This is a genomic window from Myroides oncorhynchi (genome assembly GCF_020905415.1).
GTDB classification, from domain to species: Bacteria; Bacteroidota; Bacteroidia; order Flavobacteriales; family Flavobacteriaceae; genus Flavobacterium; species Flavobacterium oncorhynchi_A.
Genome location: NZ_JAJJMP010000001.1, coordinates 2,857,646 through 2,915,316, shown reverse-complemented (window position 1 = coordinate 2,915,316; position 57,671 = coordinate 2,857,646). Strand labels below are relative to the sequence as shown.

48 protein-coding genes and 1 CRISPR repeat array (2 of these 49 running past the window's edge) are annotated in these 57,671 nt (G+C 33.8%); of the genes, 7 read left to right on the top strand and 41 right to left on the bottom strand.

All coding sequences use genetic code 11. The features are described 5' to 3' along the window. A protein-coding gene (locus LNQ81_RS12735) for a response regulator transcription factor (RefSeq protein ID WP_229947285.1) crosses the window boundary here: on the top strand, positions 1 to 599 show its 3' portion. Its footprint begins 52 nt before the window's first position; only the last 599 of its 651 coding nucleotides appear in the window; its start codon lies beyond the left edge, outside the window; its stop codon occupies positions 597 to 599. A 507-nt stretch (positions 600 to 1,106) separates the two neighbouring features. On the opposite strand, the gene LNQ81_RS12730 is transcribed toward LNQ81_RS12735, so the two are convergent. The 13 genes from LNQ81_RS12730 to LNQ81_RS12670 form a co-directional block, all read right to left on the bottom strand. Then, the gene (locus tag LNQ81_RS12730; protein WP_229947282.1) at positions 1,107 to 1,445 is read right to left on the bottom strand and encodes a hypothetical protein; all 339 of its coding nucleotides are present in this window, start codon (positions 1,443 to 1,445) and stop codon (positions 1,107 to 1,109) included. A 159-nt stretch (positions 1,446 to 1,604) separates the two neighbouring features. After that, entirely contained in the window at positions 1,605 to 1,913 is a 309-nt protein-coding gene (locus LNQ81_RS12725) for a hypothetical protein (protein ID WP_229947280.1), read from the bottom strand. Between the two features lie 473 nt (positions 1,914 to 2,386). Continuing rightward, on the bottom strand, positions 2,387 to 3,259 hold the full coding sequence (traN, locus tag LNQ81_RS12720; protein ID WP_229947278.1) for a conjugative transposon protein TraN: 873 nt from the start codon (positions 3,257 to 3,259) through the stop codon (positions 2,387 to 2,389). Between the two features lie 30 nt (positions 3,260 to 3,289). Then, positions 3,290 to 4,570 (bottom strand): conjugative transposon protein TraM, encoded by a 1,281-nt coding sequence (gene traM / locus LNQ81_RS12715; RefSeq protein ID WP_229947276.1) that lies wholly within the window; start codon positions 4,568 to 4,570, stop codon positions 3,290 to 3,292. Then, positions 4,567 to 4,833, bottom strand: a complete 267-nt coding sequence (locus LNQ81_RS12710; protein ID WP_229947273.1) for a hypothetical protein — start codon at positions 4,831 to 4,833, stop codon at positions 4,567 to 4,569. Before LNQ81_RS12710 ends, traM begins: the two co-directional genes overlap by 4 nt. A gap of 10 nt (positions 4,834 to 4,843) precedes the next feature. Then, on the bottom strand, positions 4,844 to 5,467 hold the full coding sequence (gene traK / locus LNQ81_RS12705) for a conjugative transposon protein TraK (RefSeq protein WP_229947271.1): 624 nt from the start codon (positions 5,465 to 5,467) through the stop codon (positions 4,844 to 4,846). Between the two features lie 33 nt (positions 5,468 to 5,500). Beyond that, positions 5,501 to 6,496 carry a conjugative transposon protein TraJ gene (traJ, locus tag LNQ81_RS12700; RefSeq protein ID WP_229947268.1) on the bottom strand — a complete coding sequence of 332 codons (996 nt, stop codon included), beginning with the start codon at positions 6,494 to 6,496 and terminating at the stop codon, positions 5,501 to 5,503. A 2-nt stretch (positions 6,497 to 6,498) separates the two neighbouring features. Further along, positions 6,499 to 7,131 carry a DUF4141 domain-containing protein gene (locus tag LNQ81_RS12695; protein WP_229947266.1) on the bottom strand — a complete coding sequence of 211 codons (633 nt, stop codon included), beginning with the start codon at positions 7,129 to 7,131 and terminating at the stop codon, positions 6,499 to 6,501. Between the two features lie 44 nt (positions 7,132 to 7,175). Then, positions 7,176 to 9,686, bottom strand: coding sequence for a TraG family conjugative transposon ATPase (locus LNQ81_RS12690; protein ID WP_229947264.1), 2,511 nt, complete (start codon positions 9,684 to 9,686; stop codon positions 7,176 to 7,178). Further along, positions 9,670 to 10,017 (bottom strand): DUF4133 domain-containing protein, encoded by a 348-nt coding sequence (locus LNQ81_RS12685; protein WP_229947262.1) that lies wholly within the window; start codon positions 10,015 to 10,017, stop codon positions 9,670 to 9,672. Before LNQ81_RS12685 ends, LNQ81_RS12690 begins: the two co-directional genes overlap by 17 nt. Positions 10,018 to 10,027: 10 nt before the next feature. Beyond that, entirely contained in the window at positions 10,028 to 10,336 is a 309-nt protein-coding gene (locus LNQ81_RS12680; protein WP_229947260.1) for a DUF4134 domain-containing protein, read from the bottom strand. A 387-nt stretch (positions 10,337 to 10,723) separates the two neighbouring features. Beyond that, positions 10,724 to 14,158 (bottom strand): methylmalonyl-CoA mutase family protein, encoded by a 3,435-nt coding sequence (locus LNQ81_RS12675; protein WP_229947258.1) that lies wholly within the window; start codon positions 14,156 to 14,158, stop codon positions 10,724 to 10,726. Between the two features lie 141 nt (positions 14,159 to 14,299). Next, positions 14,300 to 15,070, bottom strand: coding sequence for an N-acetyltransferase (locus LNQ81_RS12670; RefSeq protein ID WP_229947257.1), 771 nt, complete (start codon positions 15,068 to 15,070; stop codon positions 14,300 to 14,302). A 578-nt stretch (positions 15,071 to 15,648) separates the two neighbouring features. Between LNQ81_RS12670 and LNQ81_RS12665 the strand changes: the two genes are divergently transcribed. From LNQ81_RS12665 to creD, 3 genes are read left to right on the top strand one after another with little or no spacing between them, the layout of a single operon-like run. Next, entirely contained in the window at positions 15,649 to 16,278 is a 630-nt protein-coding gene (locus LNQ81_RS12665) for a hypothetical protein (protein ID WP_229947255.1), read from the top strand. Positions 16,279 to 16,286: 8 nt separating this feature from the next. Next, a complete protein-coding gene (locus tag LNQ81_RS12660; protein WP_229947254.1) occupies positions 16,287 to 16,586 on the top strand; it encodes a winged helix-turn-helix domain-containing protein in 300 nt (99 codons plus the stop codon). Positions 16,587 to 16,637: 51 nt separating this feature from the next. Continuing rightward, positions 16,638 to 17,933, top strand: a complete 1,296-nt coding sequence (creD, locus tag LNQ81_RS12655) for a cell envelope integrity protein CreD (protein ID WP_229947252.1) — start codon at positions 16,638 to 16,640, stop codon at positions 17,931 to 17,933. Between the two features lie 58 nt (positions 17,934 to 17,991). On the opposite strand, the gene LNQ81_RS12650 is transcribed toward creD, so the two are convergent. The 7 genes from LNQ81_RS12650 to LNQ81_RS12620 all read right to left on the bottom strand — a co-directional run bounded on the left by LNQ81_RS12650 (position 17,992) and on the right by LNQ81_RS12620 (position 28,800). Then, positions 17,992 to 19,974: an ATP-binding protein gene (locus LNQ81_RS12650; RefSeq protein WP_229947250.1), complete on the bottom strand. Its 1,983-nt coding sequence runs from the start codon at positions 19,972 to 19,974 to the stop codon at positions 17,992 to 17,994. A 148-nt stretch (positions 19,975 to 20,122) separates the two neighbouring features. Continuing rightward, on the bottom strand, positions 20,123 to 22,051 hold the full coding sequence (locus tag LNQ81_RS12645; protein ID WP_229947249.1) for a tetratricopeptide repeat-containing sensor histidine kinase: 1,929 nt from the start codon (positions 22,049 to 22,051) through the stop codon (positions 20,123 to 20,125). 367 nt (positions 22,052 to 22,418) lie between these two features. Then, positions 22,419 to 23,915 (bottom strand): malate:quinone oxidoreductase, encoded by a 1,497-nt coding sequence (locus LNQ81_RS12640; RefSeq protein ID WP_229947247.1) that lies wholly within the window; start codon positions 23,913 to 23,915, stop codon positions 22,419 to 22,421. Between the two features lie 90 nt (positions 23,916 to 24,005). Further along, the gene (ruvX, locus tag LNQ81_RS12635) at positions 24,006 to 24,413 is read right to left on the bottom strand and encodes a Holliday junction resolvase RuvX (protein ID WP_229947244.1); all 408 of its coding nucleotides are present in this window, start codon (positions 24,411 to 24,413) and stop codon (positions 24,006 to 24,008) included. Between the two features lie 20 nt (positions 24,414 to 24,433). Then, positions 24,434 to 25,606, bottom strand: a complete 1,173-nt coding sequence (locus LNQ81_RS12630) for an AIR synthase related protein (protein ID WP_229947242.1) — start codon at positions 25,604 to 25,606, stop codon at positions 24,434 to 24,436. 165 nt (positions 25,607 to 25,771) lie between these two features. Further along, entirely contained in the window at positions 25,772 to 26,899 is a 1,128-nt protein-coding gene (locus tag LNQ81_RS12625; protein ID WP_229947241.1) for a cysteine desulfurase family protein, read from the bottom strand. 155 nt (positions 26,900 to 27,054) lie between these two features. Then, a complete protein-coding gene (locus tag LNQ81_RS12620) occupies positions 27,055 to 28,800 on the bottom strand; it encodes an MFS transporter (protein ID WP_229947239.1) in 1,746 nt (581 codons plus the stop codon). 275 nt (positions 28,801 to 29,075) lie between these two features. Between LNQ81_RS12620 and LNQ81_RS12615 the strand changes: the two genes are divergently transcribed. Further along, positions 29,076 to 30,089, top strand: a complete 1,014-nt coding sequence (locus LNQ81_RS12615; protein ID WP_229947237.1) for a hypothetical protein — start codon at positions 29,076 to 29,078, stop codon at positions 30,087 to 30,089. Between the two features lie 687 nt (positions 30,090 to 30,776). Next, positions 30,777 to 31,370, top strand: coding sequence for a hypothetical protein (locus LNQ81_RS12610; protein ID WP_229947236.1), 594 nt, complete (start codon positions 30,777 to 30,779; stop codon positions 31,368 to 31,370). 17 nt (positions 31,371 to 31,387) lie between these two features. Here the strand turns inward: LNQ81_RS12610 and LNQ81_RS12605 are convergent, their stop codons facing one another. The 8 genes from LNQ81_RS12605 to LNQ81_RS12570 all read right to left on the bottom strand — a co-directional run bounded on the left by LNQ81_RS12605 (position 31,388) and on the right by LNQ81_RS12570 (position 38,255). Then, entirely contained in the window at positions 31,388 to 32,092 is a 705-nt protein-coding gene (locus LNQ81_RS12605; protein ID WP_229947234.1) for a hypothetical protein, read from the bottom strand. Between the two features lie 168 nt (positions 32,093 to 32,260). Continuing rightward, on the bottom strand, positions 32,261 to 32,965 hold the full coding sequence (locus tag LNQ81_RS12600; RefSeq protein WP_229947232.1) for a hypothetical protein: 705 nt from the start codon (positions 32,963 to 32,965) through the stop codon (positions 32,261 to 32,263). A gap of 391 nt (positions 32,966 to 33,356) precedes the next feature. Further along, a complete protein-coding gene (locus LNQ81_RS12595) occupies positions 33,357 to 33,863 on the bottom strand; it encodes a hypothetical protein (protein ID WP_229947229.1) in 507 nt (168 codons plus the stop codon). 335 nt (positions 33,864 to 34,198) lie between these two features. Then, positions 34,199 to 34,597, bottom strand: coding sequence for a cytidine deaminase family protein (locus tag LNQ81_RS12590; protein WP_229947227.1), 399 nt, complete (start codon positions 34,595 to 34,597; stop codon positions 34,199 to 34,201). Between the two features lie 55 nt (positions 34,598 to 34,652). Beyond that, the gene (locus LNQ81_RS12585; RefSeq protein WP_229947226.1) at positions 34,653 to 35,213 is read right to left on the bottom strand and encodes a GNAT family N-acetyltransferase; all 561 of its coding nucleotides are present in this window, start codon (positions 35,211 to 35,213) and stop codon (positions 34,653 to 34,655) included. A 196-nt stretch (positions 35,214 to 35,409) separates the two neighbouring features. Beyond that, entirely contained in the window at positions 35,410 to 36,033 is a 624-nt protein-coding gene (locus LNQ81_RS12580) for a carbonic anhydrase (RefSeq protein ID WP_229947224.1), read from the bottom strand. A 2-nt stretch (positions 36,034 to 36,035) separates the two neighbouring features. Beyond that, a complete protein-coding gene (locus tag LNQ81_RS12575) occupies positions 36,036 to 37,577 on the bottom strand; it encodes a SulP family inorganic anion transporter (RefSeq protein WP_229947223.1) in 1,542 nt (513 codons plus the stop codon). Between the two features lie 375 nt (positions 37,578 to 37,952). Beyond that, positions 37,953 to 38,255 carry a hypothetical protein gene (locus LNQ81_RS12570; protein WP_229947220.1) on the bottom strand — a complete coding sequence of 101 codons (303 nt, stop codon included), beginning with the start codon at positions 38,253 to 38,255 and terminating at the stop codon, positions 37,953 to 37,955. A gap of 196 nt (positions 38,256 to 38,451) precedes the next feature. Between LNQ81_RS12570 and LNQ81_RS12565 the strand changes: the two genes are divergently transcribed. Next, positions 38,452 to 39,768, top strand: a complete 1,317-nt coding sequence (locus LNQ81_RS12565) for an IS1380 family transposase (RefSeq protein ID WP_229947218.1) — start codon at positions 38,452 to 38,454, stop codon at positions 39,766 to 39,768. Between the two features lie 196 nt (positions 39,769 to 39,964). On the opposite strand, the gene LNQ81_RS12560 is transcribed toward LNQ81_RS12565, so the two are convergent. From LNQ81_RS12560 to LNQ81_RS12500, 13 genes are all read right to left on the bottom strand, one after another. Next, on the bottom strand, positions 39,965 to 40,342 hold the full coding sequence (locus tag LNQ81_RS12560) for a PaaI family thioesterase (protein ID WP_229947216.1): 378 nt from the start codon (positions 40,340 to 40,342) through the stop codon (positions 39,965 to 39,967). A gap of 213 nt (positions 40,343 to 40,555) precedes the next feature. After that, a CRISPR array of direct repeats spans positions 40,556 to 45,727; the repeat unit is 30 nt; unit sequence CTTTCAATTCCTCAATGGTATGATTAGAAG. A gap of 65 nt (positions 45,728 to 45,792) precedes the next feature. Continuing rightward, positions 45,793 to 46,710 carry an IS1595 family transposase gene (locus LNQ81_RS12555; RefSeq protein WP_229944311.1) on the bottom strand — a complete coding sequence of 306 codons (918 nt, stop codon included), beginning with the start codon at positions 46,708 to 46,710 and terminating at the stop codon, positions 45,793 to 45,795. Between the two features lie 219 nt (positions 46,711 to 46,929). Beyond that, positions 46,930 to 47,193 (bottom strand): CRISPR-associated endonuclease Cas2, encoded by a 264-nt coding sequence (cas2, locus tag LNQ81_RS12550; protein ID WP_229947214.1) that lies wholly within the window; start codon positions 47,191 to 47,193, stop codon positions 46,930 to 46,932. Continuing rightward, entirely contained in the window at positions 47,193 to 48,200 is a 1,008-nt protein-coding gene (gene cas1b, locus LNQ81_RS12545; RefSeq protein WP_229947212.1) for a type I-B CRISPR-associated endonuclease Cas1b, read from the bottom strand. The genes cas2 and cas1b overlap by 1 nt, the downstream gene beginning before the upstream one ends. Next, a complete protein-coding gene (locus LNQ81_RS12540) occupies positions 48,197 to 48,682 on the bottom strand; it encodes a CRISPR-associated protein Cas4 (RefSeq protein WP_229947211.1) in 486 nt (161 codons plus the stop codon). The genes cas1b and LNQ81_RS12540 overlap by 4 nt, the downstream gene beginning before the upstream one ends. 73 nt (positions 48,683 to 48,755) lie before the next feature. Then, entirely contained in the window at positions 48,756 to 49,814 is a 1,059-nt protein-coding gene (locus tag LNQ81_RS12535) for a hypothetical protein (RefSeq protein WP_229947209.1), read from the bottom strand. Between the two features lie 7 nt (positions 49,815 to 49,821). After that, entirely contained in the window at positions 49,822 to 51,165 is a 1,344-nt protein-coding gene (locus LNQ81_RS12530) for a hypothetical protein (RefSeq protein WP_229947207.1), read from the bottom strand. Beyond that, positions 51,162 to 53,297, bottom strand: coding sequence for a CRISPR-associated helicase Cas3' (gene cas3, locus LNQ81_RS12525; protein WP_229947206.1), 2,136 nt, complete (start codon positions 53,295 to 53,297; stop codon positions 51,162 to 51,164). Before cas3 ends, LNQ81_RS12530 begins: the two co-directional genes overlap by 4 nt. After that, entirely contained in the window at positions 53,291 to 53,881 is a 591-nt protein-coding gene (locus LNQ81_RS12520) for a hypothetical protein (RefSeq protein ID WP_229947204.1), read from the bottom strand. Before LNQ81_RS12520 ends, cas3 begins: the two co-directional genes overlap by 7 nt. Before the next feature lie 6 nt (positions 53,882 to 53,887). Then, positions 53,888 to 54,553: a CRISPR-associated endoribonuclease Cas6 gene (cas6, locus tag LNQ81_RS12515; RefSeq protein WP_229947203.1), complete on the bottom strand. Its 666-nt coding sequence runs from the start codon at positions 54,551 to 54,553 to the stop codon at positions 53,888 to 53,890. Positions 54,554 to 55,148: 595 nt separating this feature from the next. Next, positions 55,149 to 56,150, bottom strand: coding sequence for a UDP-3-O-(3-hydroxymyristoyl)glucosamine N-acyltransferase (lpxD, locus tag LNQ81_RS12510; RefSeq protein ID WP_229947202.1), 1,002 nt, complete (start codon positions 56,148 to 56,150; stop codon positions 55,149 to 55,151). Positions 56,151 to 56,432: 282 nt separating this feature from the next. Beyond that, positions 56,433 to 57,401 (bottom strand): glycosyltransferase, encoded by a 969-nt coding sequence (locus tag LNQ81_RS12505; RefSeq protein WP_229947200.1) that lies wholly within the window; start codon positions 57,399 to 57,401, stop codon positions 56,433 to 56,435. Positions 57,402 to 57,403: 2 nt separating this feature from the next. Beyond that, positions 57,404 to 57,671, bottom strand: the end of a protein-coding gene (locus LNQ81_RS12500; RefSeq protein ID WP_229947199.1) for an SDR family NAD(P)-dependent oxidoreductase. 410 nt of this gene lie beyond the right edge of the window; 268 of the gene's 678 nt are visible here — the last part of the coding sequence; its start codon lies beyond the right edge, outside the window — the gene reads right to left on this strand; it ends in the stop codon at positions 57,404 to 57,406.

Genomic DNA, 57,671 nt, shown 5'->3' with positions numbered 1-57,671 from the left:
TGATAGATTGCATAAATAAAAGAATAAACTTTAACCTAAATGATTATTATACAAATGGATTAGAATTAATTAATAGAATTTACCATAAACAAAATAATTTTTTAATAATTGATTCATTTACACCAATTATGACAGGATTTGAGGCGATAAAAATTTTAAGACAAAGAGATAATCAGACTCCAATAATAACATATTCACATGTATATCAGGAAGATATACATTTTGTTTTAGAAGATATTAACAATGTCTATTATTGTCAAAAGAACAGTGATGTAATATTTGAAATTTTAACATCTATAATTGAAAGAAAAACAGATTTCTATGCAGATTATTTAAAGAAATGGACACAAAACAAAGCTGATGTGCATGAATATATTACACGACAACGACAAAATATTTATAATCCCACGTCCATTGAATTACAAATAATAAATCATGCTTGTCAAGGTTTAACAAATAAAGAAATAGGAGATAAAGTCAATTTAAGTTCTAGAACAGTCGAAAAATATATGAAAAAGCTTTCTGAAAAATTTATGGTTAAAAACAAAATCCAATTAATTACATATTGTGTTGAACAAAACCTTCATAACTATGAATAAAAAAGAGAGATAAAGCTACTCTATCTCTCTTTGGTATGTTACACTTGTTATTTTTTTAATCATCTTTAATACAATAGTTTACTTATTAAAGAAATGAGATAGTTATTAAGTTAACTAAAAAGCTCATGAACATAATATGTTGATAAGAAAAAGCTTACGGTAATTAAAATAACACTTATCCAAACAATACTCCCCAATAATATATTTTTACTTCTAGACATTTGATTAAACTCAAGATTATAACTTTTCCATTTATTATCAATTACAAACAGATAAACCTTAGAGCTAATAATCAATATAAGCGGAATCACAAGAAAAACAGAACTTATTCTTACCTCAAGTTTGTAGTTATTATATATTGAATAATAATTAAACATAGAGAACAAAAGCCATACTTCAAGTAATAATAGGGTTATTGCGGCTTTAAAATCACTCCAAAACTTTGGGAAAGAAACTAGTTCCCAAAAATTATACATTTTATAGAACAAATAATAATATAATTTCATTTTACAATCGTGGTTTTATAACTGCACCATTATTGTGTTGTCTATATATATCCTGTGCAGCCGTGTTATCAATCATAGCCCCTTCAACACCTCCTGGGTAAAGAGATTCTATTAATCCATAAGTTAAAGAAGGAGCTAACCCAAATCCTGTAAATCCTAATCCTCCCATAAAAACATTTAAACCATATTTTTTACCAGATAAAGTTCCGTTGTAAAAATTAATTGTATCTAGAGTAAAACTAACCCCAAAAGTAGCTATACCTCCTATTTTTCCAATATTACTCAATCTATATGTTCTAGCATATTGATTTCCCTTCCATCCATTGCCGTAGTACTTCAAGCTAAAACCTTTTTTTGCTGTCTTATACCTAAATGAACCCGTATTTTTTTCAACAATCGCAGCTGATAAAGTAACTATAGCATTGGCTTTTGCTACATTATCTAAAAAGCCTGAAGAACCTTCTTCTTCATTATTATCCTGTATATTAGCTGTATATAATTAAGACACCCCAGCAGATACAGAATCAAAATTACTTGCACCTAAGACATTATTGATATCCAAACGTGAAAACAATAAATCCTGAAATTGCTTTATTTTATATATTTTATAATCAGGAACAAACTCAAAATAATATTCATTTTGTATGTCAAATAGCGTAATTGTCCTTGGAGAAGAAAACCCTATAATTGATTTTCTTTTATAATAACCTTGCCCATAAACCAAATAGTCTAATTGTGATCCGTTTTTTACTTCAAACAGAAAAGTAACATAATCTACTATTCTTATTTCTAAAATAGATTCTTCCATAATTCATTAGCTTAATTTTCTATAAAAATACATTATACTTTTGAATAAACTAAATCAATTTAATATAAAACATACAAAAACAGTAAAAACCAAACACATATAAACCAAAAAGACTTTATTTGTCATTATTATTTAATAAAAAAAATATAGATAATTAATATCATTTTACAACGAGTCAAAACAACAGAAATACAAATATTTCCCTTTAGTTAATCTGTTAAAAGATACACCTTGTTTTGATGTATTTCTTTAAAAAAGACCATCTTGACCAAAAAATAGAAGACCCTGTTTAGGTAAACTTCTTTAAAGGCTATCTATTACTTCAATGTTATTTGTAACATTTTAGAACTACCTTATTACTAAGAATCTCTTCTATTTGAAGTAAGAGCTTTTTTTACATCAAGCACTACTATGACATAAGTCTACTAAGCATGAAAGCCCTTTCTCAAGGGCTTTATATAAAGTTTATCAAATTACAATTTTAAACTATTTACTTTTCTTACTTTTAAAAGTTCCGAACTCTTAACTTTTAAAACCTGATTCCTTATTCCCTTTTTTTCATTGATTTTAATTAATAGTACTTGCTTATCAGACAGAGTAAACTGATCTAACATAAAAACATTGTCTTGTTTACTTAGGCTATTTATCATTTGAGAATTAGTAGTAGTTCTAATCGGTTTTAAACTTACTTCTTGAATAGTAGTTCGTTTTGCCGTTTTTCTATCTTTGATTTTAAAACTTACATAGTCTATTATGTATGGTAGATTACTTTTGTTGTTGATAGACAAATGAAAGTAGAGCTTACCATCTTGAGTATAGATACTCTTTAAGTGGGCTTCTACTTGGTAACTTTTACTTTTGATGTTTAGCTCTTTCTTGTTCTTTTTGATGATGGCCTTCATAAAAAGATCAGCTAGACTCGGAGCTGTCTTACCTAATTCTTTAAATAACACTTCGCTTTGTTGTTTGTTATTTTGATTCTCAAACTTGGTTAAATCATAGTTTAGTGACATTGGTACTGCTTTATAGGTTACATTGAAGTTGTAATATTTACCATCGCTTATAATCACTGTAAAATTTGTAGGTATGATGTCTTCTTTTGTAGTTTTTAAACGAAGGACGTTTGAAGTTGTTTCAACTTTATTGGCTATAATTTCACTACTGCCTAAGTCCACATATTCAATACTACTTGGGAACAGGATGTGAGTGGTCTTGTTTTGGGTGAGCTCAATTTGGTGTGGTAGTATCTCTGCTTTTGTAAGATTAATAGATTGGTTGCTGTTTTGAGCTGTTACTGTGTTTACTGTTATTAGACACAGTAGCATATATTTAATGAATGTTTTCATAATGATTTGTTTTACTTAGTTATTTAATTATTATTCTTTAGATACAAGAAACAGCTGCTGTCCTTGTTTTAGAGTTACTCTCTGAGCTTTTACCTTCTTAGAAAAGTATCCTGATACTCCTTGTATGAATCCTTTGGTTAAATCTCCTGTTATTTGATCTGTTGCAGATTTTGTCATTGAGATACTCGTTCCTGCTGTCTGCCCCATATTAGCGATGATTTCTTTTGAGGCGCTTATCTCTTGAAGGTCTAATACCTCAAGTCCTTTTTGTCCGTAATTATCATAACCAATAAGCTCTGTTGGTATAATACTCTGTTCTATCTTAATAGAGTTTACGCTTATATCTAATCTTCCACTGTTTACCTTTACCTTAGCAATCAGGGTGCTTTCTTTAGGTAAGAGTGCTCCACTAATTGTAATGCTTTCTAAGAGTCTAAGTTTAATGTAGCCTTCGTTTATAATAACTTGATCCTCTTTGATACTCGCTCTTATACTGTTTTTTCGAGTTTGAGAGAGGTTCTCTCCTTCAGCGGTATAAAAGGACTGATCTTGTTGAAATTCTATTGGTAATAACTCTTGTAAGCTAACTGGTTTTACAAGAGATGAAACAATGTTTTTATCTGTGCTTTGAACTACTGCAATAGTTTGCTTTTTACTTGAAATGACTTTTGTAGTTTCTGTTTTACTTGAGAGAGTTGCTTCATTTTGAGTTGGACCACCTGGTAAGTACTTTGCAGCCATCTGAAAAGACTTTTCCATCAGCTCTAACTGATTATCCATTGTAATAGGCATTGGAGTGTCTTTAGCTTCTAATCTTTGCTCTAACTCTTCTATTTGTTTTTTCAGCTTATCTGTTTCCTTATTATCAGAGTTATCATAAAAACTACTTAGCACATCTTGACTTTGCTTGTAGTTCTCATACGATCTTTGATAAGGCATAGAAGCAGGTTCCTTATTATCGTTGTAATAAGTAGGACTGTTATTTGGTTCCGTTTCATTATTCCAGTAATCAGCTAGGGAGTGAACCTCGTTTTCATTTTCTTGCTTTTTCTGTTCCCAAAGCTCTTTTTCATACGCCTTTACCTTATCTGTTGGCATAGCGCTTGTTGTTGCCTCTGGGACAGAATCGTTTTGAATGATAAGCTGTTTATCTTCAGGTTTAAAAAGTAGATACATCGCTCCTATAAACACTAATCCCATTACCCCAAATACAAGATGCTTTTTGTATTTAGTGATTATAGTGTTTAATACCGTGGCTGTCTTAGGTACTTTTTCTATTTCTTGTTTTTTATTTATTTCAGTAGTATTCATAACTGTTGATTTAAATGGTGATACGTAGTTTTATCCTTTTGCTTTTCTAGCAAATAATTCACTGCTCTTATACTCTTTTGTTTTTGTTTTGCATTTATTATAGGGTTAGAGGTTAAACTTGCCTTTACTACAAATAGGCAAATAAGAGTGTAGAGCGTGAAGATTCCGATTAACCAAACTCGCTGTTTGGATACTGTTAGATTACTCCAGTAAGCGTGAAGCTTACCGGAATAACTATCTCTTAGAAGTTTGAATCTTTTCATTTTAAGTTTTTTAGCGTTTGATAACTTCTATATCCTTGTTTTCTAAAACAGTGAATTTTTCGATTGTAAACCCTTGTGGGTTATTATCAGACCGTACAGCCGAGATAAGCTGAGCGCTTGTCACTAGGCTTCGCTTAGTAATATTACTTGCTCGTATGATATACTGAGTCGTGTAAGTAGTCGTTTTATAAGGATAGGCGTTAAAGTCTATCTTGATGCTATCCACCTCTACCCTTTGCTGGATATTACCTGAAATTACCCGGCTGTAATATCCTTTTTCAAGTAGATCTTTATAGTAGTCAAAAGCTGTTTTATCAGAAAGGTTAAACGCTCTTTGCATATTACTCTCAATAGCCGCCTTATCAGGCGAGAGTGTAAAGAATAGCTCGTGAAAACGCCTTATGTGCTCTTTTGCTTCTACGGGTCTATTGATACTTGCATCTTGAGACAGGGCAAGCATTAAAGATTTACCTTTGTCAAGTACATAGATTTTCTCTCTTTGTTCTTTAGCAAAATCATAACTCTTGTAGATTGTAAAAGCTACTACTAGTAGGCAAACACTTGCAAATACAATAGCGTAGAGCCTGATTTGTTTAAAGCTGTTTTCTATATTTCGAAGTGATTTAAATTCCATGGTTTTCTTATTTTTAAAATGATTAATAACTCTTTACTTTTTAACAAGCTGTCCGGCTATATTTCCAGTTGCAGCTCCTGCCCCAGCTGAGGCTATATTTCCTGTTTTGATAGCAGTCTGATTCATATTGCGCATAAAGTTCCCTGCTCCTCCTGCCTGAATTATCCATCCTGTAACTGTTGGAATCGTGAAATACCCTACAATTCCGATGATCATAAAAATCGCATACACCGTATTTGAGGTATCTGGAATAAAGTTTGGATCATTGAGCAATAGCATATCTCTTTCAATAATAAGAGATTGAATCTTAGCAAGCATTGCGCTAAACAAATCAGCTACAGGTAGCCAGAGGTAAACGCTGATATACCGAGTAAACCACTGGGAGAGCGTGGACTCAAAACCACTCCAAATAGATATTGCAAAGGCTAGTGGTCCCAAAATAGAAAGCACAATTAAAAAGAATGTCCGAATGGTATCAATAACAAGAGCCGCTGCTTGAAAGATCATTTCTAATATCTCTCTAAAGGCATCTCTTAAATTCTTTTGAAAATCATGTTGCCACTTTTCTAAATACATTCCTGTCATAGCCGCTAAATCAGAGGGAGACCAACCAAGTTCGGCAAGCTTGTTATCAAACTCTTCATTAGAAACTAAATGAGCTGTCTCAGGATTGCGAAGCATGGTTTCCCGCTCTAAGATGTCTTTCTTTTCTTGTAGTTCTTTTAGATCAACAACCTGATGCTCTAGCATTTGATGTGTACCTTTAACCACAGGACTAAGCACTGTGTTTATCGTTCCAAGTACAAGGCTTGGAAAAAACATAATACAAAGCCCAATTGCAAACGGTCTAAGCATCGGATACACGTCAATAGGTTCTGCCCTTGCCAAGGCTTGCCATACTTGCAAGGCAATATAAAACAGCGCTCCAAGACCTGCTACCGCTTTAGCAATCGATGCCATCTCACTAGAGAGTGGAAGCATATCGTAATAGAGATTCTGCAAAACCTCGTGTAAATTACTATCGTCCATAACTACCAGTATTTTTGATTTGAGCTCCCATACAATTCCATTACCCTTTGGGTATTGTTCTTTTTCTTAGCTCTTAAAATACTCACTGAGATATTCTTTCTAGTGTAGTAGCTAACAAGGCTGTGATAGTCCTTAATCTGATTATAAACTTTGTCTATAATATCCATTCTTTCTTTATCATTTAAAGAGAGACTAGTGGAACTTACAATCTGTTTAAGCTCTTTTAAAAGTGCTGTACTCTCGTTTAAAAGCACTGAGTAACCATTGGCAATAGCCACTAACTCTTGAGGGGAAAAGTTGGGATCGTTGAGCATCTTGCCAAAGTTCTTGACATACAGCTCAGAGACGTCTCCAACTAAAAGCACGGTCTGTTGAACCTTCCTTGCGTCCTTCACTAGGTTGTTAACCGCTTGAAGTTTATCGTAATACTCCTTTCCTTGTTTATAGACTTTTTCGACTTCTTTAAAGTTCTTCACTACGTTGCTAACTGTAGAAGAAGTTTGTATAATCTCATTGGCACTGTTTAAAATACCTGAAGCCAAATTCGTGGGATCAGTGACTACCCACTGGGCGTTAGACTTAATTGGTAAAGCACATAGTCCTGCTAATATTATTACCTGAAATAGTTTTTTCATATTTGTAAAATTTTGATTGGTTAATTGATTGATTCTTTGATGGATTAGAGTTCTTTGTTTTCTCTCTCCTGTTTTTCTTGTACAAGGCGTTTTATAGCCAGTTCTACATTGCCATCAAGCTCTTTAGCCAAGTTCATCACTTGAAGTTTCTCTGTTTCTTCAGTTGTGTAGGCGAGGTATTCTGAATAGCTTACCTCTGTAGCGTAGACTCCTGAGTGTGTTCCTCCAAGACCTATCCATACTTCTTTGTAAAGGCGGTTGGGATTGTTATCAAGATTAATAGATAATATCTGAGCTTTCTCTTTGTCAGTAAGACCAAGCATAGCCTGTATATCATCAAACTTGTTCATATATTTGCGCTGATCAAGCAGGATCTTACAGTCTGAATTATTGATGATACTCTCTTTTACAATTGGAGATTGAATGATATCATCAACCTCTTGCGTTACTACGATTGCTTCTCCAAAAAACTTCCTAACGGTCTTAAAAAGATAGCGTAGATAATCCGCCATCCCCTCCTTAGCTATTGCCTTCCAAGCTTCTTCAATTAAGATTAACTTGCGCTGTCCTTTAAGGCGTCTCATCTTGTTTATAAACACCTCCATAATGATAATAGTCACTATCGGAAACAGAATTTTGTGGTCTTTTATGCTATCAATTTCGAAGACAATAAAGCGTTTGTTCAGTAGATCAAGCTCGCTTTCTGAGTTTAATAGATAGTCATATTCTCCTCCTTTATAGTAAGGTTCAAGCACATTTAAAAAGTTCGCCAGATCAAAGTCTTTTTCTCTAACCTCTTTTTTGATTAGCTCCTTTTTATAATCTGTTTTGATGTACTCATAGAAACTGTTGAAGCTTGGCTTTACACTGCTTTTTTGAAGCTTTATAATATATCCGTTAACGGCGTTTGAAAGCGCTACTTCTTCCGATCTAGAGGGCGGCTGATCATCACGCTTCCAAAGAGTTAAGATGAGCGTTTTAATACTCTCTCTTTTTTCAATATCAAACACTCCATCATCCGTGTAAAAAGGGTTAAAGGCTATCGGATTTTCCTCAGTATAGGTAAAATAAACTCCATCTGCTGCTTTAGTCTTTGCGTGTATTAATTCACATAGTCCTTGATAGGAGTTACCTGTATCAACTAAGAGTACATGCGCGTTTTGCTCATAGTATTGTCTTACCATGTGATTGGTAAAAAAGCTCTTACCACTACCCGAGGGTCCCAAGATAAACTTGTTGCGGTTTGTGATTATTCCTTTTTTCATCGGAAGATCCGAGATATCTAAATAAATAGGCTTTCCTGTTAATCTGTCTGCCATCTTAATTCCAAAAGGCAATAAAGAGTCTTGATAATTAGTCTCTCCCGAAAAAAAACAAAGGGCTGGCTCAATGAACGTATAAAAGCTCTCTTCACTTGGAAAATCTCCACTATTTCCTGGCATACCTGCCCAGTAAAGTGTTGGAGCGTCCACTGTATTGTGTCTTGGCTTACACTCCATAGACGCTAGTGCGCTACCACAGTCGTTTTTAAGCTGTTTAAGCTCGCTAGCGTTATCTGACCAGGCCATTACATTAAAGTGAGCTCTTATCGAGGTTAACCCTTGACTATGAGCGATATTTAAATACTCCTCTATCCACTGCTTATTAATCTGATTGGCCCGGCTGTATCTAGCTAGTGAGTGCATATTTTTGGCTGATTTTTCAAACTGCTTTAAATTGTAATCGCTATCCTCTAAAAACAAATACTGATTATAGATGTGATTGCAGTTTAGTAAAAGACCAAGTGGACTTGCAAAAGAAAGCGTACAACTGCTTTTATCAGTTGATAGCTTATCGTATTTACTCGCCTTGGTAACTTCTGTTGGAAGATCATTCACATCAGAGAGCGTATGCACAGATAGCCTGTTATCCCCTACCCTTACCGTTTCTGCGCTTATGGCGATATCCTGAAGGCTTCCTCTGCTGGTTTTACTAAGGGTTAGATACTGTTCTAATAAACCACTCTCATTTTCCGTTCCAATAATTTCTTCTTCTGAGAGTTTACTTAAATGGATAAGCCCACTGTCATTTACAATCTTTTGCATTTGAGCTGTTGCTTCAATGAAGTTTGCGATGGTGCCCTTATCCCTAATTTGTTTAGGGATAAGCTCACCTCTTGTTAGTGAAGAGAAATTACTTTGACTTTTGATACGCTCCTTGGTTGTCTTTGTCACAAACAAATAACAACTGTGGTTTAAAAAAGGACGCTCGTTAAAATGTCTTTCAAAGCTTCTGCTTAAATAGCTTTGCTCGCCATCTTTAAAATCTGCCTCATAATTTTCCTTTATAAACCAATCTTGTTTGTGCACCACCGTAAACTCAGGTAGTGTCTTTACCGCCTTAAACCAAACCGAGTGCATAATCTCATACTCTTTATCTGAAATAGTAAATATCTCAGGTAAGATGACTTTATAACAAACCGTGATATCTCCTTGTTTGGAAACAATACAGTTGTTCTCCACAGATAAGATGGGAAACATTCTCTCAAGAGTATTTGCTTTAGCTGTATTTCTCATAGTCTCTAAATTTTAAATTAGTCTGATTGAAATACCCCTTGATATCTCTCCTAGAGATGATGTATCTTGGAAAGTACTTTCTGGCTTGAAGTTTCATAAGCCCATACTGACCGTATTTCTTGTTCATTGAAAATACTTTGTAGATCAGATAGCCTGATAATCCAATACCCAAGCTCAAACAAATAAGATTGTTTACCCCTGCCATGTACATAACCATTATAACAATAAGGTTAGCCAAGAGTCCGCCTGCAAAATAAAATAGGTACTGCGCCTTGAGTCCTTTAAACTCAACGCTGGCTCCAATTCCTTTATTGATGCTATATTTTTTCATACTACATTTTTTAAAGGAAAAATGAACGAAGGATTGTAGCTGCTACAATTAAGAAGATACAAGCCCCAAACCAGCTTGCCGCTGTCTTGCTTGTATCGGGATCACCGCTTGAGAATTTGTTGTAAACCTTTACTCCTCCTATAAGTCCCACCACCGCTCCAATAGCGTAGATAAGTTTTGTGGCTGGATCAAAATAAGAAGTAACCATTTGAGTAGCTTCAGTGATACCTGCTACTCCATTGCCTTGGGCTAAAAGTGGTAAACTACTTAATACAACAAGTAGTAAGAATAGCCTTTGTTTGATTGTTTTTGTTTTCATAAAAATGACATTTATAAATTAAGGTAAAAGGCACCCTGCCTTATTCCTGGGATAAATGTCTTTGGAAAACGATCTGCTTAAAACTGGGTGTATTTCAAGGCAATATTTGTCTTAAAAAGGCTTTGTTTTTATTTAATACTTATTTGCTAAATAAGATGTTTTAAAAGTATAAACCCCGCAGCTTTCTGGTTGATAAAACACAAGCGTTTCTAACAAGAACTCGCCTATCAAAATCTAGCTAAAATGCACAAGTTTACTCTTAGTTTATACTTACTTTGTAAAGGTGAGTTTTAAAGCTTCCAAATAGTAATTATTTATTTTTGGGACAAAAAAAAACCTGTGAACACATAGTCCACAGGCTTTATATAAATAAGCGATTATTATATCTTACATATTGCGTCTGTACTGTCCTCCTACTTCAAACAACGCCGAAGTGATCTGACCTAACGAACATATTTTAGAGGCATCCATTAGCGCTTCGAAGATATTGCCGTTTTGGACAGCAATCTCTTGAATACGTGCTAATTCTGCGGTTACTAATGCTTGATTGGCTTGGTTTAAGTTTTCCTTTGTTTTGATTTGGAATAACTTTTCTTCTTCCGTAGCGCGGATTACCTCTGCTGGAACTACTGTAGGCGAACCTTTAGAGCTCAAGAAAGTATTTACCCCAATGATAGGGAACTCACCGTTGTGTTTTAGCGTTTCGTAATACAGTGACTCCTCTTGGATTTTAGAGCGTTGGTACATTGTTTCCATTGCACCTAATACTCCACCTCTTTCCGTGATTCTGTCAAACTCTGCTAATACAGCTGCTTCTACTAAATCCGTTAGTTCCTCTATGATAAACGAACCTTGGATTGGATTTTCATTTTTAGCTAGTCCTAGCTCTTTATTGATGATTAACTGAATTGCCATTGCTCTACGTACAGATTCTTCCGTAGGTGTAGTAATAGCCTCATCATACGCATTGGTATGAAGAGAGTTACAGTTGTCATAGATAGCATAAAGCGCTTGAAGCGTAGTACGGATATCATTAAAGTCAATCTCCTGTGCGTGAAGTGAACGGCCTGATGTCTGAATATGGTATTTCAACATCTGTGCACGCTCATTAGCACCATACTTATTCTTTAATGCTTTGGCCCAAATACGACGAGCAACACGTCCGATTACTGCATACTCAGGGTCAATACCATTGGAGAAGAAGAAAGATAAGTTAGGCCCGAAAGCGTTAATATCCATCCCTCTACTTAGGTAATACTCCACATACGTAAATCCATTAGCCAATGTAAATGCCAACTGTGTAATTGGGTTCGCTCCTGCCTCGGCAATGTGGTATCCTGAGATAGACACAGAGTAGAAGTTACGCACGTTTTTCTCAATAAAGTATTCTTGTACGTCACCCATTAAACGAAGTGCAAACTCGGTAGAGAAGATACACGTATTTTGAGCTTGGTCTTCTTTTAAAATATCTGCTTGTACTGTACCACGCACTTGTGATAAAGTCTCTGTTTTTATCTTTTGGTAAACATCCTCAGGCAACACCTGGTCTGCTGTTACTCCTAAAAGCATAAGTCCTAAGCCATCGTTACCCTCTGGTAAAGCACCATTATAACGAGGTCTTTCTACTCCTTTTACTTTGTAGATTGCTTCAATCTTTGCTTCAACTTCTGTTTCTAAGTCATTCTCTTTGATGTAGATCTCACATTGCTGATCAATAGCTGCATTCATAAAAAAACCAAGTAACATCGGTGCTGGCCCGTTGATTGTCATGGATACAGAGGTCAAGGCGTGCGCAAGGTTAAACCCTGAATACAGCTTCTTGGCATCGTCTAAGCAACAGATAGAAACTCCCGCATTACCAATCTTACCATAGATATCAGGACGATGTCCTGGATCGTTACCATATAACGTCACCGAGTCAAAAGCAGTAGATAAACGCTTGGCTGGCATCCCTAAAGACACATAGTGAAAACGTCTGTTTGTACGCTCCGGCCCCCCTTCTCCGGCAAACATACGCGTAGGATCTTCTCCCTCGCGTTTAAACGGATAAAGCCCAGAAGTGAAAGGAAACTCACCTGGTACATTCTCCTGTAATGACCAGCGCAAGATATCACCCCAAGCTTCATATTTAGGCAAGGCAATCTTGGGTATCTGTAAGTGCGATAAACTCTCTGAGTGGGTAGCAATCTTGATCTCTTTATCTCGAACTTTAAAAGAGTAAACAGGATTCTTGTACTTGTTTACTTTCTGATCCCACATCAAGATAACTTCCCAATTGTATGGATCTAAGTTCATCTTCACCTTGTCAAATTCCTTTAACAATAGGCCTATAAATAATTGTGTATCGGCGTCTTTACAAGCAACACTCTGTTCTACAATTCCTGATTTATCAATCTCAGCTGATTTGCCCGATACACTCTGTGTTGTTTTGAATATCCCGTATAATTTCTGTGCTACCTCTTTTTGAGAAAGTACAGTATCGTCATATTTGCGGTTGTTCTCAGCAATCTCAGATAAGTAACGTGTACGACTAGGTGGAATAACATACACCTTCTCGCTCATTTCTTTTGTAATCTCTATATTAGAGGTTAGGTTAGCCCCTGTTTTTTCAACTACCTTATCCATAATCGCTTTGTATAAAGCATTGGTTCCTGGATCGTTAAACTGAGAAGCGATTGTACCAAATACTGGCATCGTATCAGGGTTAGCATCCCATAAGTTGTGGTTGCGTTGGTATTGTTTCTTTACATCTCTGATTGCATCTAATGCCCCGCGCTTGTCAAACTTATTGATTGCCACAATATCAGCAAAGTCAAGCATATCGATCTTCTCTAACTGTGTCGCCGCACCAAACTCAGGTGTCATAATGTATAATGAAGCATCAGAATGGTCTAAAATCTCTGTATCTGACTGCCCAATTCCCGAAGTTTCAAGAATAATTAGGTCGTAATTAGCTGCCTGAAGTACTTGAAGTGTTTCTTCAACATAACGAGATAACGCTAAGTTAGACTGACGAGTAGCTAACGAGCGCATAAATACACGAGGATTGTTAATCGAATTCATACGGATACGATCTCCTAACAATGCTCCCCCGGTCTTACGCTTAGAAGGATCGACCGAAACTAGAGCTACTGTTTTCTCAGGGAAGTCAATAAGGAAGCGACGCACCAGCTCATCTACCATAGATGATTTACCCGCACCACCTGTACCTGTGATTCCCAATACTGGTGTGCTGCTGTGTTTCTCTGGATCGAATTGGAATACTTTAAGGAAATCCTCTTCTCTGTTCTCCGCTAAAGAGATTAAACGAGCTATCGTGGTGATGTCTTTATCTGCAAGAGATTGATATACATCTTTTCCCTCGGGAAGTTGTAGATCCATCGTGGGGAAGTCCGCACGCTGTACCATATCGTTAATCATCCCTTGTAATCCCATTGCACGTCCGTCATCTGGAGAATATAGACGCGTGATACCGTAGTCCATTAGTTCTTTTATTTCACTGGGAAGGATTACTCCTCCTCCACCTCCTACAATGCGGATATGTCCTGCACCTTTCTCCTGTAGAAGGTCGTACATATATTTAAAATATTCGTTATGTCCTCCTTGGTACGAAGTCATAGCGATAGCATTTGCATCTTCTTGAATAGCTGTATTCACTACTTCTTCTACACTTTTATCATGTCCTAAGTGAATAACCTCACATCCGGTCGCTTGAATAATACGACGCATAATATTAATCGCTGCATCGTGACCGTCAAATAAAGCCGCAGCAGTAACTATACGCACCTTGTTAGTAGGCGTATAGGGTGTATTTTGTTGCATAATGTTTTAGTTTTTTGTAGAATGCCAATATAATAAATATTCGCTAAATTCGCTACTATTGACTAAATAATTGAGATTAACCCAAAATATGCGATAGCCAAATACTACAAAGCAATTCCTATATACATAAATAGGCATACTTTATAAAGTTAAGTCATATTGCATCCATACATTGGGTTCTATATAGATACCACGGTCATTTGCTAAATCAATTGTTATTGGATTAAGAAGCACAGGAAGTAAGTATTCTCCTGAACTCTGAAAGGTCAGTCCTGTCCACGATTCCCATTCTTTTACAGTTCCTTTGACAATCATAGATTCACTACATACTTTCACGATGTTAGCTCCTCCCTTAACGTGGGTTCGTACCCAAGCATCATAAGGTAAGCCCTCTTTATTTGTCCACTTAATATACTGATCCATCGCAATAAGTGGAAAGTTGGTTTTAAGATTTGGGCGTATTGGAAGAATAAAAGCATCTAAACTCATTTTAAGCGCGATACTCTTCATATAACTGATTAGTTGATTGCTTATCCCCTTACCTTGATATTCTTTGTTTAAACCGATCTGTAAAGCGCATAGTGTATTTGGGACAAGCCCCTTGTTATAATCTAATACAGATTTCTCTAATGCCCAATCCCATCCTCTATCAGGAAGGTTAGCCAACTCTGTTTCTGATAGATGCAGTGCAATACAATTCCCATTGCCCACGACTACCTCCCCTTCTAACAAATAAAACTGACAGTCTGCAAACAGCTCATATATAGCAGGCCAATATTTTAGATTCACTTTATCTGCTAATACATAAGCAGGCCAGACATTAAACTGATCTACTTGATTATTATAGTCTATGCTTTGCTCTTGTGTCAAATCTTTAGCTGTGGTGAAAGTATAGGCAGTAATCTGTGTCATAATTCATTATTTAATTAATTGACCCAAAGTAACAAATTTACTATTTACAACTGTTTCATTTAATCCTAAACTGACAAAAAATACTGCTCAATCGAAATCTCGAACACAAGCCTTCCTTGATTTTCTATATCTTATGAGACATTAAAGCAAGTGAAAACTATTTCTTAGAAATTGCTTCATTAGCAGCATCTATGACTATTGAAACTACTTTATAGAATCTGTTCTTTAATATAAGCCTTGCTAATTTATAATTAAACTACTGATACCTTTATAAACGATTAACTTACCTTTGTCTTTATTTAATTAAATAATCATGATTTTAAAAAAAATAATCTATTTTATAATTGTACTTGTCTTGAGTGCAGCCTACCCAACTTATCAATACCTACATAACCAAATAACAGGTATTGATGTCTTTACATATACAGTTATTACTTTTGTTATAATACACATACTTTATAGAATAAACTTTCCGGACTAAGTAGAATTCACCTTATTAAAATATTTCTGCTTTTTTTTAATTATTACATACAAGTGAAGGTTATTTTACTAACTTTGTATTTCAAAGTACTTTTGCTATGACAAATAAAGTTATTGATGATTTAAATCAAATCAAGTCTATAATGGAGCGTTCAACTAAGTTTTTAAGCTTAAGTGGATGGAGTGGTATTTGGGTTGGTCTATGTGGGCTAGCAGCTTCTGCTGTGTTATATAGTTGGCAGTCTGCTTCTACGTACACTTACGAGAACCTTACCACTAATGATCCTTATCAGACTACTTATACCGCTGGGATGCTGTTGACATTAGCCATTATCACATTTATCGTAGCGATAACAGGAGGGTTTTACTTCACAATCAGAAAGACGCGCAAACTTGGTCAATCCTTCTTAAATACAACAACAAAGCGATTATTAGTTCGCTTCTCAGTTCCTCTTATTATAGCAGGGGTACTGTGTGTGATCTTCTACAGCTATTCTCTATTACAGTTAGCACTGCCTACTACATTATTATTCTACGGATTAGCCTTATTTAGCATCCAAGAAGATACGGTAAAAGAGGTAAAAGCAATAGCTATACTAGAGATAACCTTAGGTTTATTAGCATTCTACTTTCTGGATTACAGCTTATTATTCTGGGCGCTGGGCTTTGGTTTAGTACACTTGCTTTACGGAGTTATCCTTTGGAATAAATACGACAAAATTAAATAAATACCTGTATGAAATTCGATTTAGAAAAATTAAACAAGGTCTTTGACAATCGCATCCGCGTAGGAATAATGAGCGGGCTGATGGTCAATGATACCCTTTCGTTTAAGGATCTAAAAGAATATCTAGATCTAACAGATGGAAACTTAGCTTCTCATCTTAAGAACTTAGAGGAAAGTAACTACATTACAGTCAACAAAGGATTTATAGGAAGAAAGACCAATACGACTTATGCTGCTACAGAACAAGGTAAACTAGCTTTTCAAAAGCACCTAGCCTATTTAGAAAATTTGATTAATACGTTGAAATAATTTTTTTTACCCAATCACTTTGAAAAACAAAGTACTTTAAAAACAAAAAACATGATAAAAGAAAGTCAAAAACCAATGTTTAAGGGAATCGCCATCGCTGTATTATCCCTAATGCTACTAATCACACTACCGTTTATTACTAGCCTTATTCGCGAGAGAGAAAACTTCCAGGGAGAAGTAACCTCTGAGGTAACCTCTAAATGGGGTCAAGAACAAACCCTATATGGTCCCTTTATCCTTATCGAATACAAAGAGCGCTCTATAGATGCGGAAGGAAAAGTGCTAACACATCGCACTAATTACTTACAGGTACCCGAAAAACAAGTTATCACTGGTGATATCAAAACGCAAGTAAAAAAAAGAAGTCTATATGAGGTAGCCCTATACAATACAAACTTAGCTGTACAGGCACGCTTCCCTACTATGGATAAAATAATAGAGAAATTAAAGGTAACTGATCCAGCAGACATTATCAGTACTAAACTTATATTCTCTATATCAGATAGCAAGGGGTTTACTGAGGAGATTTTGATTAATAAGGTAGCGGGTCAGGCTTTTGAACTTGATCGCGACTTAGGTGTAAATACCAACTATAACTTCCTTAGTTACGAGTTTGACAAAGAGACATTTAACATCTCAGAGATCAACTTCCCAATCAAACTAAAAGGTTCTACAGAGATCAATTTCTTAGCCTCGGCTAAAGATACTAAAGTAGATATCAAGCCTGATTATAAGGACATTAAATACGTAGGGAACTATCTTCCCGATACCGATGAGAAACAGACACAGGCTGTGTCTGCAAAGTGGACTATCTTTCAACCTATTCCCATTAATACTTCTCTAGACAGTCTAGTGACATTAGATACATACAAATTTGGTATGAAGTTCATCCAAATAAATGACTTCTACAGCAAGGTAAATCGCGCTACTAAATATGCGCTTTTATTCATTGGACTTACCTTTGCGACGTTCTTCTTTATGGAGAATCTGAAGAACCTAAGCATTAATATACTTCACTATACCTTAGTAGGGTTGTCGCTGTGTATTAACTTTGTATTGTTACTCTCATTTGCAGAATACGTAGGCTTCTCATGGGCATATATTATATCGGCATCTGCAACGGTGCTATTGATTACTTCGTTTATCTATGGACTGAGTAAAAACCTTAGAATAGCAGCCTCTATCTTTGGCTTACTAGCTGCCTTGTACGCATTCCTATTCTTCTTGTTACAATTAAAAGAAGCGGCATTAATTGTAGGAAGTATTGGACTATTCGCTGTTATCGCAGTCTTGATGTATTTCTCTAAACGCATTAAATTCGGTGCAGATAAACAAGTGGAAATCTAATACTGAAAAATTAAAAACAACAAAAGGGACTCTCTTGTGAAGACAGTCCCTTTTGTTGTTAATTTTCCTTTATGTCTTTGGTTTGGATTAGAAAGAATACTTTGGTTCCAGTAAGCCCAGAGCTGACAATATGTAGTTTGCTTTTCATAAATAGGATTCTATCCTTGATATTAGCAAAGCCTATTCCCTTTCTGACAATATCAGTGTTAAAACCAATGCCATTATCCTTTATAATAACCTCAAAACTCGTTTTACTTTTAATAACAAACAAGACATTACATTGAGTTGCTTCGGCGTGTTTATGTACATTTTGTAAACACTCCTGAACGATTCTATAGATGTGTACTTTATACTTATTGCTCAACCTAACAAAGCAAATCCCTTTTTCAATATGAAGATTAAACTCAGTAGACTCACATCTGTTTTGAATAGCGATTAGGTCGCCTAACAGCTGATCAAACTCATTAATCTTAAACTCTTCATCATTTGCCAAGGCATGTGAAACACCTCTGATATAGTGTTCTACTTGTTTAACCTCATTAATCAGTGAGCTCTTATGATCCTCCACTGAATCCTTGTTTACCTGCATAAGTAAGAATCGGGTAACAAATAAGCGATTTAACACTCCTTCATGAAGCTCTTTTGCTATTTCTTTTCTTTCTAAATGCCTTGCCTCAGCTAGTTCATTCTGAACGTTCATAATAGAGTTATAATACTTCTCTGTATCTATTTGAAGTAATTTAACTAACGATACTTCTTTCGATTTCTGTCTAAACAAAAGGATAAAAAAGATGATAATAGCTACAAAAAAGACAATGCCTCCTACCTTTGTTAATAATTCTTTCTGATTTTGCAGGTTCTGATTAGCCCGTTGTAGGTTATCTGCTTCAAAACTCAATCTAGCAAAAGTGTTTTTAATAATATTATTATCGTTTAGAATATGTTTGTTGATCTTTTCATATCTTATAAAGTTATTTTGGTAATTTTCTTTTCGAAACTTCAATAATATAGACAGTGCTTCTCGTTCTAGAGTCAAACTACTCTGCTCTTTAGCATAAAGAATTACGTCATCCAATAATCCTATCGCTTCACTATCTCGTTGCGTCAAATAATAAAACTCTCCCAATAAGACTCTATATGTTTGATAATCTTGTAGATTCTTATTCTTCAACTGTATGTTAATTGCCTTAGTCAGGTTTGTTTCTACATCTTTATAGTTATTACTTTTAATATCGACTTTAGCCAAATTATAAAGTAAATGTGCTAACATCATATCATCAATTACAGTTCCTTCATTTACATAATTATCAATTACACCATGAATTAAGTCTTTAGCTTGCTTATATTCACCCTGCTTGATATATACCTCTGCTATATTATAATAAATAGTAATTTTATTCAATCGAATAGCATCAGGCAAAAAGAATTTAGATATCTCTGGATTTGTTAAAAGTGTCAAAGCACGATCTAATTCATCTAAAGCTTCAGGCAATTGATCAAGTCCTACTAAAGAATTTGCCATAATTACAGATTCTGAATATTCAATTCGAGCATCTTTATGATGCTTATTAATACTCATTGCTTTTAAAATCTGCTCTTGTCCTTCTATAAAAATACTATTATTCAAAAGAACTATCGCCTTATGGGTGTATATCTCTTGTAAGTTTACAGAATCTTGAATCGACTTAAATAAAAACTCAGCTTTTGTATAATTATAGTAAGTACTATCTATTTGGAAATTTTGAGCATGCCGTTTACCTACTAAAAAATAAGCATGAGCTTCGTTCTTCTTATCCTCTTTTTTTCTAGATTTTATAAATAATTCATTTATATACTTCTTATCTGCATTAGTTAACAAAATATATCTGCACAACAAATCCCTACTCTCTTGAGTATTCTTAAGTGTCAGGATTATCTTACCTACCGAATCCGCATCAGCCTTATCCTGATGAGTAGAATTAAAACGGTTATAACTTTTGACAAACTCACTAAGGCTTGCTATTTTGTCTTTTCTCTGGTCTACTCTGTTAGTACAATTCAAGAGCAACAATAGACAGATCAGCCCCAAGCTATATTTCAACACTCTAAAAATCATATCAATTATATAAGAATAAACAAGTATAAACTTACTATACAAATCTGGGTTAAATCAATGCAAATATATACAACAATGTCATTATTTAAGGGTACTATACTGGTATCAAGAAGATAAAGCTCGTCCCCTCTCCTAGATTACTGGAGATAAAGAATTTCCCTTTTATAATCTCAATTCGCTCTTTAACACCTAAAAGTCCATATCCCTTAACAATACTACGGATATCAAAACCCTTGCCATCATCTATCACATTTATTTCCAATAAATCTACTGTCTTATATCTAAAACTAACTTTACAATTATTTGCCTGCGAGTGAAGGTGAACATTGAGTAATATTTCTTGTAAAGATCTATAGATGTTTATCTTCTGTCTATGACTAAGTGTTTCTAAAGATAAGTTAGGGGCAAATCTTATACTGATATGTATATCTGATTTTCTATCTTCCACTAATATCAGTTCTTTTAGAAGCTGTTCGAATCCCTGTACCCTGTCTATATTCTCAGTCACAAGAGTATGCGATATCTCTCTAATATACCTCTCTACTTCCACTATTTCATTAACTAGAATCTGCTTTTTATCTTCAATCCATTCGCTTTCTAATTGCATCAGAGAAAAGCGAGCTGCAAATAGCTTGTTAATCACTCCATCATTAAGTTCTCTAGCTATATTTCCGCGTTCTCTATCTTTTGCTAAGTTGAGATAATTTTGAATATTGATAATAGAGTTGTAATACTGCTCTGTATCCTTCTGAAACATCTTTATCAGTCTTATCTTTCTCTTTTTAGAGCGGTAGATATAAATAAGTAATATCCCTCCTAACACCAACACTAAAAGGGGACCTATTATCATCAATTGTTTATTCTTATCCCCTAGTTGTTTATTAATACCAACTAGTAAATCAGCTTCTTCTTTAATACGAATAAAATTATTTCTAACAAGGTTAGCTTCTCCTTTAAATAACTTACTTATTTCTACATATTGTTCAAAATACTTAGAAGAGTTTTTGCCTTCATATGAAATTAAAATTTCTAATGCTCTTAATTGAGATTTAAAATCGTCATTTTCCTTTACTTCTGTAAAAACTCCCTCAACAAGAGGTTTAGCCAAATCACGCTGATTGGTCAAATAGTAATACTCTGCTAGTTCTAATTTAGCTTTATCTAGTATAATCCTATTTTTATTTTTAATTCCGATCCTGATGGCTTGATTAAGTAGAGAATGAACATAAGTAAGTTCTTTCTTTTTTATATTAAGCTCTGCTAAATTAACTGCTAAATAAGCATAATAGCGCTCCGAATTTATATTAGTAAAATCAACATAATTATTAATCGCCTTCTCTAATAACTCTGTAGCCTCTTTATACTTACCTTGGCGCATGTATACTGTTGCTGCGTTATCGAGTACGTATATTCTCCTTAGGTTAATCTCCTGAAAGGATTCTTCATAAAGGTATTCTTTGCTCTCTAGTAGTTCATAGGATTGATTATAGAAGTGAAGTGCGTCGTCGTACATTCCTAGCCCACTAAATACGTCACCAATAATTATATACTGCCGAAACCTTCCTACTAAGGAAGTGACATTTGTATTATAATTGACAGATTTAAGTATTTGTTTTTCCGCCTCGGAGTAAACCCCATTTTTAGATAGTAATAAGGCTTTATGAAAATAGACTTCGCTAAGATGAATAGAGTCGTTTATTTTCAAAAAGAAATTCTCTGCTTGACTAAAATAGTAATACGAACTATCGGTCATAAACTTGGATGTATAATACTTCCCTGTTAATAATAAAGCACTAGCTATACCAAAGGTATCTGTTTCCATTACAGAGTAGTCTAACAAACGATCACTATACTTCTTTTCACTATTGGTCTTGGAGATAAATTCCCTTATAAGTCCCCTATTATAACGTGAATTAGCCAAGCAAAGCACTAATTCTCCAATAGAATCTGTTTTTTTAAAATCTAATGAATCAGCCAAGTAAGCATTATAATCATTAATATAGTTATTAATGGTGCTATGCACAGAATCACGATGTTTTTTTTTATCAGAACAACTCCATATAACACTAAAGCAAAACATTAGTGGCAAAAGCAAATAAAGTACTTTTGTATTTATTCTTAGATACCTGATCACTACTAATTAATATACTTATTATTGATAAAATGTTACACTTCTGAAATAGTGCATAAAGATAGGTGATAAAAACCACATTTTATGAATACATTAATCATTATAACAAATTAACAAATAACAACCACTAATTAAACAAACAAAATACATTAGTACCCACATATTACCATAATAATTATTTATTTATCGAATTATTATTAAAGATTAGCTTCTAAAATAACGGATATAAAAAAAGCACCTAGAATCTAGGTGCTTAATCTTAATTATTATGTGGATATATTTTTAGTGCTTTACTAGTATTATCTCTTACTTGAGCCACTAATTCAGGATGTTCATTTAACTTGATCCCAAAGCTAGGAATCATCTGTTTAAACTTAGCCTGCCACTGATCAGATTTAAACTCTTCTTTAAAACATTGTGACAATAACTTAAGCATAATAGGTGTTGCTGTTGAAGCTCCTGGAGAAGCTCCTAATAAAGCAGCTATAGACCCATCAGCAGCACTTACTACTTCTGTACCAAACTGAAGGATACCCTTGCCATCTTTATCTTTCTTAATAACCTGTACACGTTGTCCAGCCTGCTCTAACTTCCAGTCCTGTTCTTTAGCATTAGGATAGTACTCTTTAAGGGCAGCATAACGAGATTTAGAAGATTGCAATACTTGTTCTATTAAGTATTTTGTCAAGTCCATATTACGCATACCCGCTCCTAACATAGGTCCGATATTGTTTAACTCTAATGACTTAATTAAGTCCCAGTATGAACCTTTCTTTAAAAACTTAGTAGAGAACCCTGCGTAAGGTCCGAAAAGTAATGAATGCTTCCCATCGATAAACCTTGTATCTAAGTGAGGCACAGACATAGGTGGTGCTCCTACTGAAGCTTTACCATACACCTTAGCCATGTGTTGTTTTACAACATCTGGGTTGCGACATACAAGCCACTCTCCTCCTACAGGGAAACCTCCATATCCTTTACTCTCAGGAATATCAGCTTTCTGTAATAATAAAATAGCTCCACCTCCAGCTCCGACAAATACGAATTTTGACTTAATCAATCGCTTTTGTCCTTTGCTATTGGTTGCTGAGACATTCCAATCAGATCCAGTCTTTTTGATATCACTCACTTCACAGTTAAAAGTCATATTAACTCCATCCTCTTCTTTTAAGTAATCGAAAAGTTGGCGAGTTAAATCACCGAAGTTAACATCTGTACCAAGTAGCATGTGCGTAGCAGCACATACATCTTCATCTTTGCGGCCTTCCATAATCAATGGAGCCCATTCTTTGATTTTATCATGGTTATCAGAGAACTCCATTCCTTGGAATAATGGATATTTCTGTAACTCATTATAACGTTTTCTAAGGTAGTTAACGTTATCTTCTCCCCATACATAACTTATGTGTGGTACTGTATGGATAAAATTACTTGGGTTCTTAAGAATGTTCTTATTTACCAAATAAGACCAAAATTGACGAGAAACTTCGAATTGCTCTACAATATTGATTGCCTTAGAAGCATCTATTGTACCGTCTGCTTTTTCAGGCGTATAATTTAATTCACAAAACGCAGAGTGTCCAGTTCCTGCATTATTCATTGCATCAGAACTTTCGGCAGCCGCACTGTCGAGACGCTCAATAACCTCTATTTTTAAGTTTGGTTTCAGCTCTTTTAATAGGATTCCAAGCGTAGCACTCATAATACCTGCCCCTATCAAAACAACATCAGCCTCTGATTTTTGTATACTTGACATTATATCGGATTTATTTATATGCAAAATTACTCTTTATTTAAGAGAATTAGATTATAACTTTTCTTAAATAAATATAAAAATGATTGACGGCTACTTTCTCATATAGTCTTGCAGAATAATAGTTGCTGCAATCTCGTCGATCAGAGCTTTATTCTGTCTTTGTTTCTTTTTAAGTCCACTGTCAATCATGGTTTGAAAAGCCATCTTAGAGGTAAACCTCTCGTCTATTCTCTCCACTGGCATAGCAGGAAAAGATTGACTAAACTTTTCGATAAAACTATTTAATAAAGGAACGACTTCAGATGGTTCATTATTTAGGCGCTTAGGCTCTCCTATAATTACCTTCTCTACGTTTTCCTTCTGAAAATAATCTTTTAAGAACGGCAATAATTGCTCTGTATCGACTGTCGTTAATCCTGATGCTATTATTTGAAAATCATCTGATACAGCTATTCCTGTACGTTTTTTACCGAAATCGATAGAAAGCAATCTTGCCATTTTATAATATAATTTTATTCTTAGTATGTAAATGTTCCATATTCAGATGTGATCGTTAGCTTCTTGTCTTGTGAAGCTTCTACACGTCCTACTATTTGAGCTTTAACATTAAATGATTCTGAGATAGCCATGATATCAGCTGCTACTTCTGGCTTAACGTATAATTCCATACGGTGACCTGAGTTAAACACTTGGTACATCTCTCTCCAATCAGTATTTGACTGCTCTTGAATTAGCTTAAATAACGGTGGAACTGGGAACATATTATCTTTGACAATATGCAATTTGTCGATAAAGTGAAGAATTTTGGTTTGAGCCCCACCACTACAGTGAATCATACCGTGTACTTGATCTGATTTGTATTTATCTAGTATAGCCTTAATAATAGGCGCATAGGTACGAGTAGGCGATAAGACTAACTTACCTGCATCTATAGGAGATCCCTCTACTGGGTCTGTTAACTGTACTTTTCCTGAGTATACTAATTCTTCTGGTACAGATGAATCATAACTTTCAGGGTATTTTGTTGCTAATGAATGATCAAATACATCGTGTCTAGCAGAAGTTAGTCCATTACTTCCCATTCCTCCATTGTATCCTTTCTCGTATGTAGCTTGACCAAATGATTCTAATCCTACAATCACATCACCTGCCTGGATATTAGCATTGTCGATGACATCACTTCTTTTCATTCTCGCAGTCACTGTAGAATCTACAATAATAGTGCGTACTAAATCACCCACATCTGCAGTCTCCCCTCCTGTAGAGTGTATCGTCACTCCGAATGTCTTTAATTCAGCAATCAACTCTTCTGTTCCATTAATAATAGCAGAAAGCACTTCACCTGGTACTAAGTTTTTATTACGCCCTATAGTGCTAGATAGCATAATATTATCTGTAGCCCCTACACATAGTAGATCATCGATATTCATGATTACTGCATCCTGTGCGATTCCTTTCCATACAGAGATATCTCCTGTCTCTTTCCAATACATATAAGCCAGTGATGACTTGGTACCTGCTCCATCAGCGTGCATAATCAAACAGTAATCTTCATCTTGTGTTAAGTAGTCCGGAACAATCTTACAGAAAGCCTTTGGAAATAATCCTTTGTCAATATTCTTAATTGCATTGTGAACGTCCTCTTTCTCTGCAGAAACCCCGCGTAGTGCGTATCTATTATTTGAACTCATAAATGTTGTGTTGTTTGCGCAAATTTAACGCTAATGTTTATGTAAAGCAATCTTATTTTTAGTGAACTTTTCTCTTTTTTTAGTGAAGATTACTTCTCGCTACTTTTAGAAACAAAAAAATCCACCCTAAAAGAGTGGATTTAAATTCTATTTACAACAACCTGATTAGATAGTTTTTAATACTTCCATTAAAATATCAATATCTTCTTTTGTATTTTCATGTCCAAAAGAAAGTCTTAAGCTTGGTTTTTTCAAGTCCTCTGCGCATAAGAATTGAGATAATACATGTGAAGGTTTTTGACTTCCTGATTGGCATGCACTTCCTCTTGATACTGCGATACCCTTCATGTCTAACTGGAACAACATCATAGCTGCTTTCTCCTGTGATAGTGGTAATAACACATTTAGGATATTATAAAACCCTACATCGTTACCATTAAAGCACACATCAGGATATACTTCTAAGAGTCTATCTTTACAGTATTGTTTAATACTAGCGATATGAGCACTCTCCTTGTCTAGTAAGTCATACGCCATCTCTAATGCCTTAGCCATCCCTACTACCTGATGTACTCCTTCTGTTCCTGCTCTAAGTCCTTTCTCTTGTTCCCCTCCAAACATCACAGGTTTTATCACATTTTTCTTGCGAATAAATGCAAATCCGATTCCCTTAGGTCCGTGAAATTTATGTGCACTCGCTACGATAAAATCAATAGGTGTCTCTGTCAGGTCAATTTTAGTCTTACCGATAGACTGTACAGTATCACAGTGGAATAAAGCATGATTGGCTTCACATAGACCCGATACACGTTTTAGATCTAACTCTGTACCTACTTCATTGTTTACGTGCATTAAAGTAACTAAGGTCGGCTTAGATTCATCTTTAAGCAACTCTTCTAACTGAGCATAGTCTATCTCACTAGAAGGTAGAATATTTAAAAACACTAATTCAACACCAAACTCAGCGTTTAATTGCTTCACTGTATTTAATACAGCATGGTGCTCTAACTTAGTGGTAATAATTCTCTTAATTCCCAAGTCGCGAACTGCAGAACGCAAGATCCAGTTATTCCCTTCTGTTCCACATGATGTGAATATAATCTCAGAAGAGGTAACATTAAATTGTTTTGCAATTACCTTTCTTGCATTTTCAACTAATGCTTTTGCGTGTCTACCAATAGCGTATGTCGAAGAGGGATTACCGTAATCATTTCTAAGAACATTCACCATTTCTTCTATCACTTCTGGACGCACTGATGTAGTGGCAGCATTATCTAGATAAACGTGTTTCATTTTATTTTTGTTGGTAAGTTATTGTTATTCTCTTTTTAAAAAGAGTTGTTTTGTCTTGTCTATTATTGTCACGTATTCGCAAATGTAATAAAACTCATATTATTAGTACAACAGAATTAGCAAATTTAAACTATATACTTGAATCGATTTTTCTTCTAAGCAATATTATCAATCTCAATCTGTTGTTTTGACAATACTCGTTTGGCTACTAATCCAAAGGCAAGCAAGTAAACAAAACACAATAAACTCACTATATAAGACTGATGAATACCTAATATATCGGCTACCTTACCCTGGATAGGAGGTATAATACCACCTCCTAAAATCATCATGATTAAAAGCGATGATCCCTGAGCGGTGTACTTTCCTAAACCTATAATGGCAATATTAAAAATAGCAGGCCATAACACACTACATGCCAACCCTCCTGCTAAGAAGGCATAAATAGCAACTACTCCTGTACTTAACAGCCCTACTACCATAGCTATAAGACCAAATAAACTAAACATAATTAAGGTTCTTGCTGATTTATTCTTTGCCCAATATGTTAGGACAATCTGTAGAATCACACAGATCGAATAGTAATATAAAGGCGTTATATCATTACCTGCCAAATAATTAGCTCCAAGCACTGCAAAATAAGCTAGAAACGGCACAACAATCATGGCTAAGAGTTGTTTGCCTTTTGACAAATTAAATACACTGACTGCTCCTGCCCATCTACCAATCATTAAACTCCCCCAATACATAGATATATAAGGGGTGATTTGAGATGATTGCAAATTGCCAAATTCCTCTAATTTTAGAAGTTCTCCTAGATTACTTCCTATACTAACCTCTACCCCTACATAAGCGAAGATACCAAACATCCCTAGTAATAATTGGGGATATTGCATGGCTCCCCACCCTTGCTTATTCTTTCTACTGTTTCTAAACGCGAAGACAATACTTCCTCCTATCACGATCAAAGCTGCTGATAACAACAAAATACGCTTATTGTCTAAACGCTCTTTAATCTCTACTATCTGTGTATCTAAAGCTGCTATTGACTTATCTTTTTCTATTGCCTTAGAAGCAGCTACTTCTTTTGCCATCAACACTTGTTTCTCTTTAACTAACAATTCTATAGGCTGGTTCACTGAATGACTATAGGTATTAAATACAGGGATATATATCATAACTAGTAGTATGGTCATCATAACTAATGTTCCTATTGCTTTTTTAGCTGGTTCCATAGGTTCGATACGCACGCCATCAGGTATCTTTTTTGAAAACTTAAATAATGCCGCTGCAATAACAAATAAAGCTCCTACTCCTGCATATAAGAGTGTCATACTAGATAAACTCAAATGCTGTATCTGATCATCGGTAAGTGCTACTGTACTTCCAAATAGAGCAAACGCCATTAATAGTGGACCAATGGTTCCCCCTAGTGAATTTATAGCTCCACCTAAGCTTACTCTACTTGTTCCTGTCTTAGGGTCTCCCACAGATATCACTAACGGATTAGCAGCAATCTGCTGTAGTGAAAAACCAAGCGCTACCACAAAAAGACCCACTAATAAAGCAGTGTAAACATTAACATTCACTGCCCAAATCATCAGTCCAGCTCCCACTGCAGAAAACAATAAACCGAACACTATAGACTTCTTATATCCATAGCTGGTCACAAGGTCTTTTCCCTTTACTGTACTTAAGATAAACAATATCAAAGCACCTGAATAATAAGCAGTGTAAAACGCAAAATCAATTAATTGGGATTGAAACTGATCTAAGTGAAAATATGCTTTACAAAAAGGGATAAAAATACTATTACCCGCTCCAAAAAATCCCCAAAAGAAGAACACTGTTACTAAAGTATACAGTGCGGGATAATTAGTTTTTACTGCCGGATTACTCATATAAATACAAATGTTGATTATAATTAAATTAACGTTTCCAAATATAGACAATTAGATTCTGTGCATATTAAAAGGTATATATATTTTTTATCCCCTTAAATAAGCAATACATAACAATACACTGACATAGCTATAATACTCTGAGGTAATGTTGCGTTGTTAGGTTGGACTAACATACATTCTAAGATGATATAAAAAACATAATATATCTGCACAACCTAGTTTATAGAAAAGAAAAAAACTATTTTTGCTGTAGAATATTATATATAACACAGATGAAAAAGTTTTTTGCCCTTGCTGGTATTTCTTTCATATTTTTATTAGGCTCATGTGATGATGGCAATCTAATATATAAAGACATTGACTTTAACAAAGTTACTGCTGTCCAAAAATGTACTACACCTGGTGCTGAAAAAATCTTTTATAAACTACAGAATGATGAAGCGCTAATTCTAGTGGTTGACGCAGATAACATTATGAGAGATGAATCAGAAGACATAGGAGCCGCAGAAATAGATGGTGTAAACACGACCTTAGAATACAGAAAGTACAATGCTCAAGTTTCTGGTACTTCTATCTGTAATTTACCTCCACCTGCTACTCCATCAGTGATACAGAATATCCCAGCTTCACCTGGTGGAACTGTTGTTATCAATAGAAACATACAAATAACAAATACAACTACCCAGGCTAACAATGCTGTAGCCTTAGTATATCAATATATTTTCACTTTAGAAAACATCAACTTTAGCGAGGGTCAGACTAATATAAAGTACGACAGAATGTTATTTGGTACAACAAATTATGCCAATAGAACATTAGCTTTTACTTTCAACAATAACAATAATAATGGATTAAATGATTATAATTGCAACAATGCATTGGTAACATTATCTAACCAAGAGGCTTTAATTTTAAATCTAACTGAGGCTGACCTTCCAACTCAAGAAACTACTACTGATAAAATAATTGAGTTAACTTCTGAAAGATTTGCTTCTTTTAGACAGTATGAAAGAGGGGGTATAAACGTTAGTCAAATCTGTAATAACCCTGGAAACATACCTGGATCTAACCCTAATAATCCAAATAGACTGATAGAATTATGGTTAGCTCCTAAGGGACAGATAGCCATAAGCACTAGAGAGACTAAACCCGTAGATGGATCTCCATCTAAATTACTACATACCATAAAGTTAGTTAACACTACTTTTATCAAAGCTAGCAATACAGAAAAAACTTTTGTTAAGCCTTCTTTAGATTTTGGAACTTATCTAACAGATAAACAATAATTATACATTATACTGACTTAAAAGCCATTGACTAGTTCAATGGCTTTTCTTTTTTTGTGTATCGTCAATCATTAATATATAAAAGACTTTTATCAAAATACTGGTTAACAAATAAGGTGAGCACAGCATTTGCTAGTTAGTGTTAATAATGGTGATAAATACACAATATGTGAATATCTAATAATCTCAAAGATATGGCCCTAAAATAGCAAAACACAATAACAATATAGGCTAGCCAAGATTAAATACAACAGTGTTTAGTACTTACGTTTCTCATTATAATGGTACTTTTTAACGTTAATCCTTATTTTTTATGTAGCATAGCACCATTGACTAAACTAAAATCATTTAGATAAATTTCAATTTACCTGAAAAAATGAAAGAAACCTACCATAAAACCTATCAATATCTAAGTATAAATTGTTATATATTTAAATTTTATTAGAATTTTAAAACAATTTTAGATAATAATAAACATTTTATATATTGCACATATAAACAAGAGAGAAAAGGAATATATTAAAATAAATGATTTTGTAATTATTTCTTTTGCGTTAGTCTGGTCTTACAGAATTATTACTATCGTTATTTCTACTTTTGTCTATATCTAATTTCGCAAAAAGAATTGCTGAACTAAATAATGTAATAACAAGTATCACCCCTTAAGATACAGGAATAAAAATATTGATGAAAAGAAAACTAACCCTAGCTTTAGCTTTATTTGCAATTAACATTGCAGGTTTTGCACAAGACAATACCAATACAATTGATAACCAATTCAATACTTTACTTAACGAAGCTACGAACTGGCAAAACTCTAAAATTGTTCAACTAGATAAATTACAGCAATTACAAAAAAATGTAAATGACTCCCTTACAAAGTTACAGTTAACAATAGTCAATAATAAAGATGCTTCACAAGGGCATAAAGATTCTGTTGAAGCGCTAACTTCACAGCTAAAAATAACTAAGGATTCATTAAATGCAAGTATTGCTAATACTACTAATATAGATGTACTAGGTGTGTCTTCTGAGAAGTCTACATTCTTAACACTTATATGGTCTATAATGGGCTTATTAATTGTTATGTTAAGTGTTATTTACTATAGATTTAAAAAGAGTTTTTCTAGCATAAAAGAAGTGCAAAAGAAACTAAGTGATACAGAAGAAGAACTTGAAGAGCTAAGAAAATCATCTTTAGAACGCGAACAAAAGATTCGCCGTCAATTACAAGATGAAATTAACAAGAATAAACCTGTTGAGAAAAAAGACAATAACTAAAATAAAGGGGAATATAACTATTCCCCTTTTTTGTTTTTCAGTATCATAAACTCTTTATCTTCTAGTCCTAATCCCTTGATAACTTTTGTTAAAATAGACTTTTTAGATCGTTTAACTTTCGTTATTTCTTCTCTATCATTCAGTTTTACGGGCTCTATATTGTCGGGCTCTAAATCTTCAAATTCTAGTGTCGAAATCACATAAGAAGTATCTACCTTTGCCCCAGATGTATTATCAATACTCTCTAAGTGATATCGCTTAAGTATCTGGTTGGCATCAATATCCCAAAGCTGTTGATCTAATAGTTCTTCTATCACATGGTAAATTAAACCTATCTTATCTGACTCATTTTCCTCAAACTCTAGTAGTTCTCCTTTACTGTCTATGATGTCTGCTTCTACCTCTGTTACCTTGCGCACTAAAAAATTATTACGAGTATAATTTAGGTTAAATGTCATGGACTCTTCATCTATGACAAAAGACAATACCTGCTGTCCTGTTGCTTTATAAACAAGAGACGCTCTGTCAATACAGGTCAAGACTAAAGTACCTCTATCTGAAAAATACACCTCGCAATAATCTGCCTCTAACTCATTAACACAAGCCTTTTTAAAAATCGTATCTCCTTGATAGACTAATTTCTTACCCAATATATATTCTAAATCCTCTATATGGGATTGATAATTCTTATCTACTACTATTCCACCAATGATTATTCCCATATCTTATAGAATGTGTGTGCGTGTTTTTTAATTCTCAAGTCTGCTAAAGACTTCTGTTTTACAAAGGGGAAGATACATATTTCTCTAAATTATACACCCTCTAAGAATGCAAAACACTTGTTAATTAATTTACTCTTAATCTAAGGCTAGTCCTTCAAAAAAGAGCTTCTACCCTTTTCTCATTAACTTATACTCGCGTTTAAAACTTTTAGGGTTAAGATCGACAAACTCCCAATTTTCTATATCAACAAGCACCTTGCTAAAATTTGCTAGTGCTTGATCTTGCGTCCATTGTTGAGGATAGTGAAATCCTTCAAAACACACGTTTTCTATACTTGCTTCAAAACAGTGGTCAAAATCATAAAAACCACCATAGGTTAAAGCTACGTTCCCTGTCCACTTTATGGAAAATTCTCCATTGCCCAAATGGGTAAATTGGATTGTGTGATTCGCACAAGTATCATGTCCTAATAGATAAATACCAAAAGCCAAATCATCATACTCTACATCATCTGCTAAGGGCAACTTATCTAACTCAAAAACTTGACTATCTATCTCTGAGAAACTAAACTTATTTTCTGCATCGCTTAACAAAATTCCCTGATCATCAGACCAATAAGAAGAAGACATGGTACAGCAGTGATAATTATCCCACACTATTTTTGACTTCCACTGCGCATCACTAGTATACTCTTCTTGATCTTCATCCTCTTGTTCATCCTCCATATCTTCTTCCTTGCTATAATAATCATCTGTCTTTAAATGTAAATCAAACCATAGTTTATAATCTTGATCTATTCTGCCAAACCAACTAAATTCCTTAATGTTGTGCGCATCGGGATAAGCACTATCTATAAATCTTATTTCTCTCATCGAGTTATTACTTCTTTACAATTCACTTTATATTCCTGACCAAAGGTATACTGCTCTTATTTAAATACAAATAAAAAAGACTAAAATAAATACTTTAAAAAAACAGTGGAAGTGATATATATAAACGAAAACTAATTTTACATAATAAGTTTTAACTCATAACTAAATCATATTATATCATGGGTTTAAAAAAACATTAATTAGTTATCAAACAGATATTGCTTCTTGGTATTTAGCTAACCCTGATTTTTGATTAAAACAAAATATAGAGTATGTAGTCTTAAGCTAGGATTAAAAAAAACAGCCAACTAAATTTATATTTAGTTAACTGCTTTCCATAGTTATATTACTTATTATTTACTGATTCTTATTTTTTGCCCCTTTCCATTATCTACAACACTTTTTTATAGATCATTCTGATACTTGATACATCAGAAGAGTATTTTGCTGTATCATATTGATCTAGATTGCGCTGGATTACTAATTGTCCATGATCTAATAGCTCTACCTTGTATACCTGATCAGCTTTTTGTTCTAAGTTTTTACTTATACCCAAGTATAGTTTAGTACCGATTAGTTCCCACTGCCTTGGCCAACGCTCATTAAGATAATTACCTTGTTTGTCTTTTTGGCTAGAAAAGGTAGTTTGTATGGTAATTCCCTGTTTGTGGTATTCTGTAATCTGCGCAGGATAACTATGGCTAGTAGCTAAATCCTCTGTTATTACATTACCTTTTAAATCCAGTTGTTGTTTACTGACTAATTCCCACTTTCCCATTAAAAGAGAGTTACTCTTTCCTGTTTCAGTTACTTGTACATCATCGTTTGAAGAACAAGCTGTAAAAGTTGCAGTTAACATTATTGCAAATAAAATACTAAATAATGTTTGTTTTTTCATTTTGACTTGTTGTTTTGTTTTTTATTTTCAGCAAATCTATTTCAAAATTTGTGAATAATCCCAAACAAAACCTGTTTAAATATTCACAATTAGCGAATAAATACACTTTATAACTAATATTTAACAATGTTGTTTTTTAAAAACACCTAACAATCACCTTATGAGAATTTTAATTAAAATAAAACTGTTTTATTAGTGTATTCTAAGTAAACTAAAAACAACAACCCACGTTTGGTAAAACAATACAACAAACACTGATAAAAACACCTTACCTATAAAGCCAAAAAAAGACTTAGGGTACTCTTACCTAAGTCTAGTTTTACAATTAACCTGTTTTACCACTTCCTGTTGGTTGCTTTTTTCCAATCATAGGGCATCAAAGACCCTAGACTAACATATACATTATTGTCCACCTCTACTATGGCGGCTTGGTTCTCTTGAGCTAGTTGTGTCATCAGTTCTCTACATCTACCACATGGAGGTACAGCATTGCCATCTTCTGTAACAGCTACTACACGTTTGATTTTACTTTCTCCATGTTTTAGCATTTCTGCCACTGCTGCATGCTCAGCACAAAATCCCATTGAACAGGCCGTATCTATACTTACTCCCGTAAATACATTACCATCTACTGTTTGTATGGCTGCAGCTACACTGCCATAGGCAATAAAATCATTTAATTCATTGGCCTTAGCATATAAAAGTGCTATAGCTTTTAGATCTACACTTTCCATTTACTTATTTTATTACTAATACAAAATATTGTATAAACATTTCTTTTTCTCTTTTTTAAACACCTACTTCTTTTTTGAATTCATTGGCTAAAAGGCCAAATACTACAGAGTCCTCTACTTGTCCATTATCCACATAATGACCTCTTAACTGCCCCTCTTTTACAAAGCCCATTTTGGCAACTGTTCTTAGCGATGCTATATTATCTGGACTCACAAATGCCTCTACTCTGGTTAAGTTCATTGTACTAAATCCATAGTCTAAAACTGTTTTGAGTACTTCGGTCATAACTCCTTTTTCTTTCCACTTATCTGTATATAGCCCATAACCTATTTCGGCTCTATTATGTTCTAAATACCAGGTATGAAACCCACAGTACCCTATCACCTTATCTGAAACTCTATCCAGAATCAAAAACATCAAATATGATTTATTATATGTTCTAAAACCATATAGCCTTTTTCTCTTCTCCTCTACTACTTCATCACGGGGTATACCAATATAGTATTCCATTTCTTGATCTGTAGCTAATTTTAGGAATTCCTGATAAGGCTCAGCCTCAAGTATCCTAAGTTTAAATCGTGCTGTATCAATACAGTCAAATATAAATTCTCTCATTTTATGTTTTAGTAAGTAATAGCTTAAATATATATATTATTATTGCTATTATACATAAACACAAAGTAAAAAAAATAATACTTTACCTTATTATTTTTTTGTACCAACAAGCATATTTCTAAACTGAATCGACATCAGTATACATAAAAAAGGGCATCTTTAAAAAGACACCCTTAATTTCTCTAATCAAAGATCCTTAACAGATCAGCTCAACCTTGCCACTTACTACATCGTAATAAGCCCCCACTACTCCAATCTTTTCTTGCTCAATTAACCTAGTTAAAGAAGGACTCACTTTTTGCAGTTCAGCCACGATTGTTCTTACATTCTCTATTGTAACTAACTCTACTAAATCTGCAGCTACTAGTTCTTCCCCAGCGTGTTTTGCTTTTACTTTATCTACCACAGGATGGATGCGCTCTAAGATAGTATCTAACTTACCTAAGCTTGTGTGATTACAAGCACCAGTTACCGCACCACATCTGCTATGTCCTAATACCATAATAAGCTTACTACCGACTACATTACACGCATATTCCATACTTCCAATTACTTCATCTGTCAGCACATTTCCGGCTATTCTCAAACTAAATATATCTCCAATTCCTTGATCTAATACGTGCTCCAATGGGGCTCTACTATCCATACAGCTCAAAATCACAGCGTGTGGATGTTGTCCATCTTTTGTCTCTTGCAACTGGTGTAGGAAGTTGCGGTTAAACTTTAAGTTATTTACAAAGCGGTTGTTTCCCTCTAATAGTAAATCTAAACTTTGAGCAGGTGTTGTGTTTTCTAATATTTCTTTTGTAAATGAATTCATAGTTATATTGTTTTTCTGTGTGATAAAATGATGTTCTGTTGGTCTTTTGATACCTTGATTTGTTTGTGGAACCCCGTGGTTGTAATTAATATATTTTTCTCTTTCGCCTTCACGTTAATAAAGTTTTCAATCAACTCTAAGACATCAATGTGGATATACCCCATTCGCTTAGCATCAATGGCTAGGTGGCAATCATCAGGCAATTGGTATAACCTATTCTTGATGGCTGTCTTATTTAAAAAGGATACTTCCTCTGCTAAAGTCAACGTATATACTAATTGCTCTTCTTTTACAGAGCGTTGCATAGAAAAGGCCTTTCGGACATTACCAATAAGTAGAAACAAAACGCTGATACCCATTCCTACCATTACTCCTACTAATAAATCTGTAACTACTACCATAATAAATGTGATGATAAATGGGATAAACTGTGTGTAACCTTTATGCCAAAAGTGCATAACTATAGTTGGTCGAGCAAGGTTATACCCTACCAAAATAAGTACTGCTGCTAAAGATGCCAATGGAATCATATTTAACACCAAAGGCAATGAGATAACAGCGATTAACAGAAATACTCCATGGATTACAGCAGAAGCTTTATATAGTCCTCCTGCATTGACATTAGCAGATGATCTCACAACTACCGATGTCATAGGCAGTCCGCCTAATAGTGAACTAAGGATATTACCAATCCCCTGTACTTTTAACTCTCTATTGGTATTGGTATGACGCTTTAATGGATCTAATCTATCTGTCGCTTCCACACATAATAATGTTTCAATAGAAGCTACAATAGCTATCGTACCACCTATCATCCATACTGCTGGATTAGCAAAGCCTGTCCAATCTGGAAACACCAAAATAGACGTAATATCAGACAAACTCTCAAACAAAGGTATAGATACCAATCTTGATTGATCAATTGCTAATGAGCTTCCCGTTGCTATCCAAAACTGATTGATTAAAATACCTACTACAACTACGATTAATGCAGCAGGTAAGAAAGAGACTTTCTTGGTCCACTTCATCTTATTCCAAACAAGTAATATCACAAGGGAAATAACAGCTATAATGATAGTTCCTTTTTGAACTGAACCAAAAGAAGTAATATCTCCTAATGCTCCTACTCCAAAGACTAATGGCAGCTGCTTAATTAAAATCACTAATCCGATACCTGCAAGCATCCCTTCGATTACACTCGATGGAAAGTAATTCGCTATTGTACCTGAACGCAATAGTCCCAAAACGATTTGTAATACTCCTGCAATGACCCCAGCAGTTAATAAAAGCTGGAATGAACCAAGCTCTGTTACCGCGCCTAAGATAATCGCGGCCAATCCTGCTGCAGGACCGCTTACACTTATATTTGAGTTACTTAACACCCCTACTACTATTCCTCCAATTATCCCTGATATAATCCCTGAAATAGGCGGGGCACCCGATGCTAACGCAATCCCTAAACACAGTGGGAGTGCGACTAAAAAGACCACAAGGCCTGGGGCAACACTTCTCTTTAGTGCTGCCATACTCATATTATTTGTCATTGTAATTTTACGCTTAAGTTTTTCCTTTTATACCTTAAGGTTATAGCCTAGATAAAGGCAATACAAAGTCTGTTGATTAATTGTTTCCAAAAAATCAAGGTGTTAGACATTGAAAAGTTCAATATCAAATGGTTTAAACCTATAATCAGGTTAAAAGGAAAATGATTAATTAACTAGAGTCTTTGTCATTGCAAACAAGTAACACTTTTGCAAAAAAGACTACTGTTAGAACAAAAGACACTATAGGAGTCAGAAAAAAACATAGCACATGCTCTACAGTATATCAACTGCATAATCATTCTTATCTATAATAATAGAGAAGTCTCCTATAAAATGTCTTTTGTATCCTCTATTAGCGTTTGCTAATAGAAATCACTAAACTAAGGGTTCAGGAGGAGGTAATAAAATATCGAATTCTTGTGATTCGTATATAAGTTTAAGTTGAGAAAAGTTTGATTCCAACCCTTTTCCTGAATCTAATAGATTAAAATCTTTAGAAGAACTAAAGTCCCAAAGATGGCCTTTCTCTTCTTCTTCAGCATTGGTAATTGGTTTCTTGTTCTCTTCCGAAATTGTCACTGAAGGTATATCCAACTCAATACCCGCTAACACCGCAATAGTCGGCATAGCGATAAAGTTTACAAAGAAGAATAATACGATTAGTGATACATATTTCATAGGAACAAAAATAGTTTTTTTAGAAAAAAAACAAGACGTTGAGTTGTTAATTTTGCTATAAATTAGTAGGTACGCTTCTAAGTGTAATTTCTCTGTTTTATTGTTTATTTTTGCTTAAACCCACATTCCGCATTAGAAAAAGATGTATATTTATTAAGTGTAATTCCTAACGCGTAGCGTTAGAAAATTTAAGCCTATGAATTTTGATCTATCCTTTACAAACAAAGAGATTACACCATGGGGTGGAATGGTCTTTTTAAAGCAAATGTTAGATAAAATAGGCTTTAAATCTCAGATTAATTCTTGTGAAAGTCTTCCTTGTCAAAATTCTAATAGAGCACATGATATTGATGTGATTTTAGAGTCTTTTATGGCAAGTGTTTGGTGTGGTGCAAACCGCTTTTTACACACAGAAGTAATTAGACATGATAAAGCTTTTGATAAAATATTTAACTGGCGAACTTCACCAGGTCAAGATGTGTATAAACGTTATTTTTCTAAGTTCGATGCTAGTAGTAACATTGAAACTGCTAAGCACTTTTTTCAATGGTTTTTTGAAAACATCAACTTAAATTATTTTACCTTAGATATTGACTCTACTGTCATAACTCGTTATGGAAAACAGCAACAAGGAGCTAAAAGAGGGTATAATCCAAGTAAAAAAGGACGTAAATCTCATCACCCTATTATAGCTTTTGTAAATGATATTCGCATGGTAGCCAACTTTTGGTTGCGAAGTGGAGATACAAGTTCTGCCAACAACTTCATTAACTTCTTAGAGGATACTTTATCTGTTTTTGGGAATAAGAAAGTAGGTTTAATTCGATTAGACAGTGGTTTTTTTCAAAAGGATATTTTAGATCATTTAGAGTCTAAACCTATGAACTACATTATTGCTGCTAAGTTTACTCATCCTGTGCAAAGGCTAGTAGACAGTCAAACCTCTTGGCTAAATGTCGATGAAGGTATCCAAATAAATGACACCTTCTACCAAGCTAAAAATTGGGAAAAACCTAGAAGAGTTATCATTGTAAGACAGAAAATAAGTAAACGTCCACAAGCACCTGGAAAAACATTAAGTCTATTTCCAGAAGATGAAATACACAGAAATTACAGATACTCCGCCTATGTTACAAACTTGGAGTGTGGGGCCTATGATGTATGGAAAAACTATCGAGCAAGAGGCGACGCAGAGAATAGAATCAAAGAACTAAAACAAGACTTTGGAGCAGAATCTTTTAATCTAAAAGACTTCTATGCTACCGAAGCTGCTCTAATCTTTGTGATGATTGCTTATAATCTAATGGTACTGTTTAGAATGTTTGTTTTACAAGAAAAAACACAAAAATCACTTTCTACATTAAGATATAGAACCTTTGCTATTGGAGCTTATTTTGAGAAAACAAATGACACGATCAAGCTTAAAATAGCACTGGTCAAGAAACGACGAAAATGGTTCGTAGGTTTATGGGATTATCCTTTAGACCTACCTTTAAAGTTGCCTAATGCGTAATCTGGGTTAAAAGGATAATATGAAAGTACAAATACTTATCATGTTATATAAAAAAAGCCCACTCGATTGTGAATGGGCTATTATATTATCTAAAGGTCATGCAGTTTGACACTGCGTGTGCATATAGTTTGCCTTTATCATCTACTAACTCACATTCCAAGTAAGCGGTAGTTCTACCCTTGTGAATAATCTTTGTTTAAGTCTTTAAAGTAGGTGAATCAGCAGTAATCTTACACAAGAAATTTACTTTCAAATCTAAGGATGTAAAGCTCTCCCCTATTTCTAAGGTTCTTAATAATGAGCAGCCGATGGCTGAGTCTAGTACTGTACTGATAATCCCGCCATGTACATTCTCGATAGGATTATAATGAAACTCCTCGCATTTTAATTGGAATATTACCTGTCCTTTCTCCACAGAGACTACTCGTGATGATATGGCCTTTTGAATTGGAGCCATTGGTAGATTCCCCTCTAGTACATTTATCAGAAAGTCATATCCATTTAGCTTCTTGGCTTCTTCTAATGCTTTTATAGGGTCCTCCCAAGAGAAGGTACGTGTTCTATCTGCAGCCATAGTTTGGTTAAGTTAATAAGAGAATTACAATATAAGGAATCCTGATAAGGGATCATTAATAGTAAATTAATATTTTCACATCAATTCTTAGATGATATAATTAGAAGTGAACAGCTGCACAAATCAAGCTTCCTTACAAAAAACTTTCAATTCCTTAATGGGGTATGATTAGAAATTCATGCTAACAGGATTAGCAGCTTACTTCTTACAGCGCTTTCAATTCCTCAATAGTATGATTAGAAGTATTCTCGCTCTTAGCTTGGATGCAATCGTCAATTACTTTTAATTCCTAAATGGTATGACTAGAAGTTGTCCATATAAGGCTTATCTGCCCTAATATTGATCTTTTAATTCTTAAATGGTATGATTAGAAGATTGGTAATTGTTACCAACTCCCGTGTAAACATTCTTTCAATTCCTCAATGGTACGATTAAAAGTTTACTTGATTGTTTGGTGCTATTACTTTGTTCTTTCAATTCCTCAATGGTATGATTAGAAGTGAGATACTAAACATTAGACCTAAGAAGATAGAGAACTTTCAATTCCTCAATGGTATGATTAGAAGTAATTCAGGTGAATTGATTACAAATTCTAATTCTATCTTTCAATTCCTCAATGGTATGATTAGAAGCTGATGCCCATCCGCATATATCCATTATAACTTTGTTCTTTCAATTCCTCAATGGTATGATTAGAAGTGCACTCCATTTATGGTAGGAGTTAAACCTTGTCCTCTTTCAATTCCTCAATGGTATGATTAGAAGTCAAAGATCAGGAGCTATATACTGAGTACTCTGTAAACTTTCAATTCCTCAATGGTATGATTAGAAGTGCCTTAGAAAATGCCTTACCTTGTGTTTGAACAACCTTTCAATTCCTCAATGGTATGATTAGAAGTGCACCAAAAACCATTTTAAAGTAAACTTTACCATCCTTTCAATTCCTCAATGGTATGATTAGAAGACTATCCCTTGGGTATTTCTTATTTTCTTGTTTTACCTTTCAATTCCTCAATGGTATGATTAGAAGTTATGTGCCTACTGTGAGTATAGAGGATGCGTTTGACTTTCAATTCCTCAATGGTATGATTAGAAGTGTTACTCCCATGTTTGTTGCTCCACCTCTATCTAACTTTCAATTCCTCAATGGTATGATTAGAAGCAGAAATGGCAAAACCGTTTGATAATTCCCAACTTACTTTCAATTCCTCAATGGTATGATTAGAAGTATCACTTTTAAAACTAGAATAAAACCAAAAGCAACTTTCAATTCCTCAATGGTATGATTAGAAGTGTAGAAAATTAACAACAATCACATACGATAAGTTTACTTTCAATTCCTCAATGGTATGATTAGAAGTACCTGCTTTTGCTACTGCATCTAAGTTTGCTTGAATCTTTCAATTCCTCAATGGTATGATTAGAAGCATGAAAACTTCAGATAACAACTCAGTTACAAATGTCTTTCAATTCCTCAATGGTATGATTAGAAGTAGAGAATAATAAAAAGTACTATATCAAGTTTTTGGCTTTCAATTCCTCAATGGTATGATTAGAAGCAGCACGAACCTGGACTTCATTCCAGCTTATCGAATCTTTCAATTCCTCAATGGTATGATTAGAAGGCAATATGATTCATCATTTATTTTTATTGTTTTTGACTTTCAATTCCTCAATGGTATGATTAGAAGAACCCCGAAAACGTATCTTCTATTAATTATGTGACTCTTTCAATTCCTCAATGGTATGATTAGAAGGTTTTCGGCTATCGCATACATTCGCGTTACAATGTGCTTTCAATTCCTCAATGGTATGATTAGAAGTATACTTAACCATTTTAACGATATCAGCTTCTTTAACTTTCAATTCCTCAATGGTATGATTAGAAGCAAGTCTGCCCTTGAACTTATTAGGGCTTGTACTTACTTTCAATTCCTCAATGGTATGATTAGAAGCAAGTCTGCCCTTGAACTTATTAGGGCTTGTACTTACTTTCAATTCCTCAATGGTATGATTAGAAGTTCGCAAGTGGTTTGGGAAAATGACCAATAAAGACTCTTTCAATTCCTCAATGGTATGATTAGAAGTGTAATTTATGGGGATCAAACTTCAAAGTATTCAATCTTTCAATTCCTCAATGGTATGATTAGAAGCTTGAATGGACGTTGTATCAAATATCAATCAGATACTTTCAATTCCTCAATGGTATGATTAGAAGAGAATTTAGTCAATCAGATAGGGTTGTTAAGCAGGTCTTTCAATTCCTCAATGGTATGATTAGAAGCTAATTTTTCTCTTCCACCTTTAGCTTCTTCTTGTGCTTTCAATTCCTCAATGGTATGATTAGAAGCCCACTTAGTGGATGCATAAGATAAAGGTCTTCCTAACTTTCAATTCCTCAATGGTATGATTAGAAGGGGGCGCCCCGGTCGGTGAAGTTGTTTTTCTAACTTCTTTCAATTCCTCAATGGTATGATTAGAAGCATTTTTTCAAGCAAAGCCTTTGTTTTTTTATCAATCTTTCAATTCCTCAATGGTATGATTAGAAGAAGAAATCCCCCCTGCCTCGGACAGTGAAGAAGCTGCTTTCAATTCCTCAATGGTATGATTAGAAGCATTTGCAAACCTTTTCCCATCAAAGCTACAACCATCTTTCAATTCCTCAATGGTATGATTAGAAGTTTTTCTTTCAATAAATCTTCTTCTGTTTTACTCTCCTTTCAATTCCTCAATGGTATGATTAGAAGAACACTGTATGTACCTTTTGAAGTACGTGAAAAAATCTTTCAATTCCTCAATGGTATGATTAGAAGTCCTTCTTCAGCTTTTTTAGTTTCATTAGTAACTTTCTTTCAATTCCTCAATGGTATGATTAGAAGTGTATGGGCATTAGAACTGTACGCAAAGGAGAAAGTCTTTCAATTCCTCAATGGTATGATTAGAAGTTCCATCACTCCCACGTCTTACTATTGTGTTATTTGTCTTTCAATTCCTCAATGGTATGATTAGAAGTTGATGGTCAACAAAAATATGAGGCTTTATTTAATTCTTTCAATTCCTCAATGGTATGATTAGAAGTTCAAATGGTAATTCCTGAAGCTTTTTATCAAAATTCTTTCAATTCCTCAATGGTATGATTAGAAGCACTGAAATAATACACGCCAGCCGTGTGACTTGTGCCTTTCAATTCCTCAATGGTATGATTAGAAGAGGCAGCGTCGGGGTTGCTAATTACATTTTAGAAAACTTTCAATTCCTCAATGGTATGATTAGAAGATGAGAACTTCAGATAATAGATCTATGACAAATGTCTTTCAATTCCTCAATGGTATGATTAGAAGAGCGAAACTGTTTTAGGATTAGAAGATGCTAAGAATCTTTCAATTCCTCAATGGTATGATTAGAAGCTTTGGCGAGCTTGACGTACTTCCTCATCTCCCATCTTTCAATTCCTCAATGGTATGATTAGAAGATCATCCATTCATTTTCACTTAGGTAGTTTAGTTCACTTTCAATTCCTCAATGGTATGATTAGAAGAGTTTAAGTGCTAAAATGAATATTGCTCGTTCAGCTCTTTCAATTCCTCAATGGTATGATTAGAAGTAAGTCAAATAGTGCTTTAGTTAGTTTTACTTCTTGCTTTCAATTCCTCAATGGTATGATTAGAAGTATTCAGGCAGTCTTTAATCACTGTATCACGCATTTCTTTCAATTCCTCAATGGTATGATTAGAAGCATACTTATAAAATTATCTGTAATTGATGTTGAAGACTTTCAATTCCTCAATGGTATGATTAGAAGATCGACCTATACGGTGCTATCTTCTTACTCCATACTCTTTCAATTCCTCAATGGTATGATTAGAAGTTATATGCTCTTTTATGATTACCTTTTGCTAAAGCTCTTTCAATTCCTCAATGGTATGATTAGAAGACGTTATGCAAAAGGACAAGTTAAAGAGCATAGTGTCTTTCAATTCCTCAATGGTATGATTAGAAGTAAGTTTTCTTTAGTTGCTGATTTAAGCATTGTAACCTTTCAATTCCTCAATGGTATGATTAGAAGTCCCATAGGAATTTACGTTGTGATTGGAAAGGGTTCTTTCAATTCCTCAATGGTATGATTAGAAGACAATGTTTGAAAACCTATTGAAGGGTGCTGATTATCTTTCAATTCCTCAATGGTATGATTAGAAGGTGTTTTAATTCATTTATTCCATTTGCTTCTAAAATCTTTCAATTCCTCAATGGTATGATTAGAAGACTAGATTCTCTGTCCTTTTTTACCACTCTTAACGCTCTTTCAATTCCTCAATGGTATGATTAGAAGTGCTATAGTAAAGTTCTCTAGAAGCTTAGTACAATTCTTTCAATTCCTCAATGGTATGATTAGAAGTTATTCCTCTATAAACAAATAAACCGTACATTAATTCTTTCAATTCCTCAATGGTATGATTAGAAGAGCTTTAGCTCCCACTGGAGTAGCTGCTAATAATATCTTTCAATTCCTCAATGGTATGATTAGAAGTACAGTAGTAAAACAGTTTAAAGACAAAGCTAAAATCTTTCAATTCCTCAATGGTATGATTAGAAGATCTATAGAAGAAAAACAACAACTATTACAGATATACTTTCAATTCCTCAATGGTATGATTAGAAGTTTTTTACTAAGAGAAAACACTAATTTCTGATGTTCTTTCAATTCCTCAATGGTATGATTAGAAGTAATTTCATTTGTAAGAACTTTCCTCCTTTTACCATCTTTCAATTCCTCAATGGTATGATTAGAAGATCGACTCTAAGAATATCTTTATCAAAGAGATCTAACTTTCAATTCCTCAATGGTATGATTAGAAGCAAGTTTTGCAACTTTACGCGGTTGTTGTGTCTAGTCTTTCAATTCCTCAATGGTATGATTAGAAGCTGGTGTCTTATGGCTCTACCTTCACTATAAAAATACTTTCAATTCCTCAATGGTATGATTAGAAGGATGTTGACATCTCAATTGATTGATAAAGGATTGTTCTTTCAATTCCTCAATGGTATGATTAGAAGAACCCAATGGAGTGGCTTTACTATGTTGTATTTACCCTTTCAATTCCTCAATGGTATGATTAGAAGCTGTGGTCAAGTAGTAACTGTTCGTAACGCTCTTTACTTTCAATTCCTCAATGGTATGATTAGAAGTTTACTATCTGAACGTTTTCTTTGCCTTTAATACTTCTTTCAATTCCTCAATGGTATGATTAGAAGCTATCGTGCTCACCAGTGCAAAGAAATCTATCTGTACTTTCAATTCCTCAATGGTATGATTAGAAGTTTTGCTGTTATAGCTTTTTTACCCATTAAAAAACACTTTCAATTCCTCAATGGTATGATTAGAAGCCGTGAAATTCACGACATAAAAAAGCCTCTTTATTAGGCTTCACAAATATATTTATGTATGTCCGTTATTTGTCATAAGCTGTAATATTGGCAATAATAAGCCTATCAAAGAGCTTTTCACCAAAGTATCTTCTATTAAGTTTATAAACGAATTCATCTAAGTAAGCTTGAAGGTATTTTCGTTTAATTTTATGGTAATTTCCCAGTAGATTTCTTTTAGCATTACTGATAGCTATATGTACCCATTTTAGAGTCTCTTTTGTTGTTTGTTCTGATGATTTTTCAGTAATATGTATCTGAACAAAATCTGAAATATCTACATAAGAAGTACTCTTATCAGTTAAGACAATGCTACTTTCTTCAATATTTTTCCTGATCATTTCATTAACACTTTCAGCTTTATGATCTTCTAAAACAACAGCTTTAAAAAAGCGTACATGATTTTGTTTTTCACCTGTTTCTATGTTCTCTAAAACTGTACTTTCAGCCATAATAGCAACATTTTGAACACCTGTAGATCCTCGACCACTTTTAGTTTTAGATTTCTCTATTTCAGATGTTTCTACTTTAAAATATCCCTCATCCATCTCTAACATTCCCTCTAAAGTATACTTGCTATCTCTATTACCCATTGCCTTGCGAAGCTTATGTACCATTGCCCATACTGGCTCATATCTTTTTAGTCCTAATTGCTTTTGAATTTCTAAAGTTGAAAAGCCTTTTTTAGTCGCTGTCATTAAGAACATTGTCTTATACCATATCAAAAAAGATAGTTTTGAATGCTCCATAATTGTACCACTTTTTAAAGTCATACGAGAACGACATTTTTTACATTCATAACTCCATCTACTTTGAATCCAATAGTGGGCATCATGACCACATCTTTGACAAGTAACTCCTAACTTATCACGTTGCTCTTTAAAATGTAAACGGCAAGCTTCTTCACTTGTAAATTCAGCCGAAAAGGTAAAAAGGTTTAGCATGACTTTCTTATGTTTTAGACTACAAATATAGCATTATGTCGTTAAACGGAGATACATTAATATATTTATTTCATTTTTTACATCCAAAATTAGTCGACCTATAATAACCGATTTCCTCCTTAGGTGCGACTACATCTTAAACAACTGATTATCAATTAGCATTTTACTTTACTACAATATTTCAAAGAACAAAGTTTCTATAAGTAGCACTATCGACGACTATAAGAAGTTATCCAACTCATTCTTCTCCTTTCCTAGTACTTGTTTTTCCAGCCATTTTTCTTGCCTACTTTTAAATATGATAACACTATCCTTCTCCTTATCTAATATTAACTTAGCTTCTAATAATAATTCTTTTAGCTTCACTTCTGTAATCTCTCCCTCAAATACTGAATTCTGTATCCAATTCAAATATTTTCTACAGAGTTTAAGCATCTTACCTACTTTCTTATCGCTAATATCATAAACTAATATTACGTACATTACCATCTAGATTTAAAAGGTTTATACTCTTCTATATCCAAAATATGTTTACTCAACTTATAACATTCTAATTTAATCAGGTGTTTATAACTAATATTGCGCTTAAGTACAGGATGCTTAAAGGTTTCTGTTATTTTTTCCTCCCAAGCCTTAACAAATATTTTTCTTCCTGACTCTGTTAAAATACAACTATTTAATTGATGATCAAAGTCTTTGGCTTGTATCTCCTTTTTATTTAACAACCTAAATATCAATCGATCAACTAAAAGTGGCTTAAATATCTCTGCTAAATCAAGAGCTAGTGAATAGCGTCTATATCCAGGTTCGTGCAAAAAACTAATCGTAGGATTAAGTTGTGTATGATAAATCTGACCCAAACACAAGGTGTAACACAGCATATTACCAAAAGAGATTAAAGCATTTATCTCATTTTCAGGAGGCCGTTTACTTCTGTTACCCATTGTAAAATCAGGAATTATTATCTCATTAAAAGCAGAATAATACATTTGTCTAATATTCCCCTCTACTCCCATTAACTCGTCTACCTCTGTACTTGTATCAATAAGTAGATTATACTTCTCTATACTATCCTGTACATTTTGTAAATCTCTTTCTCTATTTATATAGTAACGTAGGTTCTTCACCATATTAAACGACGCTCCAGATACAAATTTTCTTGCCAATTCTAATCTTTTTTTCTTATCTATATAGCTTTTTGTTTGTTCTATTTGCATCTTACCTGCTAATAAATATTCTTTTGGCATAAAAGAACCTGCATAGTGTTCATAGTAATCAAAAAAATGAACAGCAATTCCTGCTTTACCTAAAAAAGTATATAAAGCACTATTGGCATCTAAACTACCAAAACAGAATAAATCTGCAACTCCTTCTATTGGAATATACTTCGGCGTACCTTCATTGCCATTTGAATCCGTGGGTATAAACTTCAGTGTATTATCCGTTCTACTTAAACGCCCAGGATTGAATAAATAATAAGTCTTTTTCATTGTTCATCAATATAGCAAAGTTCATAATAAGAGCATTTTTTGCAAATACTTTTCTTCTCTAATTCAGGGCAATTACTATTAGTAACTACCTTATCAATATTGCTTAACCATTGTAATATTTCTACCCTAAAACTCTCATCCCATAATATAAAATCACGATGTTTAAGTTTAGGATACTCTATTATAGCTTTAGGCTCAACTACCCCATGTTTATTCAATATAAAAAGGTAATATTTAACTTGTGCAATATGAGCTTTCTCTATTTTACTAGACTTTTTCACCTCATGAATAGTTTGATTTTTAGCGTCATAAAAGTCAATAACTATATTTCCTATTGCCAATTCTGTATATTTCCTTGATCGATCTAAATAAGTCGTTTCAGCGATTAGCTTTCCTTCTGCCACTATTTGGGAAGTATGTTCCATAGTAATACCGTTTGCAAACAGCCACAGTTTGCGTAAACATACATGATAGTATGCCATATGAGTGCCAGTAATGTTCATTACATCAAAAAAATAACGCAAGAACCGTTACCAATTCTTGCGCTAAATTATTTTATAGCTGATTCTCAAAATCAAATGACATCATCTGATCTATTAAATACTGTTCTGCTCTTTGCATTGCATCTACGGTTTCGCCCTTGGTTAGAATATATCCTCCTGCTTGTAAACTAATAAAAGTTTCTACTCCTTTAATACTTTCATCCACAATCGGTTCAGCTTTACGAGTATCGTCGTCTACCAATTTTGCACGGATACTTGCTGCTATTAGATTAGCATTATTACTAACACTTAATGCCAAAGTATCCATTAAACTAAAAGTTCTTGATTGATTTGATGTAATCTTCCAATTAACAATAGCATAAGCAAGAGCTTTGCTCCATTGTTCTCTTAAACTCTTTGGTGCTACTAAACAATCCCCAAATATATTTTTCATCTCTTTCCATCCTTCAGCTTTTAGTTTTTCTATAGTCCCATCAGATACCTCTGGTTCAAAACTATTTAAACTAACGGTAAACAATCTTCTTAAATCTATTGCTATATCAGAAACAAATAATCCAGAAGCTCTACTTTGGTCCGGTATCCATTTTCTACTTAAACTTCTATCTTTCCCCTCTAAAAAAGCTACTATTTGATCAGTACTCAAAGCATTTCCCTTTTCATCCCTTACAATTACTTCATTATTGGGTCTATCACTTCTATCAAATGATGCATTGTCTTTATCTACACCTGCTAACAAAGGATGTAAACCTCTCATTGCAGAAATAGATAATGGACTACGTCTTTTTAAAGTACGTTCGGTTCCTCCTTTAGCAGCTTTCATCCACCCACCAAACAATTGATCAACATAACCAGGATCACAAGTTCCATATACCTCTCCTTCTTTTAACTCTTTTTGCTTAACTACATCAAACAAAAAAGTAGTTGGACTTGGCATTACATTTAATGCTTCACAAATACTATCTATAATAGAACGCTTTACTTGCTGACCACTTGAAAACGGGATTCTTCTATTAAATTGAGCATCATAATACGATTTTTGTCCATCCGCTACACAGAATACTGTATGCTCGGCTCTTTTTAAAGTACGGATATAAATTGTTGAATTCTTCATAATATTTTTAGTTTTCTTTTTCTACAAATGCGTAATCAAATTTTAACAACGTACGAAAGTATGAGAAATCCTCATTACTTAGTAAGTGTACATAATCTCTTAATTCTTTTAGTTCTTTAGCTTGTTTGTCTGTTACTCCAGACAACATATCTGTCAAAGCACCAATAAAAGATTTCTTTGAACTTTCTTCAAATAGTCTTTTATTAATCAAGTTTGTACGTTCATTTCCTTTTGCGTCTTTTCTATACTCTAACAATAGCTGAGCTATTTGAGCGGTATAGTCTGTGATTTCTTGTTTATTCTTTGATATCATAGCGATTAACCAAGTTTTATAAGTTCTATAATTAATATAATCTTCTTCTTTTTTAAAGGATAAATTCTTATCAGTATTGATGTACTTCTTAAGGCTTTCTGGCTGTAAAGCATGTAAGCCTATATTTCCTAATTCACAAGCTCGTTTTATATGTATCCCGAAAAGAGATTGAAACTGACTTGTTTCAAAACTATCTTCAGAATAAGGAAACAATTGCTTAAACACATCTATTAGTCGTTTTCCTGACTTTAAATACATAGGAATAAATCCTATTGTCTTATTTGTTTGTCCAAAACTATAGACATAAGTATTTATTGTTTGCTCTGCATACAGATTAGATAAGCTAAAAAACAAATTAGACCAATTCACTGTATTTACTTCTGCTTTATCTTTTTCTATCTTTAGAATCTCTTTTTTTCTTAAAACAGTATAATCAAAGGCTCTATCAAAGTCTTTTCCTAATGAATACGTTAACCATTGTCCGTTCCATGTATTGATTTGATTACCTCTTATCACAGACAAAGTTGGATCGTTTAATAGTTTTCGATATTCCTTCCATCCTAAAAAAACCTGCCACAAGATTATTGCATCATCTATTAGTAAGTTATATCCTCCTGCTACTCCTATTCCTAACCCTCCACCTATCCACGAGTAATACACTTCTTCTTCTGTAGTTTCTATTTTTAGATCTGAAACCAAACCTGAGGTCGTAGCAAATTCTCTCTCTGTAGAGGCTGCATATCCTAATGCAAAACTTGCATCTGGTTTATTATAATTATCCGATACCTTTTCGATAAATTTCTCTAACCTTAGTTTCTTCTGTTCACACGTTTCAAATGGTATTAATCCTTTAATCATCTTATCCCAACTAATTTTAGGATTTTCAAATGATGAGTTACCTCCACTCATTAGATACTTAGGATGATTAAAGAATAATTCAAAGAAAACCTCTTCAAAGAATGATTTTGAACTATGACTACTTCTCATCTCTTGGTTATATTTCTCTAAAAAAGTCCTACCTATTAAAGCTGTTATCATAACAATTGATTTATTACATTATTCAGTTCACTTTTAAGTTTATCAATACTTAGTCCAGATTCTTTGCTATAAGCATAAGACGGTATTATAAATGGCTTATTTCCAACCTTTAATTGCTCTAATTTTTCAACTGTATAATAATAGGTTGGTATTTCTAACATTAATCGTATTTCAAAATCATTACATTTCTCATATAATTCTCGATCCTCTTCAGTTATACATACTACACTTTCTATCTGCAACAAATCAATTAACACAGACTTTGAATTATGAGTAAGTACTGGTTGGTTCCACTTGCCGCCTTGCTTAAATACAGTGTGATTCTCAATATCCATTAAGTTTAACTGCTGAAATACACTATCCATCATCTGTTGAACATCCCGCTCTTGAAGTACATCCGCATCAGGCAATACAGCGTAAGTCTTCTGAATAGCATCAAACATATAAGGTCTAACGTCTTTTTGTGTCTCGCCAGGTTCTATCACATATACATCCTTTAACTTCCCTATAGTATCTTTGTTTCTCTTTCTATTTACTCGTCCAAATCTTTGTATCAAAGCATCTAAAGGTGCTGTCTCTGTAATAATCACATCAAAGCTGATATCCAAGCTAACCTCTACTATTTGAGTTGAAACAACAATACAACTTTCACAACTAGTATTATAGGCTCCAATGGCCTGTCCTTTCTGATCTATACCTAAGAGTAATCTCTCCTTTTCATTTCTATCTGCTCGTTTAAATCTACTGTGTAACAAAAGAATAGGTATGTTGGGATACTGCTGAACTAAATCTTCATAAACTTCTATAGCATTCTGTACTTTATTACACACAACAAGAACCTTTTTATTTGCAAGAACTCCTTCTTTTATTATACTAAAAACATTGTCTTGTTTTATCTTATAAACGATATGTCTGTTAAATTGATCTAATTGCTCTTTTTTTAGCTTCATTTCAAAGACATCATCTCCTAATAACTCTAATATTTTATTATATAAAACAGTAGGCATAGTAGCTGTACCTATATGTATTCTACAATCTATTTCTTTTAATACCTCGATTACCTTTAGCACTAAGGCCTGTGATACACCTGAATAGGTATGTACTTCATCTAAAATAACATCGCATCCTTTAACATCTAATATCAATGCCTCATACCCCTTTAATCCAAAGGCAAGTGTAGCTAATTGATGTGGAGTTAACACCTTTACTGCTGAGCCCATAAGATTTTGAAGAGAAGTATCATCATTGCCGTTGCGCTTAACTACAATAGATGATGAATGTTGTACTCTTATATCAATATTAGGGTTGTCTTTTTCTAAATCATTACCTAATCTGTTATACATTGCATTAATAGATGCTTGAAAAGGTAAAGTATAAAAAACACGTCCTCTACATCTACGCAACAAATAATCTGTTTTTCCAGCTCCCGTACTTGCAACTACGATGGTATGTTTCTTAGAAGAATCAGCATCTTCACAAGACAATGGATATAACTCATGCTGCCTGTTATAAAATGACAAATTAGGAATCTGGAATAATCTATTAACAACCTTTTCTGTCTTATGTATCTGTGCAGATGCAAAATGATCAGCTCCCATTAATAGCCCTCTCCATTGCGACCATCTTTTCTCCTTACTATGCTCTTGCACATAATTCAAAGCATAGTCATAATTCGCCTCTGCTTCTTCTCTACTAATTTGATCAACTGTAATTCCACATTCTTTTAATACTTCTAAAACAGCAACACTCCAACTTTCCCATTGTCCTAAATGAAATGATATATAATCATCATTCTCTTCCAAATAAAGTATACCTCCATCATCGTCAATGGACTTATGGTGGGCAACTACCATTTCAATTAAGGCATCTTTATGTTCTACTGGAAAAGCAGATAGAAAAAACAAGGATGATAGTTCATGTCTAAATATCCTTCTTGTATTATCTTTTCCTTGTAATCGCTTTTGAAAAAAAGGATGTCCTTTGCCCAAATCATGAAGCAAAGCACCATTAATAGCTATTTTTTCATCTATCCCTAAATAGGTAGCGAACTTCTGTGCTGCTAAAGAAACATGCAATAAATGATCTTTTAATGTAGTCCATTCTGGTGATGATTTTGCGAATAAGCTTACCATTGCCTAATAGTTCTTACAGGAGTTCCTACTATTTTAAGCCAACCATACATAGCTTCATTTGTCAATCGATGGTATCCTACAATAAATGATTTAACTGTCTTACCAAATACTAATTCATAACCAGGATATGCTTCTGTGTCGAAATCACCTGCTTGTATTGCCATTATTTCTATTGGAAACATTAAATCTTCGTTTCTACATAAACATATATGTTGTGTCATAGCTATTTCAGCATCTTCAATGTTATCAAATAGTAAATGTAGTACAGGATTTATCAAAACACCCCTCAATAAAATAGAAGTATCTCTTGAGAATTGAAACTGTTTTCCTTTTTTCACAGAATTCCAACCTCTGGTTTGTGTAACCTCTTGTTGTTCAGAAATTTGATCATAAGACAAACGATGTCCCTTTATTTTACTAATTCCTATATTCTTTAACAACTCAGGAAATAATTTTTTCTCAATTCCCTCCACTGTACTTGGTGTTAAAAACTGTTGACTAAACGTTTCACTATCACGTACAGCAGTCCATGGTTTTATAAAACCAAAAGGGCCTGAATACTTTACTACATAAAATGTCTTCATAAATCTCTATTTTAACGAACCAAAACCTATACCTGTAGAATATCCTAAACCTACCAACCAAGCAAATGTTATCTGTTCAGGTGTTCCTGATACAATTACAGGACACATATTAACTTTGTTTAATATTCCCTTATAATCTATTAGCTTAGTATGCTTCTTTTCAAAAGTCATATCTAATTTTACATCTACTCCATCACTATTTATATTAGCCAAGACCATCTTATTTTTCAAATTAATAGTCAATACTTCTTCGAAGTTTTCTTCATCATAAGTCAAATATTTTGTTTTATGCTCTGCTTGTATTTTTTGTTTCAGTAATATTGGGCTTGACAACATAAATCGTTGAGATCCTTCAAAATCTGGAGCATCCTTGAATTGAATATCTGCTACTGAAGATCCACAAAAAGCATAAGGGTCTTTCAGTATCCCTTTAATCACTTTTTTAATAAACTCATCATCATAACTACTAATAAAGAAATACGAATCCCCTGTTAAGCTAATTCCTTTTGCTCCTGTTTTTACATGTTGTAACCAAGAAAAACAATACAGACTTTGTTTATCATGCAATTCATTATCCTTGCCTAACCATCGATGTAAAGCTGCTGTTAATAAATGTTGATTATTAAAAGGTATCAACTCTTTGTTTCTACTTAATTTTAAATATATCCTCATATCAATACTTATCTTCTTTGTCCCTAAATTAGAACTAATTATCTAAACTTCTTTACGGAAAACCACATTGTAGACATTTATTTCTTCCTTAAAACCAACCAACTCTTTATTGTTTTGCAAGTCAATGAATATTTTAAAGTCGATATCTACAACTTTAGTTTTTTTCCTTCTTTAAGATCTAGGTAGGCATTGCTTAACAAATCGGTTGATATTCTTAGAAAATATAGGAGATAAATTGAAGAAGATAGTATTTGAAGTTTTTTTCTTTGTTTTGCCTCACTTACAATATTACAGGTCTTTGATAGGCAAGCATATCGAATTGTCTATAGAGAATAATCCTAGTTGATATATAATACCTCTATGCCCTTTTTATGACTTCTTAAAACCCTAGTGTTAGCATGGCTATAAACTTATTTTTACTAAAATACAATTTAAGGTCTTATAAGGATAAGGTGTTCCTTTTAGTATATCTTGCTTGATTTACTCTGTAGAGGTATGATTAATTTTTGAGTTATACACCCCATGACTGACATACAAAAAAAGCGACTAACCTTTACAGATTAATCGCTTGTATTTAAAATCTCTTTATAGAGAATTAGTTCTTTGTTTTACTACTTACTAGCTGTTTTAATGCAGCCCATTGTCTTAGGGTTGTTTTTGCTTCTTGAGCAGGGTACCCCAACACTGTTTTACCAGCCTGAACATCACCAGTTACTCCTGACCCTGCACCTACTACAGCGCCCTGGCCAATAGTAACGTGATCCTTAATAGAAGCACTACCTCCGATTACTACAAAATCCTTTAGGGTAACAGATCCTGCTAAACCACTATTTCCAGCCATGATACAGAATTTACCTAACTCACAGTTGTGTCCTATCTGAACAAGGTTATCTATCTTACAACCATCACCTATAATAGTAGCACTGAACTTACCTCTGTCAACACATGAGTTTGCCCCTATCTCTACATAGTTACCAATAACTACATTACCGATTTGAGGAATCTTAACTAATCCGAACTCAGGAGAAGGACAGAAACCAAAACCGTCTGCTCCTATCACTGCATTAGGGTGTAAGATACAGTTATGTCCAATATGGCTACGCTCACGCACAATAACACCTGACCACAATATCGTATTATCTCCAATGGTACTGTTGTCTAATACCGTTACATTAGGATATATCTTCACATTCTTACCAATTACTACATTCTCACCGATTACACAACCAGCAGCTATCTTAGCTCCTTCACCAATCACGGCTGTACTATCTATGGTAGCATTAGGGTGAATATCTATTTTAAACAATGGTAACTTAGGTGCAAATAAAGTAAGTAACTTAGCTAAAGCTAAATCCACATTATCTACTTTTATAAATGCTCTATCAATACCTGGTAAGATCGAGATATCATTATTTACAATAGCAATAGGTGCTTTTGAGTCTCCCCATAGTCGTTCATATTTTTTATTACCAATAAATGAGATTTGGCATTCTTTTGCTTTTTCTAGTTGTTCTGCTGTTGAAATCTGTTTTAATGTACTACCAACGACAATACCATTTAAGACATCGTTTATTTCGGTTAAAGAATATGACTTCATAATTTAAAAAGAGTTTTTGAGTTTTGTTTAATTAAAACGAAGAAAACTAAAAAATATTACAATACAAAACAGAACAGTGTTATTTTTATCAATAAGGTTATGTTTTTATTTTAGAAAAGACAAATCACTAGAAATAAAAAAGAGGAATCAACGAATTGTAGTAAACAATTCGTTGATTCCTCTTTACTTTTTATTCCAGCTACTGTCCTAAAAAAGACATACTTATGATTGTAAAACGACTAGAGTAATCCTTTTATTGTTTTATTATAGTTACTTTTTATTTTAATTATAAATAGCTGTAAATACCTTAAAATTAATTTTAGCTAATGAATAAATTAGATAGTATTTATACTTATAATTAGCGATGTACTTCAAGTCTTTTTTATATTGATTAAAGACTTTTTCATCTTTATACAAAAAAGACATTTTAATTATTGAACGAGTTTTTGCCCCTAATAATTTAGTTTCTAGTTGCTTTTTATCCCCATTGTAATATTTATTCAGAAAATATAATCTACACTTGCTCACAGCCTCTTCAAAACTTACTAACTTCTCAAGATTTTTAGAATGACTAGCCGATTCTTCTAAAATACGATAAACAGCTGAAACAATAGGTAAATACTTTGCTTGTCCTCTTGTAGAGGCAAACAACCATAAAGAATAATCTCCAAAAGGCAAGTCTTTTAAATCATTTGCATCTTCTTGTCTATAAATATCTAAAACTTCTTTTTTCAAACATACAGTTAGAGTAAACATTCTATTAGATACTAATAAATCCGAAAAATCTTTTATTTGATTTGTACGTTGTAAATCAAACTCCCCTGTATTCTGCTTATAATATTTTGCATCTGTATAAACTAAATTATATTCTTGATTATGTTCTAAAAAGTCAACTTGTTGCTGAAGTTTATACTCATCAATCCAATAATCATCCCCCTCTAAAGGAGCTATATACTGACCATCTAAATGGTTTAAAAGAGCGTCATTATTCTGTGACGCTCCTACATTTTTATCTTGTAAAATCAGTTTAATGATATCAGGATATTTTGTTTGATACTCCAAAACAATTGCTCTGGTGTTGTCTGGCGAACAATCTTCTGCAATTACAATTTGAATAGGGAAAGTAATTTTTTGCATTAAAACACTCTCTATAGCTTCCGATATAAACTCCTGGTGATTATAGGCAAGCATAGCTACAGACACTGTAGGCTGCTGTGTTGTTGTTTGATCAATAATTTTATAGGTACTCATTGCTAATATAATCCTCCGTTTAAGTCAATTGATGTTCCATTTAAATAAGGTGTATCAATTATAAAATTGATTGTCTTTAGTATCTCTTCTGCCTCACCTAATCGCTTTGCTGGGATAGTTGTGATTAATTGTTGTAAATACAACTCAGGAACTTGTTCTATCATCCCAATATTAAAGTACCCCAAATTCACATTATTCATCGTAATATTTTTACTTGCATTTTCTATACAAATACTCTTAGCTAACCCCCACATTGCAGACTTAGAAGCA

Excerpts from the sequence above, each read along its gene's own strand:
- LNQ81_RS12725 (WP_229947280.1), bottom strand. The coding sequence starts at position 1,913 with ATGGAAGAATCTATTTTAGAAATAAGAATAGTAGATTATGTTACTTTT.
- traN (WP_229947278.1), bottom strand. The coding sequence starts at position 3,259 with ATGAAAACATTCATTAAATATATGCTACTGTGTCTAATAACAGTAAAC.
- traM (WP_229947276.1), bottom strand. The coding sequence starts at position 4,570 with ATGAATACTACTGAAATAAATAAAAAACAAGAAATAGAAAAAGTACCT.
- LNQ81_RS12710 (WP_229947273.1), bottom strand. The coding sequence starts at position 4,833 with ATGAAAAGATTCAAACTTCTAAGAGATAGTTATTCCGGTAAGCTTCAC.
- traK (WP_229947271.1), bottom strand. The coding sequence starts at position 5,467 with ATGGAATTTAAATCACTTCGAAATATAGAAAACAGCTTTAAACAAATC.
- traJ (WP_229947268.1), bottom strand. The coding sequence starts at position 6,496 with ATGGACGATAGTAATTTACACGAGGTTTTGCAGAATCTCTATTACGAT.
- LNQ81_RS12695 (WP_229947266.1), bottom strand. The coding sequence starts at position 7,131 with ATGAAAAAACTATTTCAGGTAATAATATTAGCAGGACTATGTGCTTTA.
- LNQ81_RS12690 (WP_229947264.1), bottom strand. The coding sequence starts at position 9,686 with ATGAGAAATACAGCTAAAGCAAATACTCTTGAGAGAATGTTTCCCATC.
- LNQ81_RS12685 (WP_229947262.1), bottom strand. The coding sequence starts at position 10,017 with ATGAAAAAATATAGCATCAATAAAGGAATTGGAGCCAGCGTTGAGTTT.
- LNQ81_RS12680 (WP_229947260.1), bottom strand. The coding sequence starts at position 10,336 with ATGAAAACAAAAACAATCAAACAAAGGCTATTCTTACTACTTGTTGTA.
- LNQ81_RS12675 (WP_229947258.1), bottom strand. The coding sequence starts at position 14,158 with ATGCAACAAAATACACCCTATACGCCTACTAACAAGGTGCGTATAGTT.
- LNQ81_RS12670 (WP_229947257.1), bottom strand. The coding sequence starts at position 15,070 with ATGACACAGATTACTGCCTATACTTTCACCACAGCTAAAGATTTGACA.
- LNQ81_RS12665 (WP_229947255.1), top strand. The coding sequence starts at position 15,649 with ATGACAAATAAAGTTATTGATGATTTAAATCAAATCAAGTCTATAATG.
- LNQ81_RS12660 (WP_229947254.1), top strand. The coding sequence starts at position 16,287 with ATGAAATTCGATTTAGAAAAATTAAACAAGGTCTTTGACAATCGCATC.
- creD (WP_229947252.1), top strand. The coding sequence starts at position 16,638 with ATGATAAAAGAAAGTCAAAAACCAATGTTTAAGGGAATCGCCATCGCT.
- LNQ81_RS12640 (WP_229947247.1), bottom strand. The coding sequence starts at position 23,915 with ATGTCAAGTATACAAAAATCAGAGGCTGATGTTGTTTTGATAGGGGCA.
- ruvX (WP_229947244.1), bottom strand. The coding sequence starts at position 24,413 with ATGGCAAGATTGCTTTCTATCGATTTCGGTAAAAAACGTACAGGAATA.
- LNQ81_RS12630 (WP_229947242.1), bottom strand. The coding sequence starts at position 25,606 with ATGAGTTCAAATAATAGATACGCACTACGCGGGGTTTCTGCAGAGAAA.
- LNQ81_RS12625 (WP_229947241.1), bottom strand. The coding sequence starts at position 26,899 with ATGAAACACGTTTATCTAGATAATGCTGCCACTACATCAGTGCGTCCA.
- LNQ81_RS12620 (WP_229947239.1), bottom strand. The coding sequence starts at position 28,800 with ATGAGTAATCCGGCAGTAAAAACTAATTATCCCGCACTGTATACTTTA.
- LNQ81_RS12615 (WP_229947237.1), top strand. The coding sequence starts at position 29,076 with ATGAAAAAGTTTTTTGCCCTTGCTGGTATTTCTTTCATATTTTTATTA.
- LNQ81_RS12610 (WP_229947236.1), top strand. The coding sequence starts at position 30,777 with ATGAAAAGAAAACTAACCCTAGCTTTAGCTTTATTTGCAATTAACATT.
- LNQ81_RS12605 (WP_229947234.1), bottom strand. The coding sequence starts at position 32,092 with ATGGGAATAATCATTGGTGGAATAGTAGTAGATAAGAATTATCAATCC.
- LNQ81_RS12600 (WP_229947232.1), bottom strand. The coding sequence starts at position 32,965 with ATGAGAGAAATAAGATTTATAGATAGTGCTTATCCCGATGCGCACAAC.
- LNQ81_RS12595 (WP_229947229.1), bottom strand. The coding sequence starts at position 33,863 with ATGAAAAAACAAACATTATTTAGTATTTTATTTGCAATAATGTTAACT.
- LNQ81_RS12590 (WP_229947227.1), bottom strand. The coding sequence starts at position 34,597 with ATGGAAAGTGTAGATCTAAAAGCTATAGCACTTTTATATGCTAAGGCC.
- LNQ81_RS12585 (WP_229947226.1), bottom strand. The coding sequence starts at position 35,213 with ATGAGAGAATTTATATTTGACTGTATTGATACAGCACGATTTAAACTT.
- LNQ81_RS12580 (WP_229947224.1), bottom strand. The coding sequence starts at position 36,033 with ATGAATTCATTTACAAAAGAAATATTAGAAAACACAACACCTGCTCAA.
- LNQ81_RS12575 (WP_229947223.1), bottom strand. The coding sequence starts at position 37,577 with ATGACAAATAATATGAGTATGGCAGCACTAAAGAGAAGTGTTGCCCCA.
- LNQ81_RS12570 (WP_229947220.1), bottom strand. The coding sequence starts at position 38,255 with ATGAAATATGTATCACTAATCGTATTATTCTTCTTTGTAAACTTTATC.
- LNQ81_RS12565 (WP_229947218.1), top strand. The coding sequence starts at position 38,452 with ATGAATTTTGATCTATCCTTTACAAACAAAGAGATTACACCATGGGGT.
- LNQ81_RS12560 (WP_229947216.1), bottom strand. The coding sequence starts at position 40,342 with ATGGCTGCAGATAGAACACGTACCTTCTCTTGGGAGGACCCTATAAAA.
- LNQ81_RS12555 (WP_229944311.1), bottom strand. The coding sequence starts at position 46,710 with ATGCTAAACCTTTTTACCTTTTCGGCTGAATTTACAAGTGAAGAAGCT.
- cas2 (WP_229947214.1), bottom strand. The coding sequence starts at position 47,193 with ATGTACGTAATATTAGTTTATGATATTAGCGATAAGAAAGTAGGTAAG.
- cas1b (WP_229947212.1), bottom strand. The coding sequence starts at position 48,200 with ATGAAAAAGACTTATTATTTATTCAATCCTGGGCGTTTAAGTAGAACG.
- LNQ81_RS12540 (WP_229947211.1), bottom strand. The coding sequence starts at position 48,682 with ATGGCATACTATCATGTATGTTTACGCAAACTGTGGCTGTTTGCAAAC.
- LNQ81_RS12535 (WP_229947209.1), bottom strand. The coding sequence starts at position 49,814 with ATGAAGAATTCAACAATTTATATCCGTACTTTAAAAAGAGCCGAGCAT.
- LNQ81_RS12530 (WP_229947207.1), bottom strand. The coding sequence starts at position 51,165 with ATGATAACAGCTTTAATAGGTAGGACTTTTTTAGAGAAATATAACCAA.
- cas3 (WP_229947206.1), bottom strand. The coding sequence starts at position 53,297 with ATGGTAAGCTTATTCGCAAAATCATCACCAGAATGGACTACATTAAAA.
- LNQ81_RS12520 (WP_229947204.1), bottom strand. The coding sequence starts at position 53,881 with ATGAAGACATTTTATGTAGTAAAGTATTCAGGCCCTTTTGGTTTTATA.
- cas6 (WP_229947203.1), bottom strand. The coding sequence starts at position 54,553 with ATGAGGATATATTTAAAATTAAGTAGAAACAAAGAGTTGATACCTTTT.
- lpxD (WP_229947202.1), bottom strand. The coding sequence starts at position 56,150 with ATGAAGTCATATTCTTTAACCGAAATAAACGATGTCTTAAATGGTATT.
- LNQ81_RS12505 (WP_229947200.1), bottom strand. The coding sequence starts at position 57,401 with ATGAGTACCTATAAAATTATTGATCAAACAACAACACAGCAGCCTACA.